This is a genomic window from Amycolatopsis sp. FDAARGOS 1241 (assembly GCF_016889705.1).
Classification (GTDB): Bacteria; Actinomycetota; Actinomycetes; order Mycobacteriales; family Pseudonocardiaceae; genus Amycolatopsis.
Genome location: NZ_CP069526.1, coordinates 3,557,912 through 3,615,582 on the forward strand (window position 1 = coordinate 3,557,912; position 57,671 = coordinate 3,615,582).

At 73.0% G+C, this 57,671-nt stretch carries 48 protein-coding genes, 1 tRNA gene and 3 pseudogenes (1 of these 52 cut by a window edge); 40 read left to right on the forward strand and 12 right to left on the reverse strand.

Annotation, left to right across the window (positions count from 1 at the left end):
- The 4 genes in view from I6J71_RS17480 to I6J71_RS17495 are tightly spaced (at most 32 nt apart) and all read left to right on the forward strand, a layout consistent with a single transcriptional unit that may run on beyond the window.
- Positions 1-729: the 3' portion of an ABC transporter permease gene (locus tag I6J71_RS17480; protein ID WP_204095669.1), read on the forward strand. The gene continues 354 nt to the left of window position 1, outside the view; the window shows 729 of its 1,083 coding nt (coding positions 355-1,083); its start codon lies beyond the left edge, outside the window; it ends in the stop codon at positions 727-729.
- Positions 730-741: 12 nt separating this feature from the next.
- Positions 742-1,848, forward strand: a complete 1,107-nt coding sequence (locus I6J71_RS17485; RefSeq protein WP_204095670.1) for a substrate-binding domain-containing protein — start codon at positions 742-744, stop codon at positions 1,846-1,848.
- A 10-nt stretch (positions 1,849-1,858) separates the two neighbouring features.
- Positions 1,859-4,369 carry an ATP-binding cassette domain-containing protein gene (locus tag I6J71_RS17490; protein WP_204095671.1) on the forward strand — a complete coding sequence of 837 codons (2,511 nt, stop codon included), beginning with the start codon at positions 1,859-1,861 and terminating at the stop codon, positions 4,367-4,369.
- A gap of 32 nt (positions 4,370-4,401) precedes the next feature.
- On the forward strand, positions 4,402-5,481 hold the full coding sequence (locus tag I6J71_RS17495) for an SDR family oxidoreductase (RefSeq protein WP_204095672.1): 1,080 nt from the start codon (positions 4,402-4,404) through the stop codon (positions 5,479-5,481).
- Positions 5,482-5,489: 8 nt separating this feature from the next.
- Here the strand turns inward: I6J71_RS17495 and I6J71_RS17500 are convergent, their stop codons facing one another.
- Positions 5,490-6,164: a cupin domain-containing protein gene (locus I6J71_RS17500; protein WP_204095673.1), complete on the reverse strand. Its 675-nt coding sequence runs from the start codon at positions 6,162-6,164 to the stop codon at positions 5,490-5,492.
- 190 nt (positions 6,165-6,354) lie between these two features.
- On the opposite strand from I6J71_RS17500, the gene I6J71_RS17505 reads away from it, so the two are divergent.
- The 12 genes and pseudogenes from I6J71_RS17505 to I6J71_RS48325 all read left to right on the forward strand — a co-directional run bounded on the left by I6J71_RS17505 (position 6,355) and on the right by I6J71_RS48325 (position 20,956).
- Positions 6,355-7,134 (forward strand): SDR family NAD(P)-dependent oxidoreductase, encoded by a 780-nt coding sequence (locus I6J71_RS17505; RefSeq protein ID WP_204095674.1) that lies wholly within the window; start codon positions 6,355-6,357, stop codon positions 7,132-7,134.
- Between the two features lie 58 nt (positions 7,135-7,192).
- Positions 7,193-8,578 carry a Xaa-Pro peptidase family protein gene (locus I6J71_RS17510; RefSeq protein WP_204095675.1) on the forward strand — a complete coding sequence of 462 codons (1,386 nt, stop codon included), beginning with the start codon at positions 7,193-7,195 and terminating at the stop codon, positions 8,576-8,578.
- 14 nt (positions 8,579-8,592) lie between these two features.
- On the forward strand, positions 8,593-9,573 hold the full coding sequence (locus I6J71_RS17515; protein WP_204095676.1) for a zinc-binding dehydrogenase: 981 nt from the start codon (positions 8,593-8,595) through the stop codon (positions 9,571-9,573).
- Entirely contained in the window at positions 9,570-10,634 is a 1,065-nt protein-coding gene (locus tag I6J71_RS17520) for a zinc-binding dehydrogenase (protein WP_239154955.1), read from the forward strand. The genes I6J71_RS17515 and I6J71_RS17520 overlap by 4 nt, the downstream gene beginning before the upstream one ends.
- On the forward strand, positions 10,631-11,503 hold the full coding sequence (locus tag I6J71_RS17525) for an NAD(P)-dependent oxidoreductase (RefSeq protein ID WP_204095677.1): 873 nt from the start codon (positions 10,631-10,633) through the stop codon (positions 11,501-11,503). Before I6J71_RS17520 ends, I6J71_RS17525 begins: the two co-directional genes overlap by 4 nt.
- Before the next feature lie 306 nt (positions 11,504-11,809).
- The gene (locus I6J71_RS17530) at positions 11,810-14,560 is read left to right on the forward strand and encodes a LuxR family transcriptional regulator (protein WP_204095678.1); all 2,751 of its coding nucleotides are present in this window, start codon (positions 11,810-11,812) and stop codon (positions 14,558-14,560) included.
- Positions 14,561-14,713: 153 nt separating this feature from the next.
- Positions 14,714-15,250: a (2Fe-2S)-binding protein gene (locus I6J71_RS17535; protein ID WP_370542159.1), complete on the forward strand. Its 537-nt coding sequence runs from the start codon at positions 14,714-14,716 to the stop codon at positions 15,248-15,250.
- A gap of 1 nt (position 15,251) precedes the next feature.
- Positions 15,252-16,244 (forward strand): xanthine dehydrogenase family protein subunit M, encoded by a 993-nt coding sequence (locus tag I6J71_RS17540; RefSeq protein ID WP_204095680.1) that lies wholly within the window; start codon positions 15,252-15,254, stop codon positions 16,242-16,244.
- On the forward strand, positions 16,241-18,487 hold the full coding sequence (locus tag I6J71_RS17545) for a xanthine dehydrogenase family protein molybdopterin-binding subunit (protein ID WP_204095681.1): 2,247 nt from the start codon (positions 16,241-16,243) through the stop codon (positions 18,485-18,487). Before I6J71_RS17540 ends, I6J71_RS17545 begins: the two co-directional genes overlap by 4 nt.
- Positions 18,484-19,620 carry a hypothetical protein gene (locus I6J71_RS17550; protein ID WP_204095682.1) on the forward strand — a complete coding sequence of 379 codons (1,137 nt, stop codon included), beginning with the start codon at positions 18,484-18,486 and terminating at the stop codon, positions 19,618-19,620. Before I6J71_RS17545 ends, I6J71_RS17550 begins: the two co-directional genes overlap by 4 nt.
- A 225-nt stretch (positions 19,621-19,845) precedes the next feature.
- Positions 19,846-20,646 (forward strand): annotated as a pseudogene (locus tag I6J71_RS50815) (aldehyde dehydrogenase family protein); the annotation flags it as partial.
- A gap of 76 nt (positions 20,647-20,722) precedes the next feature.
- Positions 20,723-20,956, forward strand: a complete 234-nt coding sequence (locus tag I6J71_RS48325; RefSeq protein WP_239154958.1) for an aldehyde dehydrogenase family protein — start codon at positions 20,723-20,725, stop codon at positions 20,954-20,956.
- Here I6J71_RS48325 and I6J71_RS17565 read toward each other — a convergent pair.
- A complete protein-coding gene (locus I6J71_RS17565) occupies positions 20,949-22,601 on the reverse strand; it encodes a CotH kinase family protein (protein WP_204095684.1) in 1,653 nt (550 codons plus the stop codon). The genes I6J71_RS48325 and I6J71_RS17565 overlap by 8 nt on opposite strands.
- A 620-nt stretch (positions 22,602-23,221) precedes the next feature.
- Between I6J71_RS17565 and I6J71_RS17570 the strand changes: the two genes are divergently transcribed.
- The 11 genes from I6J71_RS17570 (at position 23,222) to I6J71_RS17620 (ending at position 35,646) form a co-directional block, all read left to right on the forward strand.
- Positions 23,222-23,527 (forward strand): hypothetical protein, encoded by a 306-nt coding sequence (locus I6J71_RS17570; RefSeq protein ID WP_204095685.1) that lies wholly within the window; start codon positions 23,222-23,224, stop codon positions 23,525-23,527.
- Between the two features lie 179 nt (positions 23,528-23,706).
- Complete coding sequence (locus I6J71_RS17575) at positions 23,707-24,969, forward strand: hypothetical protein (RefSeq protein ID WP_204095686.1); 1,263 nt, start codon at positions 23,707-23,709, stop codon at positions 24,967-24,969.
- Positions 24,970-25,048: 79 nt separating this feature from the next.
- Entirely contained in the window at positions 25,049-25,573 is a 525-nt protein-coding gene (locus tag I6J71_RS17580) for a DUF1269 domain-containing protein (protein WP_204095687.1), read from the forward strand.
- 1,233 nt (positions 25,574-26,806) lie between these two features.
- Positions 26,807-28,342 carry a chloride channel protein gene (locus I6J71_RS17585; RefSeq protein ID WP_204095688.1) on the forward strand — a complete coding sequence of 512 codons (1,536 nt, stop codon included), beginning with the start codon at positions 26,807-26,809 and terminating at the stop codon, positions 28,340-28,342.
- Between the two features lie 102 nt (positions 28,343-28,444).
- Complete coding sequence (locus tag I6J71_RS17590) at positions 28,445-29,449, forward strand: nitroreductase (protein ID WP_204095689.1); 1,005 nt, start codon at positions 28,445-28,447, stop codon at positions 29,447-29,449.
- Positions 29,446-30,366 carry a universal stress protein gene (locus I6J71_RS17595; protein WP_204095690.1) on the forward strand — a complete coding sequence of 307 codons (921 nt, stop codon included), beginning with the start codon at positions 29,446-29,448 and terminating at the stop codon, positions 30,364-30,366. The genes I6J71_RS17590 and I6J71_RS17595 overlap by 4 nt, the downstream gene beginning before the upstream one ends.
- A gap of 69 nt (positions 30,367-30,435) precedes the next feature.
- Positions 30,436-31,275, forward strand: a complete 840-nt coding sequence (locus tag I6J71_RS17600) for a universal stress protein (RefSeq protein WP_239154960.1) — start codon at positions 30,436-30,438, stop codon at positions 31,273-31,275.
- Between the two features lie 19 nt (positions 31,276-31,294).
- Positions 31,295-32,230, forward strand: coding sequence for a CHAD domain-containing protein (locus tag I6J71_RS17605; protein ID WP_204095692.1), 936 nt, complete (start codon positions 31,295-31,297; stop codon positions 32,228-32,230).
- A gap of 127 nt (positions 32,231-32,357) precedes the next feature.
- The gene (locus I6J71_RS17610; RefSeq protein WP_204095693.1) at positions 32,358-32,972 is read left to right on the forward strand and encodes an HPP family protein; all 615 of its coding nucleotides are present in this window, start codon (positions 32,358-32,360) and stop codon (positions 32,970-32,972) included.
- 219 nt (positions 32,973-33,191) lie between these two features.
- Positions 33,192-34,892 carry a GAF domain-containing sensor histidine kinase gene (locus I6J71_RS17615; protein ID WP_204095694.1) on the forward strand — a complete coding sequence of 567 codons (1,701 nt, stop codon included), beginning with the start codon at positions 33,192-33,194 and terminating at the stop codon, positions 34,890-34,892.
- Positions 34,893-35,007: 115 nt separating this feature from the next.
- Positions 35,008-35,646, forward strand: a complete 639-nt coding sequence (locus tag I6J71_RS17620; protein ID WP_204095695.1) for a response regulator transcription factor — start codon at positions 35,008-35,010, stop codon at positions 35,644-35,646.
- 3 nt (positions 35,647-35,649) lie between these two features.
- Here I6J71_RS17620 and I6J71_RS17625 read toward each other — a convergent pair whose 3' ends face one another.
- Entirely contained in the window at positions 35,650-36,633 is a 984-nt protein-coding gene (locus tag I6J71_RS17625; RefSeq protein ID WP_204095696.1) for a nitroreductase family protein, read from the reverse strand.
- A 145-nt stretch (positions 36,634-36,778) separates the two neighbouring features.
- On the opposite strand from I6J71_RS17625, the gene I6J71_RS17630 reads away from it, so the two are divergent.
- The 3 genes from I6J71_RS17630 to I6J71_RS17640 all read left to right on the forward strand — a co-directional run bounded on the left by I6J71_RS17630 (position 36,779) and on the right by I6J71_RS17640 (position 40,663).
- The gene (locus I6J71_RS17630) at positions 36,779-38,506 is read left to right on the forward strand and encodes a GAF domain-containing sensor histidine kinase (protein WP_204095697.1); all 1,728 of its coding nucleotides are present in this window, start codon (positions 36,779-36,781) and stop codon (positions 38,504-38,506) included.
- Positions 38,507-38,646: 140 nt separating this feature from the next.
- Positions 38,647-39,654, forward strand: a complete 1,008-nt coding sequence (locus I6J71_RS17635) for a nitroreductase family protein (protein WP_204095698.1) — start codon at positions 38,647-38,649, stop codon at positions 39,652-39,654.
- 22 nt (positions 39,655-39,676) lie between these two features.
- Positions 39,677-40,663 (forward strand): hypothetical protein, encoded by a 987-nt coding sequence (locus I6J71_RS17640; RefSeq protein ID WP_204095699.1) that lies wholly within the window; start codon positions 39,677-39,679, stop codon positions 40,661-40,663.
- An 8-nt stretch (positions 40,664-40,671) separates the two neighbouring features.
- Here I6J71_RS17640 and I6J71_RS17645 read toward each other — a convergent pair whose 3' ends face one another.
- Positions 40,672-41,112 carry an HPP family protein gene (locus I6J71_RS17645; protein WP_204095700.1) on the reverse strand — a complete coding sequence of 147 codons (441 nt, stop codon included), beginning with the start codon at positions 41,110-41,112 and terminating at the stop codon, positions 40,672-40,674.
- Here I6J71_RS17645 and I6J71_RS17650 point away from each other — a divergent pair.
- The 3 genes from I6J71_RS17650 to I6J71_RS48335 all read left to right on the forward strand — a co-directional run bounded on the left by I6J71_RS17650 (position 41,111) and on the right by I6J71_RS48335 (position 43,838).
- Positions 41,111-41,887: an SRPBCC family protein gene (locus I6J71_RS17650; RefSeq protein ID WP_204097112.1), complete on the forward strand. Its 777-nt coding sequence runs from the start codon at positions 41,111-41,113 to the stop codon at positions 41,885-41,887. The genes I6J71_RS17645 and I6J71_RS17650 overlap by 2 nt on opposite strands.
- Positions 41,888-42,076: 189 nt before the next feature.
- A complete protein-coding gene (locus tag I6J71_RS48330; RefSeq protein WP_239154962.1) occupies positions 42,077-43,228 on the forward strand; it encodes a hypothetical protein in 1,152 nt (383 codons plus the stop codon).
- Between the two features lie 277 nt (positions 43,229-43,505).
- The gene (locus I6J71_RS48335) at positions 43,506-43,838 is read left to right on the forward strand and encodes a hypothetical protein (RefSeq protein WP_239154964.1); all 333 of its coding nucleotides are present in this window, start codon (positions 43,506-43,508) and stop codon (positions 43,836-43,838) included.
- A gap of 346 nt (positions 43,839-44,184) precedes the next feature.
- Here I6J71_RS48335 and I6J71_RS17660 read toward each other — a convergent pair.
- Together I6J71_RS17660 and I6J71_RS17665 are read right to left on the reverse strand one after the other, a co-directional pair.
- A tRNA-OTHER gene (locus I6J71_RS17660) sits at positions 44,185-44,256 on the reverse strand.
- Positions 44,247-44,654: a hypothetical protein gene (locus I6J71_RS17665; RefSeq protein ID WP_239154966.1), complete on the reverse strand. Its 408-nt coding sequence runs from the start codon at positions 44,652-44,654 to the stop codon at positions 44,247-44,249. The genes I6J71_RS17660 and I6J71_RS17665 overlap by 10 nt, the downstream gene beginning before the upstream one ends.
- Here I6J71_RS17665 and I6J71_RS17670 point away from each other — a divergent pair.
- The 5 genes and pseudogenes from I6J71_RS17670 to I6J71_RS17690 all read left to right on the forward strand — a co-directional run.
- Positions 44,628-45,543: pseudogene (locus I6J71_RS17670) on the forward strand (alpha-hydroxy-acid oxidizing protein); the annotation flags it as partial. The gene I6J71_RS17665 and the pseudogene I6J71_RS17670 sit on opposite strands and share 27 nt — an antisense overlap.
- A gap of 71 nt (positions 45,544-45,614) precedes the next feature.
- Positions 45,615-47,258, forward strand: a complete 1,644-nt coding sequence (locus I6J71_RS17675) for a sigma-54-dependent Fis family transcriptional regulator (RefSeq protein WP_239154968.1) — start codon at positions 45,615-45,617, stop codon at positions 47,256-47,258.
- Between the two features lie 175 nt (positions 47,259-47,433).
- Complete coding sequence (locus I6J71_RS17680) at positions 47,434-48,555, forward strand: NDMA-dependent alcohol dehydrogenase (protein ID WP_204095701.1); 1,122 nt, start codon at positions 47,434-47,436, stop codon at positions 48,553-48,555.
- Complete coding sequence (locus I6J71_RS17685; RefSeq protein ID WP_204095702.1) at positions 48,552-49,484, forward strand: MoxR family ATPase; 933 nt, start codon at positions 48,552-48,554, stop codon at positions 49,482-49,484. Before I6J71_RS17680 ends, I6J71_RS17685 begins: the two co-directional genes overlap by 4 nt.
- Positions 49,485-49,534: 50 nt before the next feature.
- Complete coding sequence (locus tag I6J71_RS17690) at positions 49,535-50,413, forward strand: vWA domain-containing protein (RefSeq protein WP_239154970.1); 879 nt, start codon at positions 49,535-49,537, stop codon at positions 50,411-50,413.
- 134 nt (positions 50,414-50,547) lie between these two features.
- On the opposite strand, the gene I6J71_RS17695 is transcribed toward I6J71_RS17690, so the two are convergent.
- The 5 genes from I6J71_RS17695 to I6J71_RS17715 are packed head-to-tail and all read right to left on the reverse strand — an operon-like array spanning position 50,548 to position 55,715.
- Positions 50,548-51,837 carry an APC family permease gene (locus I6J71_RS17695; protein WP_204095703.1) on the reverse strand — a complete coding sequence of 430 codons (1,290 nt, stop codon included), beginning with the start codon at positions 51,835-51,837 and terminating at the stop codon, positions 50,548-50,550.
- 28 nt (positions 51,838-51,865) lie between these two features.
- Positions 51,866-52,255, reverse strand: a complete 390-nt coding sequence (locus tag I6J71_RS17700) for a VOC family protein (protein WP_204095704.1) — start codon at positions 52,253-52,255, stop codon at positions 51,866-51,868.
- Positions 52,252-53,022, reverse strand: a complete 771-nt coding sequence (locus I6J71_RS17705; protein WP_204095705.1) for an ArsR family transcriptional regulator — start codon at positions 53,020-53,022, stop codon at positions 52,252-52,254. Before I6J71_RS17705 ends, I6J71_RS17700 begins: the two co-directional genes overlap by 4 nt.
- Before the next feature lie 51 nt (positions 53,023-53,073).
- Positions 53,074-54,345, reverse strand: a complete 1,272-nt coding sequence (locus I6J71_RS17710; RefSeq protein WP_204095706.1) for an MFS transporter — start codon at positions 54,343-54,345, stop codon at positions 53,074-53,076.
- Positions 54,342-55,715, reverse strand: coding sequence for a rhodanese-like domain-containing protein (locus I6J71_RS17715; protein ID WP_204095707.1), 1,374 nt, complete (start codon positions 55,713-55,715; stop codon positions 54,342-54,344). The genes I6J71_RS17710 and I6J71_RS17715 overlap by 4 nt, the downstream gene beginning before the upstream one ends.
- A gap of 78 nt (positions 55,716-55,793) precedes the next feature.
- Between I6J71_RS17715 and I6J71_RS17720 the strand changes: the two genes are divergently transcribed.
- Positions 55,794-56,510, forward strand: a complete 717-nt coding sequence (locus tag I6J71_RS17720) for a metalloregulator ArsR/SmtB family transcription factor (protein WP_204095708.1) — start codon at positions 55,794-55,796, stop codon at positions 56,508-56,510.
- 90 nt (positions 56,511-56,600) lie between these two features.
- On the opposite strand, the pseudogene I6J71_RS17725 reads toward I6J71_RS17720, so the two are convergent.
- Positions 56,601-56,933 (reverse strand): annotated as a pseudogene (locus tag I6J71_RS17725) (YnfA family protein).
- Positions 56,934-56,980: 47 nt separating this feature from the next.
- Here I6J71_RS17725 and I6J71_RS17730 point away from each other — a divergent pair.
- On the forward strand, positions 56,981-57,577 hold the full coding sequence (locus I6J71_RS17730; protein WP_204095709.1) for a hypothetical protein: 597 nt from the start codon (positions 56,981-56,983) through the stop codon (positions 57,575-57,577).
- The last annotated feature ends 94 nt before the right edge of the window (positions 57,578-57,671 follow it).

The following is a 57,671-nucleotide window of genomic DNA, read 5'->3' on the forward strand; positions in this document are numbered from 1 at the left end:
GGCGACAACGGAAAGCTCCTCCCCGCGGTGCTGCTGGCCTACGTCGCCGCACTGGCGGCGGGCCTGCTCAACGGCCTCGTGGTCAGCCGGCTGGGAATGTCGGCGATCGTCACGTCCCTCGGCACCAACGCGCTGCTCTACGCGGTGGTGCTCGGGGTTTCGGGTGGCTCGCCGGTGACGACCACGGCCGCGCTGCACTCGATCGCCACCGGCCGCTTCCTCGGCCTGCCCTACGCGGTTTTCATCGCCGTGGTCCTCGTCGCGGTGACAGGCTTCGCGATGAAGCGCACCGTGCCGGGCCGGCGGTTCGAGGCCGTGGGCGACAACCCGGAGGCGGCCGGGCTCGCGGGCCTGCGCGTGCGGCGCCACCAGCTGGCCGCGTACGTCTGGGCTTCACTGCTCTACGGCACCGCCGGCATCCTCCTGGCCGGCATCGTCACCACGCCGGGTGCGTTCCAGGGCGACACGCTGCTGCTGCCCTCGGTCGCGGCCGTCGTGCTGGGCGGCACGTCGCTGCTCGGCGGCAAGGGCAGCCCCGTCGCCAGTGCCATCGCCGCCCTGTTTCTGTCCCAGCTCGACCAGTTCGTGCTGACGCTCGGTGTCAGCGCGGCGACCGACAACATCGTCCAGGCCCTCGCGCTCGCCGCGGGTGTCGCCGTCTACACCGTGAACTGGGCCGCCGTGCGCGGCTGGTTCCGCCGTGTCCCCACTTCCCGGACCCAGCAGTAGGAAGGGTTTCCCATGTCTTCCCGTCACCTCCGCCGGTCGGCGCTCGCCGGCCTCGCTTCCCTCGCCCTGGTGACCACTGCGTGCACAGTGGACGACGGCGCTTCGACCAGCGCCCAGGGCAAGCCCGCCAACGCGAACGTGCCGGCCTGGTGCGGTTCGAAGCAGATCTCCCTCGGCCTGGCCGACGGCTTCGGCGACAACAACTGGCGCAAGGTCACCACGGCCGAAGCCAAGGCCGAGGTCGCGAAGTGCCCGAGCGTCACGTCGTTCACCTACACCGACGGGCAGGGCAACACGCAGAAGGCCATTTCGGACATCCAGGGTCTCGTCGCCAAGGGCACGCAGGCCATCGTGGTGTTCCCCGACGCCGGCCAAGCGGTGCTGCCCGCGCTTCGCAGCGCGTTCAAGGCGGGTGTGGTCACCGTGCCGTACCGCGTCAGCCCGGGCGGAACCCCCGGCCAGGACTACGACGCGTTCGTGAGCACCGACTTCGAGCAGGCCGGCGTGCTGTGGGGCCAGTGGCTCGTGAAGGCGCTGAACGGCAAGGGCAAGGTGCTCAACCTCGGCGGCCCGCCCGCGAACTCGCAGAGCCTCGACGAGTACAAGGGCATGCAGAGCGTGCTCAAGGACCACCCGGGGATCCAGTTCGTCGGCACCACGCCGTACGAGGTGACCAACTGGGACGCCGCGCAGACCCAGCGCGTGATCACCGCGGCGCTGGCGAAGAACCCGGAGATCGACGCGATCACCACCGATTTCGGGGCTGCGCTGGCCAGTTCGTTCTCCGCGTTCACCTCGGCGGGGCGCAAGATCCCGGCGATCGCGACCGAGGACGCCAACCAGCTCGCCTGCAACTGGCAGCAGCAGAAGGACGCCGGCAGCGCTTTCCCGCTGTTCACCGTCTCGTCGCAGAACGCGATGTCGCGCCTGGCGATCGACGTCGCGGTGGCGAAGGCGACCGGTGGCGTGGTGCCGAAGGACCAGGTGTACCCGCAGACCGCGTTCGAGGACTCGATCTCGGGCCGGCCGCACCCCGTCACGTGCGACAAGGAGCTGCCGAGCGATGCGTTCGTGTCCAGCTCGCTGTCCAAAGCGGACCAGATCGCGGCGCTGAAGTAGGAGGCGGACGATGACCGAAGTAGCGGCTCTGAGCCTCACCGGGGTTTCGAAGAGCTACGGGCCCGTGCGCGCACTGGCCGAGGTGTCGCTGGACGTCTTCGGCGGCCGGGTGCACGCGCTGCTCGGCGAGAACGGGGCTGGCAAGTCGACGCTGATGGGCATCGCGTCCGGCTCGACCCAGCCCGACGAGGGCACCATCACGGTGGCCGGTGAGCCGATCGGGGCGCTGACCACCGACCGCGCGAGCCGGCTCGGCATCGCGATCGTGCACCAGCACCCGGCCGTGGTGGCCGACATGACGGTCGCCGAGAACATCCGCCTCGCGGTACCCGCCGAGCGGATGCCGGCCGGCACGCCGCGGGTGTGGATGGCCGAACTGCTGCGGCGTGTCGGCGCGGACCTGCGGCTGCAGGACCGCGTGGCCGATCTCAGCGTCGCGCAGAAGCAGCTGCTCGAACTGGCGAAGGCCATCGCGCTGGAGCCCAAGGTGCTGATCCTCGACGAGCCGACCGCACCGCTGGGCGCGGAGCAAACCGAGATCCTCTTCGACCAGGTGCGCCAGGCCACCGCCCGCGGCACGGCGGTCGTCTACATCACCCATCGCCTGGCCGAGGTACGCGAGATCGCGGACGAGGTGACGGTGCTGCGCGACGGCCGGGCGCGCGGGCACGCGGCCGTCGCCGACCTCACCGACGACGAGATGCTGCGGATGATCGTCGGGCGCGAACTCGCCTCGACGTTCCCGGAGAAGGACCCCGATCCGGCCCTCGCCAAGGTGGCACTGGCAGTCGAAGGCCTGTCCGGCGAAGGGTTCCACGACGCACGCCTCGTGGCGCACCACGGGGAGATCGTCGGGCTCGCCGGGATCGTCGGGAACGGCCAGAGCGAGTTCCTGCGCGCACTGGCCGGACTGCGGCACTCGACGGGCCGGATCGTGCTCGACGGCGTGCGGCTACGGGGCCGCGCCCTCGTCCGCTCGACCGCGTACATGCCCGCCGACCGGCATCGGGAAAGCCTCTTGCCGGCGATGTCGGTGCGGGAGAACGCCGCGGTGAGCGCGCTGCCGTCGTTTGCCGGCGGGGGAGTGGTCTCGGGCGAGCGCGAGCGGGCAGGAGTGGACGCCGAACTGGCCAAGCTCTCGGTGAAGACCGCGTCGCGCGAGACGAACGTGATGGCGCTCTCGGGCGGGAACCAGCAGAAGGTCGTGATGGCGCGGGCATTGCTCGCCGCGCCGCGGCTGCTGCTCGCCGACGAGCCGACCCAGGGGGTCGACGTCGGCGCCCGGTCGGAGATCTACACGATCATGCGCGACGTCGCCGCTTCCGGCGTGCCGGTCGTCGTGGTGTCCTCGGACGCCAAGGAGCTGGAAGGCCTGTGCGACCGGGTCGTCGTGTTCTCCCGCGGGCACGTCGTCACCGAACTCACCGGCGACGAGGTGACCGAGGAGAAGATCACCGGCGCGGTCGTCAACGCCACCACCCACCGCGGCGAAACGCCGCCGGCGAAGAAGGCCGAGAAGGCTCCCGAAGCCCGGCCCGCGCGGACGCCGATGGCCGAACGCGTGCGGGACCTGGCCAAGGGAGACTACGCGCCGAGCCTCGTGCTCGCGCTGGTGATCCTCGCGCTCGGGGGCTACACCTTCGCCCACAACGTCCGGTTCCTGGCGCCGTTCAACGTCACCTCGCTGCTGACGCTGCTCACGGCGCTCGCGTTCATCAGTCTGGGCCAGACGATCGTGATCATGACCGGCGGGATCGACCTGTCCGTCGGCCCGCTCGCCGGGCTGCTCGTGGTGATCGCGTCGTTCTTCGTCACCGACGGCCATTCCCCGGTGCTCGTGGTGCTCGCGTTCGTGATCATGCTCGCGGTGGCCGTGCTGTCCGGAGTGCTGAACGGCTTGCTGATCCGCTTCGGCGGGTTCACGGCGGTCGCCGCGACACTGACCCTCTACATCGGACTGCAGGGCATCTCCTTGCTGCTGCGGCCGTTCCAGGGCGGGTTCATCAGCACGTCGGTCACGGACGCGATCACGGTGTCGGTCGGATTCGTGCCGGTCGCGTTCATCGTGGCGGTCGTCGTCGCGGTCGCGTTGGAGCTGGCGCTGCGGTTCACCGCTTGGGGCCGGGGCCTGCGCGCGGCCGGCTCGAACGAGGGCTCCGCGCTCCGCCTGGGCGTCAAGGTCAACCGGGTCCACGTGCTCGCCTACGTCGGGTGCGCGGTGCTGACGTTCTTCGGCGCGCTGCTGCTGATGGCCCAGATCGGTGTCGGCGACCCGACGCAGGGCGTGAGCTACACGCTCTCCAGCATCACCGCGGTCGTGCTGGGCGGGGCCAGCCTCGCCGGCGGGCGCGGGTCGTTCATCGGGACGTTGCTCGGCGCGACGCTGATCCAGGAAGTGCTCAACGCGACGACGTTCCTCAACCTGAGCCAGAGCTGGCAGTACTTCTTCCAGGGCATCCTCATCCTCATCGCCGCCGCGATCTACACGCGCGTGCGCCGCCGGACGCCGGCCCTGGTCTGACCGCACCGAAGTTCGAGCAGAAAGCAGAGACAGTGAGCGAAACAGCACTCGTCGTGGGCGTCACCGGCATCGCCGGGGCCGCGGTGGCCACGCGGCTGGTCGAGCGCGGCTGGGCGGTGACCGGGGTGTCGAGGCGCAGCGAGTCCGGCCTGCCCGGCGTCCGGCCGGTCCGCACCGACCTCGAGGACCCGGCCGGGCTGCGCGCCGCCCTCGCGGACACCGCGCCGACGCACGTCTTCCTCACCGCGTGGTCGCGCCGCCCGACCGAGGCGGAGAACATCGAGGTCAACGCCGGCATCGTACGGAACGTGCTGGCGGCGGCCACCGCCGGTGGCGCGGTGCGGCACGTGGCCCTGATGACCGGGCTCAAGCACTACCTCGGGCCGTTCGAGGCCTACGCCGCCGGCGTCACGCCGGACACGCCGTTCCACGAGGACGAGGCGCGCCTCGACGTGCCGAACTTCTACTACGCGCAGGAGGACGAGCTCTTCGCGGGCGCCGAGCGGCACGGCTTCACCTGGAGCGTGCACCGCGCGCACACGGTGATCGGGCACGCCGTCGGAAACGCGATGAACATGGGGATGACGCTGGCCGTCTACGCGGCCGTGTGCCGCGAAACCGGGCGGGACTTCCGCTTCCCCGGGTCGGAGGTTCAGTGGAACGGCGTCACCGACATGACCGACGCCGGACTGCTGGCCGACCAGATGGTCTGGGCGGCCACGGCCGAGAACGCGCGCAACGAGGCGTTCAACATCGCCAACGGCGACGTGTTCCGCTGGCGCTGGATGTGGCCGCGCATCGCGAAGCTGCTCGGCGTCACGGCGGCGGGGTTCGACGGCAAGCCCGCGCCGCTGGAGGAGCAGATGGCCGACGCCGCCCCGGTGTGGCGGCGGATCGCCGAGCGCCACGGGTTGCGGGAGCCGGACGTCGCGCGGGTCGCGTCGTGGTGGCACACCGACAGCGACCTCGGGCGGCCCATCGAGTGCCTGACCGACCTGAGCAAGAGCCGCAAGGCCGGGTTCACGGGCTACACCAGCACGCTCGACTCGTTCGCCCGGCTCTTCGAGACTCTGCGCGCGGAGCGGATCATCCCGCCCGCGGCGGACCGGTGACCGCCGGGTCAGCGCTCGTCGCTGGTGACCGGGCGCGCGCCGTCGAGCAGTCGCAGCAGTTCGGCCGGCGGGCCGGCGATCCGCTCGCGTGGCCGGCCCGAGCCGGTGCGGCCGACGACGAACCACACGCCCCGCGCGGGTGCGGACGTGTGGTTGACGTAGAGGTGCGGGCGGTCGGAGCGGAAGGAGACCGAGTCGCCGGCGCGCAGGACGTGGTCGGCCGACTCGAACCGCAGCGTGAGCTCACCGTCGAGGAGGTAAGCGTGTTCCCTGCCCGCGTGGCGCATGAGACCGCCGTCGGCGGAGCTGCTCGCGCCGGGCTGGTAGGTCACCAGCAGCGGTTCCACGGATCTCGGGTCGTCGACCGCGAGGCGTTCCCAGCGCACGCCGTTGTCCATGTCCAGCACCGGGTTGTCGGCCGCGCGCTGGATGGTGGTCTCGAGCACGTCCGGTTCGCTCGCTGCCGGGGCGCGGCCGCCGACGTCGAGGCCGAGCAGTTCGTCCAGCGACAGGCCGAGATGGCTGACGAGTGTGTAGAGCGTGCTCACGGACGGCTGCGATTTGCCGGTCTCGACCTGCGACAGCAGGCTCGCCGAGAGTCCCGTGGCCAGCGCGACGCCGCGCAGGGTGCGCTTCTGCCTGACCCGTGCTTCGCGCAGGGCAGGACCGATCCGGTCGTCCACGGTGCCGCTCCCGTTCCGTTCACGGCGCCATCGCCGACTGTTCACTCGATCATACGTTCGTGCGCTGGGGCTGTACACAAGCTCGGGTGCGACCTGCACTACACCCCGAGGGGCCGTCGGCTGTTCAGCGTGGGCAAACGCCAGAGATGCGCCAGAGATACGCCAGAGATACGACGAGAGGAGCGTGGTCATGGCTGATCGGCTGACCGGCAGGACCGTGGTGGTGACCGGAGCGGGCCGGGGGATCGGCGCCGCCCTCGCCCGCGGGATGGCGGCCGAGGGTGCGGCGCTGGTCGTCACCGACCGCGACGAACCCGAGGCCGCCGCGGTGGCGCAGGCCATCCGCGACAGCGGCGGGCGTGCCGTGCACCGGCGCGTCGACGTCGCCGAACGCGAAGACGTGCGTGCGGCGATCGAGCTGGCCGTGAGCGAGTTCGGACGGCTCGACGCGTACTTCAACAACGCCGGGTTCAACGAGCCCGAGAAGTTCCTCGACATCACCGAAGCCGTGTGGGAGCGGATCTTCCGCGTCAACGCGTTCGGCGTCGTGCTCGGCAGCCAGGAGGCCGCCCGGCAGTTCATCCGGCAGGGGACGAGCGGCAAGATCGTCAACACCTCCTCGATCGCCGGGCGGCAGGGCTTCCCGAGCTTCGCGCCCTACTGCGCGAGCAAGGCGGCGGTGATCTCGCTGACCCAGTCCGGCGCGCGGGCACTGGCCACCCACGGCGTCACCGTCAACGCCTTCGCCCCCGGCGTGGTGCGGACCCCGTTGTGGGACAAGCTCGACCGCGACCTCGAGCGCATCGGGGAGGGCGACGCCGGGTTCGCCGCGATGTCCGGCGACATCATCCTCGGCCGCCCGGCCGAACCCGATGACCTGATCCCCACGGCCGTGTTCCTCGCCGGCCCCGACTCCGACTACATCACCGGGCAGGTGATCCCGATCGAGGGCGGGATGGTCCTCGTCTGAGGACACCCCGCTCGTCCACGTTCCCGGCGGTCCGCCGCCGCGGGGGAAAGGAAAACTCATGCCGATCGCCACGTTCGGACCCAACGCCGTCGACTGGGAGACCCGGATCGACCACGACCGCCTGCGCACGCAGCGGCTGCAGCGCCTGCGCGAACAGCTGGACAAGTCGAGCCTCGGGGCCGTGCTCGCGTTCGACTTCTCGAACATCCGCTACATGTCCGCCACCCACATCGGCACGTGGGCCATGGACAAGCTCATCCGGTTCGCGCTGGTGACCCGCACCAGCGATCCCATCGTGTGGGACTTCGGGTCCGCGGCCAAGCACCACCAGCTCTACAACCCGTGGCTCGCCACCACGACGGCCGAAGCCGACGCCGACCCGCACGCGCCGCACCACGGTGCCGTGCGACCGCGCGCCGAATCCGGCGCCCGGGCGGGGATCTCGACGCTGCGCGGCGCGTTCCACCCCGACGCCGGCATCGCCGACGAGGTCGCCGCCAAGATCAAGCGCGAGCTGGAGAAGTTCGGCCTGCTCGGCGAACCGCTCGGCGTCGACGTGATCGAACTGCCGATCCTCGCGGCCCTGCAGCGCGCGGGCGTCACCGTCACCGACGGGCAGCAGGTCTTCATGGAGGCCCGGCGTGTGAAGACCGCCGACGAGATCTCGTTGCTGACCCAGGCGTGCTCCATGGTCGACGCGGCCTACGACGACCTCTACCGGTTCCTGCGCCCTGGGGTGCGGGAGAACGAATGCGTGGGCCTGGTCTCGAAGTCGTTGTACGACCTCGGTTCCGAGTACGTCGAGGGTGTCAACGCGATCTCCGGCGAGCGCTGCTCACCGCACCCGCACGTGTTCTCCGACCGGCTGATCCGGCCCGGTGACCCGGCGTTCTTCGACATCCTGCACAGCCACCAGGGCTACCGCACCTGCTACTACCGCACCTTCGCCGTCGGTTCGGCCAGCAGCGCGCAGCGCGACGCCTACGTGCGGGCCCGCGAGTACATGGACCGCGCCATCGCGCTGGTGCGTCCGGGCGCCACGACGGCGGACATCGTGTCGGTATGGCCCACCGCGCAGGAGTTCGGTTTTCCCGACGAGGAAGCCGCGTTCGGCCTGCAGTACGGGCACGGCGTCGGGCTGTCCATCTGGGAGAAGCCGATCTTCTCCCGCCTGGTCTCGCTGGACCACCCGGAGGTGCTGGAGGTCGGCAACGTCTTCGCACTCGAGACGTACTGGCCCTCGGCCGACGGCGTCGGCGCGGCGCGGATCGAGGAGGAGCTGGTGGTGACCCCCGAGGGCTGCGAGGTCATCACCAAGTTCCCGGCCGAGGAACTGCTCGTCGCCGGACCCCGCTACATCGGGGTGAACGGTGCGCTCGCCACCGCGCGCGAATCCCAGTCCCACCTGAACACGCCGGCCGGCCGCGGCGAAGCCACCGCGTGAAAGGAGCGCACCCGATGAAAGCCCTGAGGTTCACCGCCGCGGACGCGGTGTCCGTCGACGAGCTGGAGGTGCCGCGGATCGCCGCCGGCGAGGTGCTCGTCGCGGCCCGGTCGGTCGGCATCTGCCACTCGGACATCGAATTGCTCGAAGGCCGGTACATCATCCCGTTCTCCTACCCGGTCATCCCGGGGCACGAGTGGTCCGGGGAGATCGTCGAGACCGGTGCCGACGTCACGGACTTCGCGCCCGGTGACCGCGTCGTGGGCGAGTGCGTGATCGGTGCCGATCACTTCGGTTTCTCGATCAGCGGTGCGGCGGCGGAGTTCTTCGTCGCCAAACCAGCGTGGCTGCACCGGTTGCCGGATTCGCTGTCGTTCACCGACGGCGCGCTCGTGGAACCCTTCAGCTGCGGGTACCACGCGCTGTTGAAGGCGGGCAACGTCAACGCCAGCGACACGGTGGTGGTGTTCGGCGCCGGTCCCATCGGGCTCGGCGTCACCGCCGGCGCCGCGGCGCTCGGGGCCCGCACCATCACCGTGGAACCGGCGGCCGGCCGGGCCGAGGCCGCCCGGAAGCTCGGCGCCGAACTGGTGCTCGACCCGGCAGCGGCGCCGATCGCGGAGCAGGTCGCCGAGTCGACCGGCGGCGTCGGAGGCACGGTGGTGATCGAGGCGACCGGCCGGCCCGCCGTGATGGCCGATGTGCTCAAGGTCGCCGCGCACGGGGCCCGGATCGTCTACGTCGGCATCGACGTCGGCGGCAGCGCGCCCGCCGAGCTGGGCCTCATCCAGTCGAAGGAGCTCGCCATCCGCGGGATCATCGGGTCGCCGGGGGTGTGGCCGGACACGCTGCGGTTCCTCGACCGCGCCGGGCTCGACCTGTCGGAGCTGGTGACGAGCCGATTCCCGGTTTCGCGGGCGGCCGAAGCGATCGCCGCATCACGCGACACTGCGCGCAACATCAAGGTGCACCTCGAGTTCGGGGCCACGCGGTGACCGACACCATGCGCGCGGCCGTGTACCACGGCCGCCAGGATGTCCGGATCGAGGAGGTGCCCGTGCCCGAGCCGCGTGCGGGCGAGGTGCTGCTCGCCGTGCGGCGCAGCGGGATCTGCGGCTCGGACGCCACCGAGTGGGCGGCCGGCCCGAAGATGGTGCCGCTGACGCGGCGCCACCCGGGCAGCGGGCACTTCGGGCCGATGATCATCGGGCACGAGTTCGTCGGTGAGGTCGTGTCCGGTGGCTCCGGGCTCGCTGCCGGCGAGCTGGTGGCCGCCGGTGCCGGTGTCTCGTGTGGACAGTGCCACCGGTGCGGCCAGGGCCGCACCAACCTGTGCCGCCGCTACTACACGCTCGGGCTCAACGCGCCCGGCGGGCTCGCGGAGTACGTCGCCGCGCCCGCCGGCATGCTGCGGCGGATCCCGGACGGGATTTCCCTCGACCACGCCGGACTGGCACAGCCGCTGGCCGTCGGGCTGCACGCCGCGCGGCGGGCCGGAGTCCGGCCTGGCGACTCCGTCGTGGTCATCGGAGCCGGAGCGATCGGGTCGTTCGTGCTCGCGGGGCTGCGCCACCTCTACGAAGCCGAGGTGACGGTGCTCGACTTCCCCGGCGACAAGCTGGACCGCGCGGCCCGGCTCGGCGCCGCGCGGGTGGTCGACGCGACGGGCGACGTCGTCGAGGCCGTGCGCGAGCAGACGGGTGGCCGCGGCGCCGACGTGGTGATCGAGGCGAGCGGTGCGCCGGGGCAGTTCGAGAACGCGGTGCGGATGGTCACCGACGGCGGGCGGGTGCTCGCTGTCGGCCTGCCCAAGCAGGCACCCTCGGTCGACCTCTTTGGCCTGGTGCTGCGCGAGATCACCGTCGATTCGACCGTGGCGCACGTCTGTGGCGAGGACCTGGCTCCGGCGCTGGAGATCCTCGCCGGCGGCGTGCTCGGCGCGGAGCTGCTCGATTCCGTGATCGGGCTCGAGGACCTCACCGACCGCGGCCTCGCGAGGCTCGCGGCCGGCGGGGTGGACGGCAAGGTGCTCATCGACCCCGGGAGGCGCGCGTGAAGGTCGCGGTGCTGGGACTGGGCGCGATGGGGTCGCAGCTGGTGCTGCGGCTGCTCGACCAGGGCGTCGACGTCACGGGCTGGAACCGTGATCCGGCGCGGGGCCGGCGGGCGGGGATCCCGGCCGAGCGGCTCGCGCGCTCGGCTTCGGACGCGGCGCGCGGCGCTGACGTGGTAATCACCATGCTCGCGGACGGCCGGGCCGTGCGCTCCGTGGTCACCGGCGTGCTCGACGCGTTGCCGCGGAAGGCACTCGTGCTCGACCTGAGCACGTCGGGCCCCGAACTGTCGCGGGAAGTCGCGGGGTTGGTGACCGGCCGCGGGCTCCGCTTCGCCGAAGCTCCCGTCTCAGGCTCGGTCGGCGCCGCCCGCGGCGGCACGCTGACCATCATGTTCGGCGGCGGCGCGGACGAGCTGGCTGCCGCCGAACCGGTGCTGCGGCACCTGGGCCGCCAGACCATCCACATCGGACCGGTCGGCACCGCGGCCACGTTGAAGCTCTGCGTCAACGCTCTGCTGCACACCTTCAACGCCACCCTGGGCGAGGTGCTGGGCGCGGCGGTCGCCGCGGGCATCGACCTGCGTACGGCCTACGACACGATCGGCTCGTCCGCCGTCGCCGCGCCGTTCGTCGGCTACAAGCGCGACGCGTTCCTCGCCGCGGGCCGGCCCCCGGTGGCCTGCGCCGTCGACGTGGTCCGCAAGGACCTCGAACTCTTCCTCGACGCGGTCCCCGACCCGGGCCTCGACGCCCCTACGGTGCGCACTGCCGTCGGCGTCGTCCACCGTGCCCAGGCAGCCGGCCTGGGGCAACAGGACATGGCGACGCTCGCGCACCTCTACCGGCCGGGCGGCGCCGGCGAACCCTGAGCCTCGTGAGCGCCCGGATTCCGGCCCTCCACCGCCGCGGCGGCGGAGGGCCGGCTGGTCGTCGGTGGCGGGTGGTCGGCGAGCGCGTGGGTCCCGAGAGCCGAGTTGTGACGAATGAGTGCCCGAACGTCACCCCGGGCTCCGGGGTCCTTGAGCGGCCCTGGGCTGCTTGTTAGCGTCGGGGGACTGCCGCGTCGCGGGCAGGTCCGGGCGATGACCCGGCCGCCGCGTGGCGAGCGGATCCGGAGCGGGCTTCGAGTCGATGCGGCACACCACGCACGTCGTCGACGAGGAGCACCACGAACAGTGAGTGGCAGACTGGACCCGCCCGACCGGCACCCCGGCCCCACGCGAGGCCGGGAAGCCGAACTCGCCGCCGCCGACGAGGCAATTGCGGCGGTGCGGCGCGGAGTCGGCGGGGCCCTCGTGGTCGAGGGTCCGCCGGGGATCGGGAAGAGCCGCCTGCTGGCCGAGATCCGGGTGCGGGCGCGGCGCGCCGGCGTCCGGACGGCGGCCGGCGCGGCGCTCGAGGGCCAGCAGGGTTACCCCTTCGCCGCCTTGCTTTCCGCGTTGGCCGAGGGCGACGTGCTCACGGGGGCGCCTCTCGACTCGCCGGAGCAGGTCCTGCGGGAAGCAGCGCGGGCGCTTGAAGCGACGGGCGAGCCCCTGGCGATCCTCATCGACGACCTCCACCACGCCCACCGCGAAACGCTGGCCGGGCTCCGGCGGCTGGTCCCGGGCCCGGCCGTCCTCTGGGTCTTCGCCGTCACTCCGGGCGGTGCGGCGCCGCTCGTCGCGGAGACGGTGGCGTGGCTGGAGACGGCCGGCGCTCGTCGCCTGTGCCTCGAGGTGCTGGACGAACCGGCGGCGGCCGACGTGCTCGCCGACATCGCCGGCGTCCGGCCCGCGCCCGACCTGCTGGAGCTGGGGACCGAGGCCGGCGGCAACCCCGCGCTGCTGGCCGCGCTCGGCCTCGGTGTGCGGGAAGAAGGCCGGCCGGCGACAGCCGAAGGCGGCGTCACCCCGGCCGAGAACCGGCTGCCCGCACGGGTCACCCAGCTCGTCGAGCGGCGTGTGAAGCGGCTTTCGCCGGCCACCCAGCGCATGATCCGGGTCGCCGCGGTCCTGCCGCGGCACTTCACGGTCGCCCACTGGGCCGCGACGCTCGGGCAGCGTTCGTCGGAGCTCATCGAGGGCGTCGCCGAGGCCTTCGAGGCCGACCTGTTCGTCGAGCACGGAGACCACCTGCGGTTTCGCCACGCTCTCGTCCGCCGGGCGCTCGTGGACGCGACCCCGCGTTCGCTGCGCCGCGCGTTGCAGCGCGAGGTCACCGGGGTGCTGCTCGAAGCCGGCGCGGCGCCGACCGAGATCGCGCTGCAGCTGGCCGGCAGCGCCGAAGTGGGCGATCGCGAGGCCGTCGCGCTGGTCCGCCAGGCCGTCGAAGCCATCGCGGTGTCCGACACCCGGAGCGCGGCCGAGCTGAGCGTACGTGCCCTGCGCCTGCTGCCCGATCACGACCCGATGCGGTGGGCGCTCGTCACCGACGCCGTGCGCCTGTTGTACCGGGCGGGCCGCGAGGTGGAGGCCCGCAACGTCGGCCTCGACGCGCTCAAGGGAGCGCTGCCCCCGGCGCAGGAGGCGGAGGTGCGGCTGCGCGTCACGAGCATGCCCACCCGTCCGACCGGCGACCGGCTGCGCCAGAACCTCCTCGCGCTCGAATTGCCGAGTCTGCCGGCCGTACTGCGGGCGCGGCACCAGGCGTGGCTCGCTTACAACCTCGTGTCGAGCGGCCGGCCCGCCGAAGCGGAGAAGAGCGCCGCCGGCGTGGACCTGTGCGACGACCTGCAGGCCCGCGTCGTCACCGAACTCGCCCTCACCGCGGTCGACACGGCGCACGGCCGGATCACCGCCGCGCTCAAGCGGGTCGAGGCGGCGGCCGATCAGGTGCGGGGCGCGCCGTACGAGGACTGGCAGGAGATGGTCCCGTTCCACCACGCCGACGTGCTCGCCACGGCCGGCCGGGTCGCCGACGCGCGCGGCGTCCTCAGGACGGCGGTGAACCGCGGGCGGCAGGTGTCCGCCGACGTGTTCGTCGGCGCCTGGCAACAGTTCAGTGGACTGCTCTCGCTGACCGCCGGGCGGCTGTGCGAGGTCCGCGAGGAGTTCGCCGCCATCGCCGGCGAGCGCGAAGGCGAGGTCATCGGCGATTTCGACGACATCGTCCGGTTCTCGGTGTGGACCGCGCTCTACGCCCACCAAGGCGACACCGAGTTCGCGCGGCGCGTGGTCGGCGCGGCCCGGCGCCTGTCGGGCGGCGTGAGCCCGAACGTCCGGCGCCTCGCGCGGCGGGTGCTCGCCGAACGCGAACTGCGCCGCGGCGATCCCACGCGGGCGCTGCGGTTCTTCGGCGACGACCCGCTGCCGCCCACGCCTCCGTTGCTGCCCCACGAGTTCGGTTACCACGTCGCGGTCGTGCGCACGGCGCTCGCTGCGGGCGACCTCGCGGCGGCCGAACGCGCGGCGGAGGCGACGACCGTGCCGTACCGGGAGAATCCGGGCATCCGGGTGTACGAGGGGGTCGCGGCGCATGTGGCGGGGTTGCTCGCGGGCGACCCGCAGGTGCTGGCGGACGCCGCGCGGCTGCTGGGGGACACCGAGCGGCCGCTGCTGTTCGCCGCGGCGGCCGAGGACACGGGCCGCGTTCTCGGCGAACTGGACGAACGCGCCGCCATCGGTCACCTCAGCACCGCGTTCGACACCTATCTCGAACTCGACGCCGTCGCCGACGCGCGCCGCGTGGGCCGAGCCCTCGGCGAGAAGGGCGCGGCCCGGCGCGTGATCACCCGGGACCGGCCTGAGTCGGGGTGGGCGAGCCTGACGAGCTCGGAGCTCAAGGTCGTCCGACTGATCGCCGAGGGCGCGACCAACCGCGAAGCCGCGGCGAGCCTCGTCCTCTCCCCGCACACGGTGAATTCCCACCTGCGCAACGCGTTCGCGAAGCTGGGGATCAACTCCCGCCGCGACCTGGCGAAAATCGTCCACGAGGCCGATACCTGACGTGGTGCGCGAACGACGTCGTGCACACCGCACGAGGACGCTCGCGGATGGCACGTCCGTGCGATGGACCGCGGCCGCTCCCGCGATGACGATGACTGCGGCTCCGCCACCAGCGGAGCCGGTCTCCATCCGTCGTTTCAAGAGGAGTTTTCCGTGGACCTCGAGGTACCCGAGGCCGGCCCGGCCCAGGACACGCCCACGCGGCCTCGCGGCCCCGCCACCGAACCTGTCATCCTGACGGTCAACGGCCGCGACTACGCCCTCGAGCTCGAACCCCGCGTCAGCCTGCTCGACGCGCTGCGCGAACACCTGTGGCTCACGGGTTCCAAGAAGGGGTGCGACCAGGGCACCTGTGGTGCGTGCACCGTCTGGGTCGACGGTCGCCGCGTGCTGGGCTGCCTGACGCTGGCCGTCGCGTGCGAAGGCCGCGAGATCTCGACGATCGAGGGCATCGCGCGCGAGGGCGAGCTGCACCCGATGCAGCAGGCGTTCATCGACCGCGACGCGTTCCAGTGCGGCTATTGCACGGCCGGGCAGATCATGTCGGCGATCAAGCTCCTCGAAGAGGGCAACGCCGAGGACGACGAGTCCATCTCGGAGTACATGAGCGGCAACATCTGCCGCTGCGCCGCATACCCGAACATCCGCGCGGCCATCCGCGACGTTCGCGACCAGCAGCGGGAGGGCTGACGTGCGTCCCCTGTCCTACACTCGCGCCTTCGACGTGCGCAGCGCCGTGGAAATCGTCGCCGCCCACGAGAACAGCGCGTTCCTCGCCGGCGGCACCACGCAGGTCGACCTGGTCCGCCTCGGCGTGCACGGGCCGGATCTGCTCGTGGACATCAACGCGCTTCCGCTGGCGGACATCGAGGAGCAGCCCGGCGGTGGTCTGCGGCTCGGTGCGCTCGCGCGGATGACCGACGTCGCCCGGCATCCGCTGGTGGCGGAGCGCTACGTCGCGACGTCGCAGGCGCTGCTGCTCGGCGCGTCCGAACAGCTGCGCAACATGGCGTCGATGGGCGGGAACCTGTGCCAGCGCACGCGCTGCACGTACTTCCGCGACAACCTCTCGCCCTGCAACAAGCGCGAGCCGGGCTCCGGTTGTTCCGCCCTCGAAGGGCTGCACCGCGGCCACGCGATCCTCGGCACGAGTGAGCACTGCATCGCGACGCACCCGTCCGACGTGGCGGTGTCGCTGGTCGCGTTCGACGCCGTGGTCCACACCACCGGCCCGGACGGTTCCCGCGCGATCCCGATCGACGAGTTCTACCTCGAGCCCGGGGACCAGCCGCACGTCGAGCACCCGCTCGCGCACGGTGAACTGATCGAGGCGATCGACCTGCCGGCCCTGCCGATCGCGCGCAACTCGGTGTACCTCAAGTTCCGTGACCGCGAGTCGTATGAGTTCGCGCTCGTGTCGGTCGCCGCCGCGATCGAGGTCGACGGTGGGCTCGTGCGCGACGTGCGCCTCGCCCTGGGCGGCGTGGCCACCCGGCCGTGGCGCGCCCGCCGGGCCGAGCAGCTGCTGATCGGTGGCCCCGCGACACGCGAGAAGTTCGTCGAAGCCGCCACCGCGGAGCTCGCCGGCGCCGACGTCCGCCGCGACAACGCGTTCAAGGCCGAGCTCGCCAAGCGGGCCATCGTCCGCGGTCTCACCACCCTGATCCCGGGAGAAGCACGATGACCTCAGCGATCGGCAAGCCGGTGTCCCGGGTGGACGGACCGGCGAAGGTGACGGGCGCGGCGCGCTACACCGCGGAGATCGTGGTGCCAGACCTGGCGTACGCGGTGCTCGTCGGCGCGACGGTGCCGAGCGGCCGCGTCGTGGGCTTCGAACCACTCGGCCCCACCGACGGGCTGCTGGCCGTGCTGACCCACGAGAACCTGGGCAAGATCGTCGGCCGGCCGCAGCTGCTGCCGTCGCTCGTCGGCGGCCCCGCGCCGGGCGCGAGCTTCTTCCCGATGCAGGACGACCAGGTGCACTACTTCGGGCAGCCGGTGGCCCTCGTCGTCGCTGACAGCCACGAACGCGCCCAGCACGCCGCCGCGAGCCTGCGGGTCCGCTACGAGCGCACGGCCTCGACGACGACGATCGACGAAGGCCGCGACCAGGCGTTCGAGGCCGAGCGGCTCTTCGGCGGCCTGATGCCGGGCCGCACCGAGCGCGGTGACGTCGACGCGGCGCTGGCCGACGCCGAGGTCCGGCTCGACCTGCAGTTCCGGTTCGCGGCCAATCACCACAACGCCCTCGAGCCCACGGCGGCGACCGCCGTGTGGGACGGCGACCAGGTGACCATCTACGACTCCACGCAAGGGATCCGGGCGAGCCAGCTCACCGTCTCGCACCTGCTGGGCCTGCCGCTGGCGAACGTCCGGGTGATCGCGAACTTCGTGGGCGGCGGCTTCGGGGCGAAGGCCATGATCTGGCCGCACGTCACGCTGTCTGCCATGGCCGCGCGCCACGTCGGCCGCCCGGTGAAGCTCGTGCTCACCCGGCCGCAGACCTACACGTCCAACGGCCACCGCGAAGAACAGGAGCAGACGGTGTCGCTCGGCGCGACCCGCGACGGCCGGCTCACCGCGCTCGACCACCGCAAGCTCTCGATCACCTCGCCGTTCGACGAGTGGGCCGAGCCGGCGACGGGCGTGTCGTCCCAGCTGTACAAGTGTCCCAACTTCCGCGGCGTGCACCGGATGATCCGCGGCAACACGCTCACGCCCACCTTCATGCGCGGGCCGGGGGAGTCCACGGCCTCGTTCGCGCTGGAGACAGCGATGGACGAGCTGGCCGTGGAGCTCGGCGTCGACCCCGTGGAACTGCGGCTGCGCAACCACACCGACGTCGACGACCGCGGCAACCCCTGGTCGAGCGACGGGCTGCCCGAATGCTTGCGGCTCGGCGCGGAGAAGTTCGGCTGGGACGCGACGTCGCGGGTGCCGCGCAGCCGTCGTGACGGCAACTGGCTGATCGGCACCGGCATGGCGTCGGCCGCCTACCCCGTGCCGCTGTTCATGCCGACGCAGCGCGCCCGCGCCCGGCTCTATGCCGACGGCAGCGCCGTGGTCGAGGCCGGGACGCAGGAGTTCGGCACCGGCGTGCTCACGGCGATGACCCAGGTCGGTGCCGACGCGCTCGGGGTGCCACTCGCGGACACCCGGTTCCACGGCGGCTCGACGGATCTGCCCAACGTCAGCTCCGCGGTTGGGTCCGCAGGGGCCGGCATGATCAGCGCCGCGGTGCACGACGCGGCGACGAACCTGCGCCGCCAGCTCATCGAACTCGCCGTGGCCGACGAGGCATCGCCGCTGCATGGGGCGGACCCGGCGGACGTCGAGGCGGTTGCCGGGCGCATGCAGCTGCGCGGCGACACCGCGAAGGGCGAGCACTACGGCGACCTGATGCAGCGGCACCGGCTGTCCGAAGTGGAGGCTCTGGGCAGCTGGACCCCGCCGCCGCTGGACACGCCGCACGGCCTGCTCACGTTCGGCGCCCAGTTCGCCGAGGTGGCTGTGGATCCCGACCTCGGGCTCGTGCGCGTGCGGCGGCTGCTCGGCGCGTTTGCCCCCGGCCGGGTGCTCAACCCGAAGCTGGCCCGCAGCCAGCTCATGGGCGGCATCCTGTGGGGCTTGGGCCAGGCCCTGCTGGAGGGCAACCGCATGGACCCGCGCTACGGCCGCTGGGGTGCTGGGAACCTGGGCGAGTACCTCGTGCCGGTCAACGCCGATGCGCCCGACGTGCAGGTCGAGTTCGTGTCCGTCGCCGACGACGTGGCCAACACCCTCGGCGTGAAGGGCGTCGGCGAGGTCGGCCAGGTCGGTGTCGCCGCGGCGATCGGCAACGCCGTGTTCAACGCGACCGGGCGCCGCGTCCGCGAGCTCCCGATTTCGGCCGAGCTGGTGATGGACCCGGTGGACAGCTGGGCGTGACGACGAACACGAACGCCCGAAGACCGGCGATCAGCCGGCGGGACCGGCACCGCCGGGCCGAGCCGGCGGGATCGGAGGTTTCGCGCTGGGCGCGGCAACCGTGGCTCGGAGTGGCGGGGCTGTCGCTGGTGATCCCGGTGGCGGTCCTGCTCGCCGTCGCGGCCGGTGGCGCGGAGGGGTCGCTGCTGGTGTTCGCGCCGCTGGTCACGTTCTCCCTGCCGGTGGTCGCGATGATCGCGTTCTGGTGGGAGGACTGGCCCGGCACCAGGCTCGGTCCGGACTGGGCCGGGTGGGCGGACACCGTGCTGATCGCGGTCGGGGCGGTGGTGTTCACGGCGCTGGGTTCGGCCCTGGTGGGGCACTTCTCGCTCGCCGCGGTGTTCGACCCCTTCCCACGCGACGCGGAGCTCGGCACGTTCCCGGCGACGATGCCGCTGGCCGGTGCCGCGTTCGTGGCGATGCTGCAGCTGACGCTGGTGAGTGAGCACTGGCCGGTGCGCCGGTTCCTCGGACCCATCGCCGGCGGCGTGGCTTCCGTGGTGCTGGCGTGGGTGGTCGCGCTCGTGCTGTGGATGGCGCTGCTGGGTGGGAAACCGTTCCACGGCGAGGGACACGGTGTGCTCACCGGCGGCCAGTTCGGCGCGGTGCTCACGTGCGTCGGGGCCTGGCAGGTGTGGTTGTTCGTGCTGTGGCGCGGGTGGCCGTTCCGGCTGGTGCCGCGCCAGGGGGTGCGGTTCGCGTGCGCCAACGTCGTCAGCCTCGGTGGCGGGATCCTGACCTACATCGTGCTTGCGGTCGTGCTCGGCGTCGCCCCGGCCGGCGTGACCACGATGGCCGGGGACTTCGTGGCCGGGGGTCTGCTCGTCGGCATGCTCTTCGAGGACGCGTTCCCGGCGCGGTGGCCGGCGGGACTCGAACGCGCGGTATCCCTGGCGCTCACGCTGGTGGTCGCCGCCGGGCTGCACTTCGCCCTGCTGACCGTGGCGAACTCGCTGGCGTGGAGCCGAAGTTCGGCGATCGACTGGGTCGGCCACGTCACGCTCAACGCCGTCGGTACTTCGGTGATCCTGCACGTCGCGATCGGCCGGCGGTGGCCGTTCGGCCGGAGATCCGTAGGTGGTCAAGAAACATGACTATCGTGATTGATGATCACCTCTTCCCTTGGTGCTGAAGGAATGTGAGCGGAGCGAGCTGTGCCCACGGACGTGCGGCTGTTCGTCGACGGCTACCACCGCTGCGGTGGGCCGGGCAGCTGGGGGTCACCAACCCGGGCACGGGCCCGCGGCTCGGGGTCGTCGAGCTGGCGAGCGAGGCGGACGTGCGGTACGTGCTGAGCGTCGCGTACCGCGCGTTTCCCGATTGGAGCGCCCCCCGCCCGTCGAACGCGGCGCCGTGCTCAAGCAGGCGGTGGACGCCCTGCTCGCCCTCGCCGGGCGCGCCGACCCGGCGCTGGTGGCCGAACCGGGCCGGACCCGGGCCGAGGCCCGGCGCGAGCTCACCCGGGCGATCGACGTGCTCCGGCACACGAGGGAACAGGCGATGCAGCTGCCCGCCGGACGACGCGGTTCTCCGCTCCGCTCGGGGTCGTCGCGGCGTTCGCCCCGTGGCACTCCCCGATGGTGCCGGCTGCGCGACACCTCGAGGCGGCCGTGGCGGCCGGCTGCCCGGTGGTGCTGAAAGCCGCGGTGAACGCGTCGAGTGCCGCGGCCTTCCTCGTGCGGTTGCTGGCCGAAGCGGGTGCCCTACGGTGTGGTGAACCTCGTGTTCGGCGACGCTCCGGCGTGGCCGGATAGCTGCTGCGGTCGCCGGCCGTGCGCGCCGTCGCGTTCAGCGGTCCGGCATCGGCGGCCCGCTCCCTCGCGGAACTGGCCGCACCCGGGCCGATCCGCTGCGTGTTCGACCTCGACGGCCACACGCCGGTGCTCGTCGGCGAGGACGCCGATCCAGCCGCCATCGTGGCGATCACCGGCGTGGCCGCGTTCGCCTGCGCCGGGCAGTCGGGCGCGGCGCCGTCCCGCTACCTGGTGCCCCGCGACCTCCACGACGACTTCGCGGACACGGTGAGCACCTACGCGCGTTCGCTCGTCCTCGGCTCAGCTCGCCATCCGGCGACGACACACGGCCCGGTGGCCGGCCCTGCGCGCCTCGATGCCCTGGTGCGGTCGATCGGCGCTCTCGTGGCCCGCTGCGCCCGCCTCGTCACCGGCGGCGCGCGCAGACCGCAAGGGTCTCTTCTTGCAGCCGACCGTCCTCGCCGGCGTCGACCCGGCGGCGGAGGTGCCCCTCGGTCCGCTCGTCACCGTCACCCCCTACGACGACTTCGGCGACGCACTTTCACTCGTCGAGCGGGCTGTGGCGCGGCTGCCGGCCGGCGGCATCGGGATCAACCGGCTGCCCGCCGAGCCGCCGGACACTCCACCGGAGCGGATCGTGGAGTTCACGCGGCCACGCCGGGTCGTGATCAGGTGAAGTACAGCTTCGACGGTGCCGCACCCTGGTACACCCGTGGACTCCCGTCCTGCGTCGGGTCGGTGCCGAAGACCGCGCCCTGACCGGTGCGGATGCTGGAGAGGGTGAAGTAACCGCTGAAGCTGGAGTCGTCACCGACCGGGTCGATGTTGGTGACGCTGAATTCGTCGGCGTGGTCGGAGTTGCTGGCGGCGCACGTGTAGAGCAGCTGGTGGCCTTGCGGTGACGTCATGGCACTCGCGTGGAGGAAGCGGCCGGTCGCCTTGCTGGTGACCGACGTGCCGGCGCCGAGCGCACCGAAGGACCACAGGTCCGAGTCCTCGACGGCTCCCGGGCGGGGGCGGTGGACGACCTCGAAGTTCGGCGGGGTGCCGGGGACGGCGGGGATCGGTTCGGTGCTCGCGTGGAGACACTCGTTGGTCGCGTCCTCACGGACGTAGGCGCCGTCGGGACCCGGCAGGCCCGCGCAGAGGTAGCCGGCGGAGGTGGCCAGCCGCAGCTGCTTGCGGACGGTGATGAGCTGCGCCGGCACGTCGGGCACCCCGAGGCCGGTCAGCACGGCGCCCATCCGTTCGAACAGCGGCGTCAGCACCTCCTGCTGCGTCTTGCGGCCGAAGACGGTGTCGCGGTAGGTGCGGATCTGGTCCGACAGCTGCACGCCGCGGCTGCCGTCGTTGCGGACCAGCTTCGCCAGCAGGCCGCTGGTCCGGACCGCGAAGTGGCGCGCGGGCTGCAGGGTCTGGTCGACGCCCCACGGGATGAGCTTGAACTTGACGTCGCCCGCGCCGGGGGACGTGACGGCGTCGACGTCGTTGTAGGCGTAGGTGTTGTTCGTGTTGCCGGAGTAGCCGTCCCAGTGCTTGAGGAAGAACTCCATCGCGTAGAGCTTGATGAACTGGTCGAGGTCGAACACCTCGGCTGCCCCGGCCAGCCCGTAGGCGGCGATGTGGTCGATGGCGAACCGCAGGTCGGCTTTGTCGTCGAACTTCGACAGGTCTTCCACGCCGATGAAGTCGAACCGGCCGTCGACGAAGTCGTCATTGTGCTCCAGTTCGTACAGATTCCCCTTCACATTACCGAAATTGCGCTCGAGGTAACGCGGCATGACGGGTTCGGCGTTCACGAAGACGCCGGGGGCCGGCGCGGCGGTGCCCTGGCCGATCAGGATGCCGTTCACGCGGACACGGGCGAAATTGCACCGGGAATGCGGTAACCCGGCGAGTTCGAGTAACTTGTAGCCGAGCGGCTGCCGCACGAACGTGGAATCCTGCACGGAGTTGTCGAGCGTGAGGTACCGCGACCCGATGAGGTTCGCGATCAGCGGTTTGTTGGCGTCGCGGAACTTTCCGAAGTCGAGGTGCAGGCACGGTTTGTCGTTGCTGAAGGAACCGCAGAACGACTTCTTCTTGATCCCGACTTCGGCGAACGAAGTCCGCGCGGGAAACTTCGTGCCGGAGATCTCGACCGACGTCGCCTTCCGCCAGGTGAAGCGGCTGCGGCCGGTCCAGTCGAAGTTGCACCGCCCGCCGGCCGGCTCCTCGGTCCGCACCGCGTCCCAGTCGGCCCGTGGCATCACGATGTCGACAGTGAGCACATTGTCGATCTCGTACAGGGAATCGAGTGCGTGCTGCTCCTGAGCGCTCATGGCCCCACCTCCGCAACCGCTCCAGTGTACGGCCGCAACGGCGCGTCACGGCGCCGGAAAGTCCAACAGCACCAACGATCTTCGTGGCCGTGTTACAGGTTTTCGAGGCGAACCGCGAGGCGGTGCCGTCAGGCTGGGCGGGTCGCGTCCAGGCCCGCGAGCACGATGCCGAGCGCGCAGCGGAAGTCGTCGGTCACCGTGGCGCCCGCGGCCTGGCGTTCTTCGAGACCGCGAGCCGGCAACGGAAACGGGAGCGCCGAGTCCGCTGCCGGGGACCCGGACCAGCCGGCCACACCTGGTCTTCGACCGCCGGCCGAGGACGAAGTGGACGAAGACCCCGGCCGCCCTGCTGGCATCGGCGAGCGAGGACCCGCCGTGGTGCAGAACACCGGCGGTTCGCTTGGCGAACTCGCCGAGTGCGCGCCACCCGCAGGTCCGCACCAAGGGCGACCCGCGGCCCGTCGCGGTGGCCGAGCAGTGCCGCGCGCAAGGCGAAACCAGCGGTCTCGAGCCACTTCAGCCACGGGGTGTCCCCGCGCGGGAGGGCGGTGAGGACGGGCACGACCACGGCGTCGGCCAGGTAGAAACTCGCCGCCGTCGCTCGGGGTGACGCGGCCGAGGTGCTGCTCGACACGTTCACCCGCGAACGCCACCCAGCCGGCGAAGCGGTGCTGCGCAACACCCGTGCCCAGGCCGCGCTGCCGGCGCCGGGGCCACACGTCGAGGCGTCGCGCGAGATCGTCGGTGAGCTGATAGTTCTGCCGGAGGTGAACGACTACGTCACGACCTTGCTGTCCGGTGTGGACCTGCGGTACGAGTTTCCTTACCCCGCAGTGGGGCCGGTGGGGGCACTGCCCCGACCTGGAACTCGCCGGCGACGACGGCACGCGGTCGCGGCTGCACGGACACCTCCGTTCGGAGCGTGAGTCCCTCGAGATCGCGTGGCGACGCGGTTCTTCGAGCCCAGCCGGGTGCGTGAGCCGGTGCCGGTAGCCGGCTCCCTGGTGGTGATTCACGGTATTCCCGTTGCAGGGAAACAACTCTGTACCACCGGGGTCGCCGCTCCTAGGATGGATGCCGGGTCCTGGTAGTCGAGGAGGAGCCCATGGCAGCGGTCGACGATCTCGTGGAGCTGGTCCAGCGCGCGGCGGCGGCCGAGAAGAACGCGATGGCGGCGAAGTGGAAGGACGAGGACGACGTGCGGCGCCTGATCGGCAAGGCGCACGCGGCCGCCGAGGAGCAGCGGCGGGAGCTGAGCCGGCACCTCGATCCGGCGCGGTTATCGCCGGAATGGGCGCGGTTGCGGCAGAACCACCTCGCCGCCGAATCCGGCGACGCCGGCGCCGAGACCGTGACGCACCAGGACGCGGCGCAGGCGGAGCGCGACGCGGTGGCGGCCGTCGCGATCGCGAGGCTGGCGCTGACCGACGCGGCGCAGGCCGTGCTGCAGGGGCGGCTGGCCCGCATCCGGGCGGGGGAGGACGAGCCGGGCGCGGCGGCCGCCGACGGGCACGTGCCGCTGCACGGCAGCAACGCCGTCAGCCGGCACGGGCCGGCGCTGGCGCACGGGCTGGCCGGTGAGATCCGGTACGTGCTGACCCGCAAGCCGCGCAAATCGGTCAAGGCGCTGGGGATCGCGTTCGGCCTGGGCCTGCTGTACCTCGGGTACCTGCGGCTGTTCCGGTGGGACCAGGACCAGAAGTGGCTGCCGTACCTGGGGTTGTGGACGATCTCGTACGTGATGGGCGGCGCGGTCTGCGTCAACGCGATGAGTTTCGACGCCATGCGGGTGCGGGCAGCGTTGGACACCGGGTCGCGCTTGTGGCACGTGCTGGTGATCAAGAATCTCGCGCTGGTGTGCATCGTCGCGCCGATCGGGTTCGCGCTTTCCGCCCTGCTGGCCTGGCGCGCCGGGGAGTTCGGCGCGTTCGTACGGGCGTGCGCGCTGGTGGTGTGCTTCATCCTGTTGTGGCTCGGCGTCGGCAACGTCCTGTCGATCGCGCTGCCGAACCGCGACGAACCCTTGTTGAAACGGCGGAAGTCGGGCACGCTCAAGCAGTTCCTGATCGCGTTGGCCGTGGCGACGGTGGTCGGGTACCTCGTCAACTTCATGCTGGTCTGGCGGGCGCTCGCCGCGCGCACGCTGACGGAGCGCCTGGGCGAAGTCTGGTTGCCGGGGATCGCGATCGTGCTGAGCTGCGTGGCGATGTGGGTGCTGCTGACGGTGTTCGCGATCGCGCTCGCGCAGCAGCCGGCGGTGCGGCGGCGGTTGCAGCGGGAGACCGCCGACTACACCGCGAACGCGGAAGCTCAGGCGTACGCCGCCGAAGGCCGCCCGGCGAAACCGGTTGCGCCGTCTCCTTCGTGACTCCACCCGACGCGGGTGAGGCGCCGGGCCACCGGGCCACCGCATGCTCGCGGCCGAGACCCGCGGGAGGAGAACGGCCATGGCATCGCACAAGGACGCACCCGTCGACCTGTACATCGCCGCCTACTCGGACCCCGATGCGGCCCGTGGCGACTGGGCCGCCCTGAAACAGCTCGCCCACGAAGACGTGATCAAGGTCGACGGCCTGATCCTCGTCAGCCGCCGCACCGACGGCAAGATCCACGTCGACGACGACTTCCACACCGCGCGCAAGGGCGCCACGTGGGGCGCTGTCGGCGGGGCGGTCGTCGGCCTGATCTTCCCGCCTTCGCTGCTGGCCGGCGCGCTGGTCGGGGCCGGCGTCGGCGGCGGGGTCGGCGGGCTCAAGTCGCACTCGGAGAAGAAGGCGATCAAGGCCGAGGTCGAGGACACGCTGCCGCCGGACAGCTCGGGCATCGTCGCGATGTTCGAGGAGCGCTGGGCTACCGAGGTCGACAACGCTCTGCCCCGCGCCGAGAACGTCACCAAGGAGAAAGTCGACAGCGACAGCGCCGAGCAGGTCAAATCCGCGGCCACCCCACCCGCGCCGACGGACAAAGCGTAACGACCGTCCACAGGGGAGCCGCCCCTCCCGCGTCACCCCGGATGGGCGGTCCCCGCCGCCGCGGCGGCGCGCACCGTGGCGACACGCCCGCACGGCGCTGACCCGGCGAGGAGGCCCGACCCGATGACGGACCCCACGACGCCCGCGCCCGACGGCCCGACGCCCACCTTCCGCGACCCCGCCGAGCCCCCGCCGCCCGGCGACGCCACGGAGCGACGCGGCGCTTCGGCCGAGCCGGGTGCGGCCGCGCCGGCCCAGTCCGTTCCGAATTCGGAACGGACTGGGCCGGATTCTCCGGCGCCCCCGCCCACCGGCGGCGCTCCGGGCCACGGCGGCGAGCCGACGGGCTCGGAGTTCGCTGCCCCCACCGCCGGCGGCGCGGCCCCCGACCGCCCGCCGGACCCGCCTGCTCCGGTCGGCGGCAGGGCAGGCCGGGCCGACCTTGCCGGGCCGGCTGCCGGTGCGACCGCGAGCGCGAGCGGCACCCGGAACCGCCCGCACGGGCCGGCGGGCCAGGAGCCGGCGGCGTCCACCTCGGTTGGTGGCGCCGAACAGGGCTCGCTCGGTACGGAGCCCGCGGTTTCAGCATCGGCGGGTGGTGTCGCGCGTGGTTCGGCCGGGGCCGATCCCACGGCGCCCGCGTCGGCTGGTGGTGGCGCACGGGGGTCGGCTGGCACTGATCCTGTCGCACCGGCCTCGGCTGGTGGTGCCGCTAAGGCCCCGGCTGGCACTGATTCTGCGGCACCGGCCTCGGCTGGTGGTGCAGCGAAGGCCCCGGCGGGCGCGGAGTCCGCGGATTCGGCATGGGCCGTTGGCGCTGCAGGGCGGTCAGCCGGTGCTGGTCCTGTGCCATCCGCGTTGGCTGGTGGTGCTGCGCGGACTTCGGCCGGCGCCGATTCCACGGCACCGGCGTCGGCCGGTGGTGGGGTGCAGGGCTCGCCCGGCACGGAGCCCGCGGTTTCAGCCTCGGCCGGTGGTGCTGCGCAGGCGTCGGCCGGGGCCGATCCTGCGGCCCCGGCGTCGGCTGGTGGTGCTGCGCAGGGGCCCGCCGGCGCCGATTCCACGGCGCCCGCGTCGGCTGGTGGTGGGGTGCAGGGCTCGCCCGGCACGGAGCCCGCGGTTTCAGCCTCGGCCGGTGGTGCTGCGCAGGCGTCGGCCGGGGCCGATCCTGCGGCCGCGGCGTCGGCTGGTGGTGCTGCGCAGGGGCCCGCCGGCGCCGATTCCACGGCGCCGATGTCGGCCGCCGGCACCGCAGGGGGGCCGACCGGCACTGGTCCTGCGGCACCGGCGTCGGCCGGCGCCAAGGAGGCTTCGGCCGACGCCGATTCCACGGCACCCGCGTCCGCTGGTGGTGCCGCGCGGGAATCGCCCGGCGCCGATTCCACGGCACGGGCGTCCGCTGGTGGTGCCGCGCAGGCCACGGCGGGCACGGAGCCCGCGCCACCGGCATCGGCCGGCGGTGCCGCGCAGGGGCCGGCCGGCGCCGATGCCACGGCGCGGCTGCGCTCGCCGGCCTACCTGCGGCTGCTGGTGCTCGCCGCGGTCATCGGGGTGCCGATTTCGGCGGCGGCGTACTTCTTCCTGCAACTGGTGGGCGAGGTGCAGCGGTGGCTGTACACCGATTTGCCGCACGCGCTGGGGTTCGCCGGGCCGCCGCTGTGGTGGCCGGTGCCGTTGCTGGTGATCTGCGGGGTGCTCGTCGGGGCGGCGGTGCGGTACCTGCCGGGCGGGGGCGGGCATTCGCCGACCCAGGGGTTCGCGGCGGCGCACCAGCCGACGCCCGCGGAGCTGCCCGGGGTGCTCTTGGCCGCGCTGGCGACGCTGGGCCTGGGCGCCGTCCTCGGGCCGGAGGCGCCGCTGATCGCGCTGGGGGCCGGGCTGGGGGTGTGCGCGGTTCGGCTCGCGCGGCCGCACGCGCCGCAGCAGGCGGCGGCCGTGGTGGCGGCGACGGGGAGTTTCGCGGCGATCAGCACGTTGCTCGGGTCGCCGATCCTCGGGGCGTTCCTGCTGATGGAGGCGTCCGGGCTGGCCGGCGCGGCGATGGGCCTGGTGCTGCTGCCGGGACTGCTGGCCGCGGGCATCGGGACGTTGCTGTTCATCGGCCTGGACTCGCTGACCGGGCTGGGGCCGGCGTCGCTCGCGTTGCCGGAGCTGCCGCCGTTCGCACACCCCGATGTGGCGCAGTTCGGGTGGGCGCTCGCCATCGGCGCGGGCGCGGCGCTGCTGGGCACGGGCGTGCGCCGGCTCGCGCTGCTGTTGAAGCCGCACGTCGACGGTCGCATCATGCTGCTGACGCCGGTGGCGGGCCTCGTCGTCGCCGGGCTCGCGATGGCGTACACGGCCACCGGCGGGAAGCTGTCGGACGTGCTGTTCTCCGGGGAGACCTCGCTGCCCACGCTCCTGGAGCACAGCGCGGAGTACACGGTGCCCGGGTTGCTGCTGCTGCTGGCGTGCAAGTCACTCGCGTACGGAGTGTCGCTGTCGGCGTTCCGCGGTGGCCCGGTCTTCCCGTCGATGTTCCTCGGCGCGGCCGGCGGCATCGCGCTGTCGCACCTGCCCGGCCTGCCGCTCGTCGCCGGAGTGGCGATGGGGATCGGCGCGATGTGCGTGGTGCTGCTGCGGCTGCCGCTGACGTCGGTCCTGCTCGCCACGCTCCTGCTCTCGTCCGACGGCCTCGCCGTGATGCCGCTGGTGATCGTCGCGGTCGTCGTGGCGCACGTGCTCGCGGCGGCCCTCGCCCCGCGTGAACCCGCGAAGCAGGCGGGGTGAGGACGTAGGTCCCTCCGCGCGGTGCCTTGTGACCGGCGCGCCCCCACCGCGGCTGACGGTTCCCTGAACGGGTTCGGTCCGAGCAGGCGGAGGGGAGAAACAGTGACGAGCGAGGCGGAAATCGGGCCCGGGGGCTGGACCGGCGCCGAAGCCGAGGTGCTGGGTCGCGCGGTACAGCGGGCGCCGTCGGTGCACAACACCCAGCCCTGGGTGGTGGAGCCGGTCGACGGCGCCGTGGTGCTCCGGGAGCGCCTGGACGTCGCGTTGCCGCACCACGATCCCCTCCGCCGTGATCTCGCGATGTCGTGCGGTGCGGCCCTGGCGAACCTCGAGCTGGCCGTGCGGATCCTCGGGCGCCGCGCGGACGTGACGATCCTGCCCGACGCCGACCGTCCCGACGTCGTCGCACGCATCGACGCGACAGTCCCAGCTTCCCCGTCGGAACAAGACCTCCGGCGGTTCGCCGCGATCACGGCCCGGCGCAGCGACCGGACGCGGTTCACCGGCCTCCCGGCGGGGCGGCAGCACGTCGCGCGGGTGGCGCGGGCCGCGGTGGCGACGGGCGCTGCGACTGTGCTGCTGCCCGACGCCGGCGAGCTCGCCCGGCTGTTCGACCACGCGGCGCGCGCGATCCGCGACGACGGCGCGTACCAGCGTGAGCTCGCCCTGTGGACGATTCGCGACGAAACGAGCCACCGGCACGGCGCCGGGCTCGGGCGCACCGTGGTGCCCGACGGCGAACTGCCGTGGGCCGGCCTGGTCCGGCGCGGCACGGCGGTGCCCGAGCCGCGGGTGCTGCGGTCCCGGCTCAAGCACGAGACATTCCTGCTGTTCCTCACCCCCGACGACGCCCGCGGTGACCACGTCCACGCGGGCCACGCACTGGAGCGGTGCTGGCTCGAAGCGGTTTCCCTGAAGCTGTCCGCCGCCGTGCTGACGCAGCCGCTGCACGTGCCGGAGGTGCGCTCGGCGCTGGTCGAGGATCGCGGCCTCGCCGGCTTCCCGCAGGCGCTGATGCGGCTGGGCCGCAGCTTGCGGATCGCACCGCCGAGCGTGCGCCGCGGGCTCGGCGAGGTGCTGGTCGGGCGGCGGGGGAGCCATACGTGAGCACCGCGCTCGATCCCGTTGTCGTCGGGGTCGACGGCAGCGAGCCGGCGGCGGTGGCCGCGCGCTGGGCCGCCCGCGAGGCGGCCCTGTGGGGCACTTCACTGACTGTCCTCACCGTGAGCGCGGTCGACGAGGGGCCGTCCGCCGGCGGCGGGACGGAGTGGCAGGCCGCCAAGGAAGCCCTCGCGCAGGACGTGGCGCGGACGACGCGCGACGAACTGACGGCGCTCGAACCCGGCGTGCCGATCACCACCGAGACGAGCCCGGCCGGCGTCGAAACCGCTCTGCGCCAGGCGTCGCGCCACGCGCTGCTGCTGGTGGTCGGGCCGCCGACCGGAACCCTGTCCGGGCTGCTGGCGGGCTCGCCCGACGCCGACCTCATCGCGCGCGCCGACTGCCCGGTCGTGATCGTGCGCGGCACTGGCGCGACGCGGACGGACGGCGCGGTGGTGGTCGGCGTGGACGGCAGCCCGATGAGCGACGCCGCGATCGCGTGGGCGTTCGAAGAGGCCTCCCGGCGGGAAGCGCGGCTGGTCGCGCTGCACGCGTGGCACGACAGCTACAGCGGCCGGCCGTTCGGGGAGAACCCCGCCACACCGCTGATCGACGTCGGTGAAGCGGAACAGCGCGTGCTGGCGCAGCGGCTGGCCGCGTGGCACGACCGTTTCCCGCACGTGGAAGCCGGCGTCGTCGTCGAGCGCGACCAGCCGCGCGACCGCCTGATCGACCGCAGTGCGGAAGCGGCCGTGGTCGTCCTGGGCAGCCGGGGACGCGGCGGGTTCACCGGCATGGTCCTCGGTTCGACGACGCACGCGCTGCTGCACCACGCCGACTGCCCCGTGCTGGTCGTCGGCAGCGCGCGGAGTCCACGGGGGATCCGCGCTTTCGTCCCACCGGGAAGGGACTTCGGCCCCTGACCGGACATGCGGACGATGGGTGACCGTGGGGTGTGCCGCCGGGGCCCGGCGGCGGGAAGGAGGCGGCTCGTGACGGGGACCGCAGCCCGGGCCGGGGTGGTGGCGGGCGTCGACGAATCGGAAGCCGCGCTGGTCGCCGTCCGGTGGGCGGCGGAAGAGGCCACGCGCCGCGGCTGCGTGCTGCAGCTGTTCCACGCGGGGCTGTCTGACACCGCCGGCCTCACCGGACCGGAACGGTCGCGGGAAGCGCCTCGGCTGCTGGAACGCGCGCACCGCTGGATCCGCAGGGCCGCGCAGGTCGCGGAGGAGGCGGCACCGGGCGTGCGGACCGAGTACCTGGTGCGCCTCGGACTCGCCGCGGACCTGCTGGTGGAGCTCTCGGCGGACGCCGACCTGATCGTGCTGGGCTCGCACGGGCTCGGCGGCCTGCACGGCGCCGCGATCGGTTCGGTCGCGCTCCGCGTCGCCGCGGGCGCGCACTGCCCGGTGGTGGTCGTGCGGGGCCGCGCGAAACCGGGCGGCCCGGTGCTCACCGGCGTCGACCGGGACGACGGCGCGCTGGAGTTCGCCTTCGAGGCGGCTCTCGACCGGGGCGTGCCGGTGGTCGCCGTCCACGCGTGGCACGAGGGCCTGCTGGACGCACCGGAAATCGTCGAAGCCGAAGCGCAGTGTGAAGAGGAAGAGCTGCACCGGCGCGTCGAAGCGCTGTCCGGGAAGTACCCCGAAGTCAGGGCGCGCAGCTGCGCCGTTCGCGACCGTTCGCCCGCGCGGGCGTTGCTGCGGTTCGACGGCGCGCAGCTGGTCGTCATCGGCAGCCGGGGGCGCGGACCGATCACGGGTGCGCTGTTCGGCTCGACCGGGAACCGGTTGCTCGCGGAGTCGGCGTGCCCGGTCGCGGTCGTGCACTGAGCGAGCGGGGAAAATGACCATGACTGCCTTGAGTCCCGTGTCGCAGCTGCGGCCGCTCGTGCACTACGACATCACGTACTACGACACCGCGGGCCTGCGGCTGCGGCGCCACGGCCTGGCGCTGAGCCGGACCGGCGCCGACTGGCGGCTCGACCGCGGCGACGGCCACGGCTGCGGGGTCGCCGCGTCGGCGACGGACCACGTGCCGGTCGAACTGCGCCGGCTCGTGCGCGCCTACAGCCGGGACCTGGAGCTCGCCGTGGTGCCCGGACCCGGCACCCGGCGCCCGGACGCGGAGGTCCGCGCCCACGACACGGCTCGCGAGGTGGTGCTCGGCTACCTCGATGCGCAGGCCGAGGCCCTCGCCCGCGCCGACCTCGCCACGCGCCTCGATGAGCCCCAGGGCGTGCCTGGCCTGCGCGGCGCGGCCCGGCGGGTCCGGGCGACGTTGCGGACGTTCGCGCCCGTGCTCGGCGGGCGCCGGCTCGTGCGCGGGCTGAGCGGATCGGTGCGCTGGTTCGAGGAGGGGATCGCGTCGGGAGGCACCCCCGAAATCCTCGACACCCACCGCTACCTCCAGCTGCTCAACGCGCTGGAACTGCTCGACGTCGTGCTGCGCGAGCAACCGCGCCCCGAACTGCCGAAGGCCGCGCGCAGACCGGCCGGCGCGGTGCTGCCGGGTCTCGTGTGGACAGTCGCAGCCGAAACCGGTGCGCGGTGGGACGCCGCGACGGGCGAATCCGGTTCAGCGGCCGCCGTCCGCAAGAGCGTCCGGCGCCTCCGCTACGCGCTCGAAGCGGCAGAAGCCGTATTGCCCTTCGCTCCGGACCACCTGCTGGCGCAGTGCCGGGACTTGCAGGAGCTACTGGGAGCCGGCGGGGATCCGGCAGCCGGGGAGCAGTGCGCGGCGACGTGGGACGCGGTGCGCAGCGGTGTCGAAGCGCTGTGCCGCTGAAGGACGTCGGCTGCTGAAAGCCGTCTGGGCCGGTGACGTTGGTCCTTCGCGGCGGTGACCCCGGACCGGGGTGCCGGGCCCCTCGTGTTGCCTATTTTCGAGCCAGCACGAAGAAAGGGAGACTCCGATGCGCGCACGCGACCTGATGTCGGCGCCGGTGGTGACGGTCCACCCGTGGGCACCGGTGAAAGAGGTGGCCGAAGTGCTGGCCGAACACGGCTTCACCGCTGTGCCGGTGGTCGACGAAGACGAACGTCTCGTCGGCATCGTCACCGAGGCCGACCTGATCCGCGGGCGGATCCCGGCCGACGCGCGCACGGCGCACCGTCGCCCCGAACCGCGGCCGCCGGTGGAGACGTCGGTCGAGCAGGTGATGACGACGCCGGTCAGCGCGATGTCGCCGGGCACGGACGTCGCGGATCTGTGCCAGGCGCTGGTCGACGCGAAGATCCGGGCGATGCCGATCGTCGACGGCAGCCGCGTGGTCGGGATCGTCACCCGCGGCGACGTCGTGCGCGTGCTGGCCCGCTCCGACGCCGCGATCGCCGCGGATGTGCGGCACCGCCTCGAGATCTACGGTGGCACGGGCCGCTGGAAGGTCGAGGTCCACGACGGGCTCGTGCGGATCGTCGACCGCTACGACGACGAGGCCGACCGCCACGTCGCCAGGTTGCTCGCGCTCGCCGTGCCCGGTGTGGTCGGCGCGGACACGGTTCCGGTGGGCGCGTGGCCCGACTCCTGACGTCGCCCCGCACGGGAAGCGGTTTCACGCCGCGGATTTCCGGTGGGAGATAAACGATCTCGCGCGTTCACGGTGTACCGAAGCGCAGATTTCCCAGGGCTGAGGCGAATTCCCCTGTGGACCGTCGATTACCGGGGTTGACGGGTTTCGCCGGACGTGGCCAAACTGGGTCGCTGCGCGGTTTCGTCCGACGCGGGCTGCCGACCACCGGGAGCCGGGGTGAGCGAGCACGACGAATCCGAGCCGGGCCGGTTGACCTTTCCCGACCAGCCTCGGCTGGAGCTGGACCAGTTGCTGGCCCAGCTGGTCGAACGTGCCCAGGAAGTGATCGGCACGGAGGGCCGGTTGCGCGGCCTGCTGCGCGCCACGCAGGTCATCACCAGCGACCTCGCGCTCCCGGCTCTGCTGCGCCGCATCGTCGATGCCGGCCGCCAGCTGATCGGCGCGCGGTACGCGGCACTCGGCGTGATCGGTTCCGATGGGCGGCTCATGGAGTTCGTGCACGACGGCATGCCGCCGGACGTCGTGGCGCGCGTCGGGCACCTGCCCGAGGGCAAGGGGCTGCTCGGCGCCCTGATCGAGGACCCGCGGCCGATCCGGCTGACGCGGCTCCAGGACGACCCCCGCTCGATCGGGTTCCCGGCCGGGCACCCGCAGATGGAGAGCTTCCTCGGCGTGCCGATCCGGGTGCGCGGTGCCGTGTTCGGAAACCTCTACCTCGCCGACCGCGAACGCGGCCGGTTCACCGCCGAAGACGAGCAGCTCGCGCTGGCACTCGCGGCCGCCGCCGGCAGCGCGATCGACAACGCCCGGCTGTACGAGACGGCGCGCAGCCAGCAGGCGTGGCTGCGCGCGTCGGCCGCTGTCGCCCGCGAGCTCCTCGCGCCCGACTCGGGCAGCCCGCTGGACCTCGTCGCGAACCACACCCGGGAGCTCGCCGCGGCGGATCTCGTCACGATCATCCGGCCGATCGGCGAGGATGGCACCCTGCAGGTCGACCGGGCGGTCGGCCTCGAAGCGGAGACGCTGGTCGGTGCCGTGGTCCCCGCCGACACCACGATCGCCGGGGCGGTGTTCGCCAGCGGAAAACCGATGGCGGGTTCGTGGCCGGAGGAACGGCGGCGGCTGGCCACCGACCCCGTCGTCGAGCTGGACCTCGGCGCCGTGCTCGCGGTGCCGCTCACGGGCGCGGGCCGCGTGTCGGGGGTACTGGCGGCGGCGCGGCGGAGCGGCCGCCCGGCGTTCACCGAGGACGACCTCGAGATGGCCGCGGCGTTCGCGGACCAGGCGGCCGTGGCGATCGAGCTGGCGCAGGCCCGCGCCGAGCAGCAGCGCAACGCCCTGCACGACGAGCGCGACCGGATCGCTGCCGAGCTGCACGGCGAGATCGTGCAACGCCTCTACGCCGCGGCACTGTCCCTGCAGACCACCGCCGGACTGGCGCGCACGCCCACGGTCGCGACCCGGCTGCGCCGCTCGATCGCCGACCTCGACGACATCATCCACCACGTGCAGGACACTGTCTTCCGGCTCGACGAGCCCGCCTCGACCGGGCAGACGCCCCTGCGCGACGAGGTGCTGCGGATCCTGGCGGACGCGACGCCGCTGCTCGGCTTCGCCGTGGCCACCCGGTTCACCGGGAAGCTCGACGCGTACCCTGCCGACGCCGTGGTCCCGTTCCTCGACGAAGCGCTGCGGGTGATCGCCCGCCACGCGTCGGCCACCGCGGTGGTGGTGGAGATCCGCGCCGATCCGGCCCGGCTCGTGGCGGTCGTGCGGTGCGACGGACCGGCCGAGCTGGCGCGGGAATCCGCGCGGGAGCTGGCCGCCATGGCCGAGCGGGCTCACGGCCGCGGCGGCACACTGGCCGTGGAGCGGGTGGCGGACCAGACCCGCCTGAGCTGGTCGGTGCCCGGCTGAACCGGGACCGGCCGCGGGGTTCGCGGGACTTCGGTCGTCGCTGCCGGCCCGTTGCGAGTCGTAGGCTCGGGGTGGCGCACGGCGCACCGCTGTGCGGGAGGTGCGAGGAGGACCGATGCTGCGGGTTTTCCTGGTGGACGACCACGAAGTGGTGCGGCGTGGCGTCGCCGAGCTGCTGGAGGACGAAGACCTGACCGTCGTCGGGCAGGCCGGCAGCGTTTCCCAGGCGCTGGCCCGGATCCCCGCGCTGCGCCCGGACGTCGCGGTCCTCGACGTCCGCCTGCCGGACGGCAACGGCGTCGAGCTCGCCCGCGAGCTGCTGTCGAAGCTACCGGAGCTCAAGTGCCTGATGCTCACGTCCTACACCGACGAGCAGGCGATGCTCGACGCCGTGCTCGCCGGCGCCAGCGGCTACGTCATCAAGGACATCAAGGGCGTCGACCTCGTGTCGGCCGTGCGCGACGTCGGGGCCGGCAAGTCGCTGCTGGACGCGCACGCCGCCGCGGCCCTCATGGCGAAACTGCGCGCCGGCGCCCAGAAGAAGGGCCCGCTGTCACAGCTGTCCGAGCAGGAGCGCACTTTGCTGGAGCTGATCGGTGAGGGGCTGACCAACCGCCAGATCTCCGAGCGCATGTTCCTCGCGGAGAAGACGGTGAAGAACTACGTTTCGCGGCTGCTGGCGAAGCTGGGCCTGGAGCGGCGCACGCAGGCCGCCGTGCTCGCGACGGAACTGCGTGAGCGGAAAGAGGAGTAGCGTTCAGGCGGTGAGCGACGGCGGCTCCAGGAGCACGTCCGCCAGCGCCCGGCGCGGGGTCCTCGCCACCGGCGAGCCGTGGCCGATGCGCAGGACGATCTGCGGCCACAGCCCGTCGCCGAGCAGATGGCGCAGTCGGACCCGGGTGGCGCGGACCTCGACCGGCTGGGAGATGAACGACGCGTCGAGCCCGTTGGCCGTGGCGGTCAGCAGCACCCGCTGCATCGCCTGGCCGGCCCGCAGCCGGTCGGCGGGCGTGTCGCCGAACGACCCGACGACCACCACGAGCGGCGGGGCCGCGAGAGCCCGCGCGGCCGGGTCGCCGAAGTCGCGCAGGACCCAGGTGTCGTCGGCGACCGTGGAGCCGCCGGCGGCGAACGGCACCCCGTCCCGGCTGGTGGGGGCGCGGCCGGTCCACCGGCGCCACTCCGCGCCGAAGGCCGGATCGCGCTCCTGGAGGAGGTGACTTTCGTGGACGAGCTCGCGCAGGCCGGTGAGCTGGTTCTCGTCGAGCTGCGGAAGCCAGGCCTGCTCGGCTTCGGCGGCGTGGCGCAGCAGGCCGACGGTCGACGGGGGAACCGGTTCGCCGCCGAACGGTGTGCGGTTGGTGTGCCGCCGCGGGATGGCCTGTGCCAGCTCCGCGAGCCGCCGGTCGACCGGGGTCGCCGTCCGAGGCCGGACCACGGCGAGCAGATCGGGTTCGTCACGGCGCGGGAAGACCGTGGTGTCCGGGTGCACGCCCAGCGCGTGGATCGCCGTGCGCAGGTTGAACAACGCCGCGCCGCACGAGATGAGCAGCTCGCGCCGGTCGGCGTCGGCGATGGGCAGCACGCGGTCGGCGTCCGCGTACAGCTCGATGCCCTCTGCGCCGGTGGTGAACAGCCAGGGCTGGGTGTTGTGCGTGGACGGTGCCAGCGTCGCCGCACGCAGCACCGAGATCACCTGATCGGCGCTGAGCCGTCCGGCCGGAGTCACTCGGAGCGTCATGGGTCTCCCCGCGCCGCGCAAAGCGGCGGAGTGTCGTTGGTGAACAGTCGTCATCGCCAGCTTGGGTGGTTCCTGCCCGGATGCACAGGGCAGAAAGTCATCTCTCGACCGGGGGCCAGCTGGCAACGCAAGGGAGGGTGAGGGGATGCCCGCGACGGAACCGGGTATGGGCGGCCGCGGGCTGTCCGGCACGCTGTCGCAGCTGCGGCTGCGGGAAACCCTGCGCGACCTGCAGGAACGCATCGAAGTCCTGATCGGCACGCGCGATAAGATGGACGGCTTGCTCGACGCCGTGCTCGCCGTCGCGTCCGGGCTCGAGCTGGACACCACGCTGCGGCGGATCGTGCAGGCGGCGGTCGACCTGGGCGAGGCGCGTTACGGCGCGCTGGGCGTGCTCGGGGACGACGGCCCGCTGGCCGAGTTCGTCTACCAGGGCATTGACTCGCAGACGCGCGAGCGGATCGGGCACCTGCCCGAAGGCCACGGCCTGCTGGGCGTGGTCATCGACGACGTGAAACCGCTACGGCTGCGGGAGATCTCGGCCCACCCCGCGTCGGTGGGCTTTCCGGCCAACCACCCGCCGATGCACTCGTTCCTCGGCGTGCCCGTGCGGGTGCGCGACGAGGTGTTCGGCAACCTCTACCTCGCCGAGAAGCGGGGCGCGGACGAGTTCACCGACGACGACGAGGTCATCGTGCAGGCGCTCGCCGCCGCGGCCGGGATCGCGATCGAGAACGCCCACCTCTACGAGCAGACGCGGATGCGACAGCGGTGGCTGGGCGCGACCGGCGAGGTCACCACGGAGCTGCTCGCCGGCGCGGACCCCGTCGACGCGCTCGACCTGATCGCCAGCCGGGCGCTCGAGCTGACCGGCTCGGACGTGACGGTGCTGGCCCTGCCCGGGACGGGCCGGCTCGACTCCGACGACGACTGGGACACCGAGACGGACGAGCTCACGGTGTCGGTGTGCGCGGGCGGGCCGGAGGAGCTGCTCACCGGGCTGCGCATCGGCGTCACGGGCACTGTGCCCGGCTCGGTCTACCGCGACCGCACCCCGCGCCGGGTGCCCGAGCTGGTCCTGGCCCCGGGCCACCACTACGGACCGGCGCTGGTGGTACCGCTGCGGGCCGGGGACCGCACGTCCGGGGTACTGATCGTCACCCGCGAACCGGGCGCGCCGGTGTTCGAGACGGCGCAGCTGCCGGTCGTCGCTTCGTTCGCGGACCAGGCGGCGCTCGCGTTGCAACTGGCCGCGCAGCAGCGCGCGGCCCGGGAGCTCGACGTGCTGTCCGACCGCGACCGCATCGCGCGCGACCTGCACGACCACGTCATCCAGCGGCTGTTCGCGGTCGGGCTCGCGATGAAGGGCACCCAGCGCCGCGCGCAGGACCCCGACTTGCGGCGGCGCCTGCAGGAGAGCATCGACCAGATGCACGAGATCGTGCACGAGATCCGCACGGCGATCTTCGACCTGCACGGCGGCGTCGCGGGGGAGACCCGCCTGCGGCACCGGTTGCACGACGCGATCGCCGAACTGACCGACGACGCGCCGCTGCACCCGACGGTGAGCATGGCCGGCACGCTGGACACAGTTCCGCCCCAGCTGGCCGACCACGTCGAGGCGGTGGTGCGTGAGGCGGTCAGCAATGCCGTGCGCCACTCGGGCGCGGCGACGCTCACCGTATCGGTCTCCGTGCGCGAGGGCGAAATCCGCGTCGCGGTGGCCGACGACGGCGCGGGATTGCCCGCGGACGTGGCCACCAGCGGCCTCGGCAACCTGCGCGACCGCGCCGAATCCCTGGGCGGCACGTTCACCGTCGACTCGCGCGCGGGCCGGGGTGTGCGGCTGGAGTGGACCGCGCCGTTGTCCTGACCGCCGCTTTTGCCGAGCTCTCGCGGGGTGCCGGGACGTCTGCCGCCCGGGTGGGGACTTTGGGCCCCATCGGCGGGCGGGACGCGGCGGCGAGCATGGGTTTCGCCGGAGCGACCGTCTCCGGCTCAGGAGTGGTGGATATGACCTCGGCCCCGGCGACGGACCTCGCGCCTTCCGAGATCGCGGTGCTGGCGCGTGCGGTGAGCCGCGCCCCGTCCGTGCACAACACACAGCCGTGGAGCATGCGGGTCCGGCACACCGACGTCGATCTTCTCGAACGCACGTCCGTGACGCTGCCCAGCCACGACCCGGAGGGCCGTGACCGCACCCTGTCCTGCGGCGCGGCACTGGCGCACCTGCAGCTGGCCGCGCGCGTGCTGTGCCGGGCGGCCACCACGTGGTGCCCCGCCGAGGGTGAGGTCGTGGCCACGGTCCACGCCGTCCCGGGCGTCAGTCCCGATCACGATGCGCTCGCGCGGTTCCACGCCATCGGGCGCCGCCGCACCCACCGGCGGTGGTTCGCCACCGAGCCGGTGTCCGAAGTGGACCAGGCGGCCGTGGCGGCGGCGGGCGACGAGCCGCGCGTGCGCGTGGTGGCCCCACAGCACCGCGACGCGCTGGCGGTGATGCTGGGGTTCGCCACGCGGGTCTTCCGCGCCGACGCGGCCTACCAGCGCGAGCTCGGGGCGTGGACCGCGCACACCTTCGGGCCCCGGGCGGCCGGTGCCGACGAAGGCGTGCCCGAAGACGCGCTTTGCGACGACTCGCTGCCCGCCGCCGGGCTGGTCCGGCGGGACACGCCGGTACCCGACGACGACCATCTCACCGCGCGGCTGCAGATGGAGCACCTGCTCGTGTTCTGCACCGCCGGGGACAGCCGTCGCGAGCACCTCGCGGCCGGCGCCGCGTGCGCGCGCGCGTGGCTGGAAGCGACCGCGCGCGGCCTCGCCGGCTCGGTCCTGACCCAGCCGCTGCACCTGCTCGGCTTCCGCGAACTGCTCGCCGAACGGCTGGAGCTGCCGGGGCTGCCGCAGGTGATCTTCCGCTACGGCCACCCGGTGGTGCCCGTGCCCCCTTCACCACGCCGGCCCCTCGGTGACCTGCTGCCGGGCGAGTTCCCCGGCACCCTGCCGTGGCAGACGGACTGACGAAGCCGACCCGGAGGCCCCGATGACCACCGCACTCGCTGCCGCCGTCGAGCAAGCCCTCTCGGCCGCGGTCCGCGCGCCGTCGCCGCACAACACCCAGCCGTGGCGGTTCGTGGTCGACGGGCCGCGGATCGAGGTGTGGCTGGACCGCGACCGGGTGCTCACCGTCGCGGACCCCACCGCGTGCGAGGCCCGCCTCGCGTGCGGGGCCGCGGTGTACAACCTGCTGCTCGCCCTGCGGGTCGGCGGGTTCAGCGCCGTGCTCCGGATCGTGCCCGACGCCTCCGACCGGGACCTGCTGGCCGTGGTGCGGGTCGACGGGACCTTGCGCGCCACCCCACCGGACCGCCGGCTGGCCGAGGCGGTGTGGCGCCGGCACTCCAACCGCCGTCCGCTGTCCGCGAAGCCGGTCGGCGCCACTGCCCGCGCCCGGCTGAAGGCGGCCGCACTGGGCGAGGGCGGGCTGCTGGAGTTCCTCGACTCTTCGGGGCGCTACTCGACGGTGACGTCGCTCGTCCGGCGCGCCGACGCCGAGCAGGTCGCCGACGCGGCTTTCGTGACCGAGACCGCGCGCTGGACCCGCCGCACGCCCGACGGCCCGGACGGGGTGCCGACGGGCGCGTTCGGGCCGCGGGCCGAAACCCCCGGGGCGCTGACGCTGCGCTCGTCGCACGAGAATCCGGACCTCGCGCCGCACCCCTTCGAACAGGATCCGGCGCTGGCGGTCGTGCTGACCCGCGACGACGGCACCCCCGCCGACGTGCGCGCGGGGCTGGCCCTGCAGCGGGTGCTGCTCACCGCGACCATCGAAGGCCTGGCCACGACGTTCGTGTCGCAGCCGTTCGAAACGCCCGGCACGCGGGCATCGCTGCTGGAGCTCTTCCGCGGGATCGGCCGGCCGCACACACTGCTGCGGCTCGGTTACGGTCTGCCCGTCCGGACCACGGCCCGCCGGCCGGCCGGCGAGGTGACCACGGTCCGCACCACGCCGGACGTGCCCGCGCGCTGACCGTCCACTCAGGACCTGATCGAATTCCGGTGCAGGCGGTCGTGCTGCGGGCAGAGCGCCCGCAGCACGTCCTGGAACGTCACCATGCCGACGAGCGCGCCCCGGTCCATGACCGGCAGCGCGCGCACCCCGGCTTCGGCCATGCAGTTGCCGAGTTCCGCCGTGCCGAGATCCGTCGCCGCCACGACCCCAGGGGTGCGCATAACGGCTCCGACGGTGCGGTGGCTGCCAAGCATCGCGCCGGTGTCCGGGTCGCCGGCGACCGGCTCGCCGGGGAACCCGGCGCGCACGAGGTCCGTCTCGCTCACCAGGCCGAGGAGCTTGCCCGAGCGGTCCACGACGGGCAGCGTCGTGAACCCGTGGCGGGTCATCAGCTCGGCCGCCTCGGCGAGAGAGGCGGAAGGAGCCACCGTGACCACGGGGGTGGTCATGATGTCGCGCGTCTGCATGACGGGTTCTCCGTTCGGTCGTCGCCTGGTCCGACCCTCGCCTGCTCGCGGTCGCGCCGAAAAGGGTCTTTGGTCCTCGAAGCGCCGAAGGCCGCGGAGGCGGACCACCCGGTCGCCCACTGTGCGGCGTCCGCGTGGTGACGATCCGCGGGGCGGCGACACGGGGCTGCGGACGTTCGCCGCGCCGGCTGTGGTGCCTGCGCTCGTGCCGGGCGACCGCGCCCCGGCCGGGGCGCTCGCGGTGGTGCTGACGGTGCTGCCGCCACTGTGCGCACCGCACGGCTGGGTGAGGTCGATCCGCGGTGGTTCAATCGGTGGCGTGACCGACTCCGTGCTCCCGACCGTCGTGACCGCAGACCGCGTCATCGCCGCCGCCGCGCCCCGGATCTTCGAGCTCATCGCGGATCCCGCGCACCAGCCCCGCTGGGACGGCAACGACAACCTCGCCGAAGCCCAGGACCCGCGCCGCGTCCGCGGCACCGGCGAGGTGTTCACCATGCTCCTCACCTCCGGTGGGGTGCGCGCGAACCACATCGTCGAGTTCGAAGAGGCGCGGCGCATCGCGTGGCTGCCGTCCGAACCGGACAACGAACCGCCGGGGCACCTCTGGCGGTGGGACCTGGTTCCCCTCGACGACGGCCGCACCCGCGTGACCCACGCCTACGACTGGACGAACCTCACCGACGAGAAGCGCCTCGTGCGCGCCCGCGCGACCACACCGGACAAGCTGCGTGCCTCTCTCGACCGGCTGGCGGAACTCGCCGAAGCGGACTGAACCGTCAGCGGCGCCGCCGGTCGGCCAGGTACCAGTGGGTGCCGGTGGCCCAGCCGAGGAACCGGCGGCCAGGACCGCCGGCGACGGTGCCGGACTCGGTGAAGCGGCCACCGTCGAGCACGTGGGCGAGGCCGTCGATCGCGGGGGCGAGCCGGGCGCTACGCCGGTCCGGACGGCCTGCTCGCGCAGGTGCTCCAATGCGCTCCGCCGGCTCTCCTCGGGGCAGAAGCTGAGGAAGAACAGGGCCTGGCGCCAGGCGTAGGCCGCGTTCTTCACGGTCTGGTGGGCCGCGTGCCAGTCGTCGACGCGGGGGGACAGGTGGTGCACCAGCCAGTCGAGCGCGGCGGTGGCCAGGCCGGGCGCCGGGTCCTGGAGGTGGGGCAGCAAGCCGAGGCCGTCGACGAGCGCGGCGAGGTTGTGCGTGGTGACGATCTGGGCCTGTTCGAGAATCGTGGCGTTGGCGGGGGTGTGGCTGCCGGAATCGCCGGCACGGGCTTCGGCAGCGCGGGATTCGCAGACTGCTGCGAAGTCTTCGGCCGTGCGCGTGCCGAAGCGGCGGAACCGGCTTTCCGCCCGCGTGGCCCAGGCCGCGGCGTCGGGCAGGGAGTAGTACCGCGCGTAGCGGGTGCCGGCCAGGGTACGGCTGGTGATCTCCGCAGCGGTGCGCCACTTCGCGGTGAACGTGCCGGCGAAGATGTCCGCCGCGACTTCCTCCACCAGTGGCAGGGACAGGCCGGCCTGCTCCGCGAGTGCGCCCAGTTCACGCACGAGGGTGTTGGGCAGGATCGCCTGCGGGAACGCGGTGAGGGCGACGAGCACCGTCTGGGTGAGGGTGTGCCGAGCGGCCACGACGGCGCCGGGCCGGTGCGCGCGAAGCGGCTCGAGCGCGCGCAGCCACGGCAGTTCTCCGAGCCGGACCTGGTGCTCGAGATCGAGCAGCAGGAGGCTCCGGCGCCGCCGGAAAGCCGCGTACGTCTGCGCGTACAGCGCGGCCAGTTCACCGTCCTCGAGGTTCGCGGCCATCGCCTGCGCGGTGAGTTGCGGCAGCACGGTCGCGAGGACGTCGCCGGAGGTGATCACGTCGCGGGCGACCAGCTCGTCGATCGGGGCCTCCAGCGCGCGCCGCACCTTCGCGACGAGGTGGTCCGGCACCAGCCGCCCGTCGGGGCCCGGCTCGTCGGTGACGGAGAGTTCGGGCAGGCCACCGTCGGTCGGGTAGCGGTCCAGCCGGGCCGCGAGCACCGCCGCGAGCTCCGCGTACGTCGGCCTCGCCGCCACGGCCACCTGCGTCGCGCGGAGACCGGCGCGGGGTTCCGAGCCCGGGCGCGCCGTGCTTGGTGATGGTGTTCGCCAGCGCGCGGCGGACCCGGCCGACGTCCCGGCCGGTGAGCGCGTGACTGTCGTGTTCGCAGGCGAGCAGGGCGCGATGCAAGCGGGCGAAGTTGCTCTTCGGGTGCGTCCGGGACGTGAGCGCGGTGCTGCGCATCACCGCTTCGTGGTAGTCGGCCAGCCACCGCGCCCGGCGTTCGGCCCACCCGGCCGGCCACTCGCGGCACGGCCACCCGCCCTCGCCGTCGACAGTTTCGCACCAGAGGGCGGCCAGCCGGTCGTACAGCGGGTGCCACAGGCGCAGCACTTCCAGCATCGCCACCAGCGCGGGCTTGGTGACGACCCGATGCAGGGCTGTCCGGACCTCACCGACGGTGCTCACCCGCGCCAGCGCGCCCGCCGGCCGCGGCGCCGCACCGGGCGCTGGTGCGAGGCGCAGCCGGTGCAGCAACGGGCGCAGCTCGGCCACCAGGTCGAGCGCGGCCTCCGCGTGCGCGTGGTCCAGCAGGCACGCCACCACCGGCAGCGCGGCGTTTTCGGGCACGTCGACGCGATACGTGCCGGTGGCCAGCATGCCGCGCAGCGCGTCGAGGCCGGCGTCGGTGAGGTACCCAGAGGTTGAGCCGCTCGCGCTCCGTCGTCCCCGGCCCGCCGGGCGGCGCGAGCGCGGTTTCGCTTTCAGTCAAGGGGGTTTCGGGCAGGTAGCGGCCCGTGGCGAACCCGCCGTGGGCCATCTCGAGCGTCACCCACGCCGGTGTGTCCGCGACCGGCGTCCGCGACCCGATCCGCAGCGTCCCGTCCGCCATACCCGCCAGGACACCCTGCCTCTGCGCGATCTTGGCCCGCGCGCGCCGCCGCGCCGCACTGTCCTTTGCGGACGCCGCGCTGCGGACCGCGCGCTCCAGCCGGCCGTACGCGTACCGGGCCGACGCTTCGTGCGCCACGTGCCACTCCGTGCTGAAGACGAGACTTGGAGGCAGAACTCGAACCGGCGCCCTCCCGGAGACAGCCGGGTGTTCTGCCTGCTGAACTACTCCAAGCTGAGGCCGACGTGGAGGCAGGGATCGAACCTGCGCCCTGCCGAGTCAGCGCCGGACGATTTACTCCAGGTCGTCGCCGCTCGGCCATGGTAGTGCGCGGGTTCGCGCCGAGTCAGCGAATTTCGCCGGGGCGTGCAGCCGGTCCACTCGGCCGCGGGAGACGGCGCGGCCGTGAGCGACGGGTCTGCGCAGCCCGACGCGACGGCCCGCAGCGACGCGTCCCAGTACACGGCGAGGTCGGCGTCCGCGCGAGCGGACCAGTGTTCGTAGGCCGCGCGGCACGCCGCGAACACCACCCGGCCGACCGCCAAGGGGTAGAGCGAATCGCGGGCTGGCCGATCCGCCTGCCGACGTAGGTCCTCACGGCGCGCTCCCCGACGGGCGTGCCGGCGGCGCACCCGGAAGGCGAGGTCGCCGTCGCCCGTGCGGCGGCTGCGCGCGGGAGGGCGATGGGCCTGTCGTCCTTCGGCAGCAAGCCGATCGAGGCGGTGATCGCCGCCAACCCGGACACCCACTTCCAGGTGTACTGGACCGGCACCCGCGACGACCTCGTGCGCCGCCTGAAGCGTGCCCGGGCTGCCGGCGCCGTCGGGATCATCCTGACGCTGGACTGGTCGTTCTGCCACAGCCGTGACTGGGGCAGCCCGCACATCCCGGAACGGCTCACCACGCGCGAACTGGGGCGCTTCGCCCCCGAAGGTCTGCTGCGGCCGCGCTGGCTCTACGGCCACGCCGGAACCCGCCGCCTGCCCGACCTGTCGGTGCCGAACACGGCCGCACCCGGCGAAGAAGCGCCGACGTTCTTCGGCGCCTACGGGCAGTGGATGCAGACCCCGCGCCCGTCGTGGGACGGGCGTGATCCGCGTCGATGAGGCTCGTCGCGCCGTCGATGCCGGGGTCAGTGCGATCTCGGTGTCCAACCACGGCGGCAACAACCTCGCCGGCACGCCCGCCACCATCCGCGCCCTGCCCGCGATCGCCGACGCCGTCGGTGACCAGGTGGAAGTGCTGCTCGACGGCGGCATCCGCCGCGGCAGCGACGTCGCGAAAGCGCTCGCTCTGGGCGCCCGTGCCGTGCTCATCGGCCGCGCCTACCTCTGGGGCCTGGCCGCCAACGGGCAGGCCGGTGTGGAGAACGTCCTCGACGTGCTCCGGGTGGGCATCGACTCCACCCTGCCGGCCCTCGGCAAGCGCGGCGTCCGGGACCAGACCGCGGCGGATCTCGTTGTCCCGCAAGGGTTCCGGGCCGAGCTCGGCTCGGCGGCGACGACGCCTGTCGGGTTCTGACCTGGCCGAATCCGCACACGACCGGTAACGTCGACGGAACGAACGAAGGTGTTCGCAAGTCGGGAGGAGTCTTGCCACTCGCGCAGCTGCCGGACCACGACGCGAAACTCCGACCGCAGATCGCGGACTCCTGGCGTCGTTCGCAGCTGTTCGGGGTCGCACCCGATCTGGATCCCGGCGTCGTCTCCCTCGCGGACGTCGACGCGCACAGCCGGCTGATGGTCGCCGCCGGTCCGGTCCTGGACCGGCTCACGCGGCAGCTCGAAGGCACGCGCTTCTGCGTCCTGCTCGCCGATCGCGACTGCCGGCTCGTGTTCCGCTGGTTCGGGCACCGGCCGCTGCAGCTCGAACTGGAGAACATCGGCGTGCTGCTCGGTTCCCACTTCGCGGAGGGCCGCGTCGGCACCAATGCGCTGGGCACGCCCTGCGAATCCCGCCAGGCGGTGGTGATCCACGGCGCCGAGCACTACGCACACGCGCTCAAGCGGTTCAGCTGCTACGGCCACCCGATCCACCACCCGCTCACCGGCCGGCTCGACGGCGTCCTCGACATCACCGGCATGAGCGACGACGAGAACCCGTTGTTCAGACCGCTCGTCAGCCGCGCCGTCGCCGACATCCGCGACGTGATCGTCGAGGGTGCCCGCGCCGGCGAACGCCGGCTGTTCCTGGCTTTCCAGCACGCCACGCAACGCCGGTCGGCGCCGGTCGCGGTGCTCGGCGGCGACGTCGTGTTCGCCACCGATGCGTGCATCGAACAGCTGCGCCCGGGCGATCCGGCCCTGCTGCGGACGCTGCTGCCCGACGTGCCCCGGCGCGGTGCCCTCACCGCGACGCTCGCGGTTGCCGACGGGATCGACGTCGCGGTCACCGCCGAACGCGTCGACGGCACGCCCGACGGCGCCGTGTTCCGGGTGTGCCGCACGACCGGGCGCTCCTTCGTTCCGCGCGCGGAAGCGCCGCGCACCGGCCGCGCCACACTGATCACCGGCGACCCGGGCACCGGCCGCTCGACCGTGGCGGGCGGCGCGGGCGGGGCGAGCGGCGTCGAGGTCCTCGGTGCGGCGACCGCGCTGCGGCTCGAGCCGCGCGCGTGGGCCGCCCGGTTCACCGACCTCACGGCGCGGCCGGGCACGACGGTCGTCGTCGATGACGTGCACCTGCTGCCCGAGACCTTCCTCGTCCCGCTCGCCGCCGCTCTGGACGACGGGTGCCCGGCGAAGCTGGTACTGACCACCTGCCCCGCCGACGAGCTGCCCGCGGCCGCCGCGGCCGTCGTCGCCCGCTGCGACGAAGCGCAGGTGTTGGCCCCGCTGCGCGAGCGCCCAGGCGAACTCCCGGCGCTGCTGTCGGCCATGATCCGCGCCGACCGGCCCGAGTGGCGGCCGCGGTTCACCGGCGGCGCCCTCGCCGCGCTGCGCGGGCACCCGTGGCCGGGGAACCTGCACGAGCTGCGCTCCGTCGCACGGCACGTCAGCAGACTCCCGTGCACTGGGATCGTCGACCTCGCCCAGCTGCCGAAGCAGTACCGGTCGACCGCGAAAGCGCGCCGGCTGGGCGGAAGGGAGGCCGCTGAGCGCAACGCGATCGTCACCGCGCTGCGCTCGAATGCCGGGAACAAACTGCGGGCCGCGCGGGAGCTCGGGGTCAGCCGTACCACGCTGTACCGGCGCATGCAGGCGCTCGAGATCGCCGAGGACTGTCCAGTTCTGTAACAGTCCGACCCTTCGCCGCGGGGTGACCATGGCCTCGGCCCCGACCCGAGGAGGCGTCAGGTGACGGCAACGGTGCCCTCCGCCCTGCCGGCCGCGGTTGCCCACCTCCACCCGGCGACGAAAGCCGTCACCATCGCGTCGTGACGCGATCCGTCCGAACAAAGGAGTTCAGGAGATGAAGACGAAGGCAGCAGTCGTCTACGAGGTGGGCAAGCCCATCGAGATCGTCGAGCTCGACCTCGACGGACCGCAGCAGGGCGAGGTCCTCATCCGCTACACGCACGCCGGGCTGTGCCACTCCGACGTGCACATCGCGCACGGCGACCTCGAGGCGCGCCTGCCGATGGTGCTCGGGCACGAGGGCGCGGGCATCGTCGAGGACGTCGGCCCCGGCGTGACCCGGGTGAAGCCGGGGGACCACGTGGTCTGCTCGTTCATCCCGAACTGCGGCACGTGCCGGTGGTGCGCGACCGGCCAGCAGGCGATCTGCGACATGGGCGCCACGATCCTCGAGGGCTACCTGCCGGGGGAGCGGTTCCCCTTCAGCGGGCCGGGAGCGGTGCGCGAGTACGGCGCCATGTGCATGCTCGGCACGTTCAGCCAGTACTCGGTGATCCACCAGAACTCGGCGGTCAAGGTCGACGACGACCTCCCGCTCGACAAAGCCGTGCTGGTCGGGTGCGGCGTGCCGACGGGATGGGGCTCGGCCGTCAACGCCGCGGACGTGAAGCCGGGCGAGACGGTGATCGTGTCCGGCGTCGGCGGGATCGGGATCAACGCGGTGCAGGGCGCGCGATACGCCGGTGCGAAGAACGTCATCGCGCTGGACCCGTTGGAGAACAAGCGCGAGAAGGCGATGGAACTCGGCGCGACGCACGCCGTGGCCACGCCGGAGGAAGCGGCGGAGCTGGCGCAGTCGTTCACCAACGGCAACGGCGCGGACAAGACGATCGTCACCGCCGGGGTCGTCACCGAGGACATCGTCACCGGCGCGTTCAACGCGACGGGCAAGGGTGGCACGGTCGTGCTGACGGGGCTGAACAAGCTGTCGGTCACCAACGTAACGCTGCCGGGCTCGATACTGACGCTGTTCAAGAAAACGGTGAAGGGCTCGCTGTTCGGTGACTGCAACCCGACGACCGACATCCCCAAGATCCTCGGCCTGTACCAGAGCGGGGACCTCAAGCTCGACGAGATCATCACGCGCACGTACACGCTCGACGAGGTGAACCAGGGCTACGACGACCTGCTCGAAGGTCGCAACGTCCGCGGCGTGCTGGTCCACGACGCGCCGTGAGCGGTCTGCGTGCGGTGCGGGGGCCGGGTGAGCAGCCCGGCCCCCGGGCCTTCGGCCACGCGGTCGTCGGCCGGGAGCGGGAGATCGAGCTGCTGCTCGCCGGGCTCGACGCCGGGGCCCATGTCGTGCTGGAAGGGCCACCCGGCACCGGGAAGACCACGCTGCTGCGCGCGATCGCGGACCGGGACGGCACCGAGTTCGTGTTCGTGGAGGGCAACGCGGAGCTCACCCCCGCGCGGCTGATCGGGCACTTCGACCCGTCGCAGGTGCTCGCCAAGGGCTACACCGCCGAGACCTTTGTGGACGGTCCGCTCGTCGAAGCCCTGCGGTCCGGCGGGCTGCTCTACGTCGAGGAGGTCAACCGGGTCCCGGAGGAGACGCTCAACGTCCTCATCACCGTGATGTCCGAAGGCGAGCTGCACGTGCCACGGCTCGGCGTGCTCGTCGCGGCGGCGGGATTCCGGCTGGTGGCGGCGATGAACCCGTTCGACGCGATCGGCACGGCCCGCATCTCGGCGGCGGTGTACGACCGGGTCTGCCGCATCGTCATGGGGTACCAGACCCACGGCGAAGAGAGCGAGATCGTGGCGCGGCGCTCGCCCGAGGTGCCCGGGGCCTGGCGCGACCGGGTCGTGGACCTCGTGCGGCGCACGCGCGAGCACGACGACCTGCGCGTCGGTTCGTCGGTGCGCGGCGCGATCGACGTCGTGCGGGTGGCGGTGTCGCTCGCCCGGATCCGCGACTCCGAACTGCTCGACTGGCAGGTCGGGTTCGACGCCGCGATGGTCGGGCTGTCCGGCCGGGTCGCCGTGCGCGAGGGGTGCGGCCGGACTGCCGAAGCGGTGATCGAGGAGCTCTACACGGCCGTGTTCGGGGCGAAACCCGCCGAGGGCGACCGCCGGGGAGGTGACTCGCCGGGGGAAGCGTGAGCCCGCCACCGGCGGGCCCCTCCAAACCCCGGCCACGGCCCGGTTCCGGGGTGCGCAGCACCCCGCGCGCCGACCTGGCGAAGCAAGCGCGCTTCGGCGAGATCTCGCCCGAGGTGGGTGTGCTCGACGAGACCGCGTTCGACACGGTCTTCCGGGACGACCCCGACCAGGCGGTGTCGCTGCTGGTCGAAATGGCATCGGCCACGGACGAGGAGCTGCGCGCCGCCGCCCGGCGGCTGGCGACCGGCCTCGTGCTCGACCTCGCCCGGCAGGCAGTGGCGAGGAGCCGCGGGGTCGGCCGCCTGTGCCACGTCCGAGCCGACCGCGGGGGTGAGCTGGACCTCGACGCGTCGATGCCGGAACTGCTCGACGCGGCGGCCGGGGCCCGCGCGCCCCGCCCGGACGAGCTCGTCGCCCGGCAGTGGGCCCGGCCGGAACTCGCGCTGTGCCTGCTGATCGACACGAGCGGTTCGATGACCGGCCGCCGCCTGGCCGCCGCCGCCGTGACCGCGGCTGCCTGCGCCTGGCGGGCACCCCGTGACCACGCCGTGGTCTCGTTCGCCCGGAAGACGGACGTCATCCGTCCACTGTGGTCGGTCCGTACGCGTGCCGCTGTCGTCGACTCGGTGCTGTCGCTGCGCGGCCACGGCGTCACCGCCTTGGCCACCGCGCTGCGCGAAGCGTCCCACCAGCTCACGGCTTCCCGTGCGGCCCGCAAGGTCGTGCTCCTGCTGTCCGACTGCCGCGCGACTGACGACGAGGATCCCGTCCCCGCGGCGCGGTCCTGCGAGGAGCTGCTCATCCTGGCGCCCGCGCAGGACTGCGAAGAGGCGGCGCACTTCGCCGCCCGGGCCGGGGCCCCGTGGCGACCCCTCAGCGGTCCTGCCGCCGCGCCCGCGGCGTTGGTGGAGCTGCTGGACCACCGCTGATCCTCGTGCCGCGCGCGAGCGGAACGGGCCTCGGCCGATTCCCGCGGCATCGCCGACGTGCCGGCCGTCACCACCTGGGGCCGTGGCCATGGCAGTCCGCTGGTGTGGGCCGGCTGCGGATCGCCGCCCGACAGCTACTCGGGATCCGTGCCGCCGGAGGTGCGCCGGCGGCGGATGAGCAGGCGGCCGATGAGGCCGATGGCGAAGACGGCCAGCCCGGCGATGATCGAGGGCCACGGGAGGGTCGCGACGAGCACGACGCAGCCGAGCAGGCCGAGCACGTGTAGCCAGCGGGGCCAGCGGCGGTGCGGCGCCTGCTGGGTGAAGGCCGAGGCGTTGGCGATGGCGTAGTAGACGAGCACGCCGAAGGAGGAGAACCCGATCACACCGCGCAGGTCGACGGTCAGCACGAGCACCGACACGACGACGGCCAGCGCGAGTTCGGCGCGGTGGGGCACTCGGTAGCGGGGGTGCACGGCGGCCAGCGGGCCGGGCAGGTCGCGGTTGCGGGCCATCGCGAGGCTGGTGCGTCCGATCCCGGCGATCAGCGCGAGCAGAGCGCCGAGGCTGGCGACGGCGCCGCCGATGCGGACCACGGGGGCCAGCCCACCGGCGCCCGCGTCGGTGACGGCCGTGGTGAGCGGGGCGGCGGATTCGGCGAGGCGCGCCGGTCCGGACGCCAGTAGCGCGGCGACCCCGACGACCAGGTACACCAGCACGGCGATCCCCAGAGCGAGCGGGATCGCGCGGGGAATGGTGCGGGCGGGGTCTCGGACTTCCTCGCCCATCGTGGCGATGCGCGCGTAGCCGGCGAAAGCGAAGAACAGCAACCCGGCGGCCTGCAGAATGCCGTACGCCCCACCGGAGGTCCACGTCCCGACGCCGCCGAGGTGCGCCGGGGAAGCCGAGCCGCCGAAGGCGATGCCGAGCACCACGGCCGCGAGCGCGACGAGGGTGATCGTGACCAGGATCCGCGTCAGTTGCGCGGTCCGGGTCACGCCGCGGGTGTTGAGCACGGCGAGGCCGAGCACTCCGGCGACGGCGACGAGGCGTTGCAGCCACCACGGCCCGGGCACGGCATAGGTGGCGAAGGTCAGCGCCATCGCCGCGCACGAGGCGGTCTTGCCGATGACGAAGCCCCACCCGGCGGTGAACCCCCACCACGGCCCGAGGCGTTCCCGTCCGTAGGCGTAGGTGCCGCCGGACGTCGGGTACTGCGCGGCGAGCTGGGCCGAAGAGACCGCGTTGCAGTACGCGACGACTGCGGCCAGCACCAGCCCGATCAGCAGGCCGCTGCCGGCTGCTTTCGCGGCGGGTCCGAACGCGGCGTACACGCCGGCACCGATCATGGAGCCGAGGCCGATGACGACGGCGTCGCCGGTGCCCAGCCGCCGCGCGAGCGCGGGCGGGTTGCCGGTGGTCATGATGTGGGGTTCTCCTCGGGAACTCGGGTCAGGTCCTGGGCTGGAACAGCTCGACGGGGTTCCCCGCGGGGTCGTCCAGCACGATCTGGCGGCCGCCGGGGCCGGTGACGACGTCGCTGCGGAACTCGACACCCGCTGTGCGCAGCCGGGCGACCTCGGCGTCGATGTCTTCGACGATCAGGTGGATGCGGTTCCAGCCACCCGGGCCGGGTTTCGTGCCGTCCGGCATCGCGCGGCCGGCCGAGCTCGCAGGGCCGCTGAGCAGCAGCCGCAGGTTGCCGCGGGTCACGTCGGCGAACGCGGGGGCGAAGTGCGTCCGCACGGTGAACCCGAGGTGCCGGGTGTAGAAGGCGATCGCGGCGTCGACGTCGTCGACGAGGTAGCGCACGCTCACCAGGGTTTCCAGGTCGGTCGTCATGGTCGGCTCTCCTCAGCGTCGGTGGTGAGGGACAGCGGCAGGAACCGGATCCGGGTGTCCAGCTCGGCGGCGGTGCGCTGGAACGCGGGCAGGGTGTCCCCGCCGGGATCGGGTTCCCGGGCCGGATCGGGCAGGCTCCAGTGGATCGTCACAGGCCGGCCGGGGAACCGCGGGCGGACCTCGCGGACCCGGTCGCACAGGCTGACCACCCAGTCGAACCGCTTGTCCCGCACCGCATCCAAATGGGTCGGCTCGTGTTCGAGCGTGATGCCGTACTCAGCGGCCACGCGCACGGCGTCCGGGTGCAGCGGTTTCGGGTGGCTGCCGGCACTGGCCACCTCGACCGCGCCCCGGGACCGGTGCCGCAGCAGTGCTTCCGCCAGGGGGGAGCGCCCGCTGTTGCCGGTGCACAAGAACAACACCCGTGCGCGCGCGGAACGCCGCCGGCCGGTCGCAGGCGAGCCGATCGCCGGGTGCAGCGCTGCCCCGGCCTCGGCCCACGCGTCGGCGCATCGGGCGAGGTCGAGGTGGTAGTAGCTGTCGCGCCCGTCGTAGTTGCTGCGCCGCGCGGTCACCACTCCCGCCGCTCGCAGTTGCCGCAGGTGGTAGGACACGAGGTTCTGCGGCTGCCCGAGCGCCGCGACCAATTCCCGCACTCGCCGGTCGCTGCCGGCCAGCTCACGCGCCAGCCGCCAGCGCACCGGATCGGCGAGCAGCCGCACGAACGGCGGCGGCCCATCGGACGACAACACCGCTTGAAAATACATCAACCTCGTTTGATGAATCTACCCCTGAGGGCCGCGATTGCGTTCGGCGGTTCAGTCGTTGCCGGGGCTGTCCTCGTGGGGGCCGGAGAGCCAGCGGGCGGCGAGCAGCCCTGAGGCGGCGGTGAGGACCGCGGCCGCGATGATCGTCGCGTTGAGCCCGAGGGCGTCGGCGAGGAGGCCGGCGAGGAGGGCGCCGGCCGCGTAGCCGGTGTCGCGCCAGAAGCGGTAGGTGCCGAGGGCAATGGCGCGCCAGGAGGGGTGTGCGTGGTCCGAGATGGCGGCGATGAGTGTCGGGTAAACCATGGCGGTGCCGAGCCCCAGGGCGGTTGCGGAGAGGACCCCGGCGAGCAGCGGCCAGTGCAGCAGGGCCAAGGCGAGGACGAAGCCGGCGGCTTGGACGAGCATGCCGGACACGATGAGGGGTTTGCGGCCGATGCGGTCGGACAGCTGGCCGATGGGGATCTGGCCGAGGCCCCACAGCAGGGGGTAGAGCCCTTTGATCAGGCCGACGGCGGCGAACCCGAGGCCGTGGTCGGTGAACAGCAGGGGGAACACGCCCCAGGTGAGGCCGTCGTTGAGGTTGTTGACGAAGCCGGCTTGGCTGGCGCCGCGTAGGGGGCGGAGACGCCAGGTGGTGCGGGCGAAGGTGGCGGCGAGGCCGGTGTGCGTGCGGGCGCCGGGGCTGGGGTGCTGCGCGAGTTCGAGTGCGACGTGGGCGGCGGTGTCGCGGACGACGAGGGACAGCCCGAGGCCCGCGGCGACGAAGACGACACCGATGAGTTCGGGGATCGGGCGCAGGCCGTGGGTGGTGGCGAGGTAGCCGGTGAGCAGCGCGACCCCGCCGACGGCGACGTAGCCGGCGGCTTCGTTGAGCCCGGTGGCGAGGCCGCGGCGGGCGGGGCCGACGAGGTCGATCTTCATGTTGACGGTCATGGACCACGTCAGGCCCTGGTTGAGGCCGAGGAGCACGTTGGCGGCGACGAGCCAGCCCCAGGCGGGTGCCCAGGCGAGGGCGAACGGGACGGGGATGCCCAGAAGCCAGCCGGTGATCAGCAGCCGGCGGCGGGTGTAGCGGGCCGTGAGGGCGCCGGCGGCGAGGTTTGTGGCCGCTTTGGTCAGGCCGAAGGCGATGATGAACGAGAAGACGGCGAGATCGCTGGTCAAGCCGAAGGTCTCGGTGCCGATGAGGGGCATCGTGGTGCGTTCGAGCCCGACGAGGGCACCGACGCAGACGTTGACGACGACGAGCAGGCTGAACTGCAGCCAGTTCTCCCGGAGGCCGAGCCGGACGGGCGCGGCGGCGTGGGTGGCGGCGTTGTTCACCGTGGCCCGTCGCCGGCCGCGAGACGCAGGTCGTGGGCGCGTGCGTAGTCGGCCGGACCTCCATTGAGGACGGTCACGTCGGTGCGTCCGGCGCGTTCGAGGACGCTGGCGGCGGTCATGGCCCGCTCGCCGTGGCCACACGCGATCATCGCGTCCGGCGGGACGTCGGCCGCGTGTGCGGCGAGAGACCCGAGTTCCAGGTGCATGGCGGTGGGCACGTGGCCGGCACGGTATTCAGTGGCTTGCCGCACGTCGAGATACGTCTGCCCGCCGGTGTGGGCGGGGTCGGCGAAGACGGTGGTTTGGCGCGGGCCGTCCTCGGCACTCCACGCGGCCATGCCGCCGGCCAGGTGGCCCACGAGGCGTTCGTAGCCGATTTTGTAGGCCGGCCACACGAGGTCGCTCACCTGCTGGTCCGGGTTGCGCACGAACACGAGCGGCGCGGTGTCCGGCAGTAGCCAGCCAAGCCAGGTGGCGAACTGGTCCCGGAGCGGGATGGAGAGGGCGCCGCGGATGTGGCCGGCGGCGAAGTCGGCCGCCGGGCGCACGTCGACGACGTGGCCACCGGCGGCGAGGTGGGCGCGGACGTCGGCGGCCGTGAGCGCGGGCAGCGCGGGGGTGCCGGCCACGACGGCGGGCCCGCGGCGGTTGACCTCGGCCAGGCGCTCGAAGTAGCGCGGGTAGGTGCCGAAGCCGGCGACGAGCGCCCGGACGAACGTGTCTTCGTCGGGTGCGGCCAGCAGCGGGTTGGCGTGCTTCTGCGCTCCGATGGTGGTGGTGCGGTCGGTGCCCGGTGGGGCCGAGCAGAACGAGCCGGCGCCGTGGGTGGGCCAGACGTCGACGTCGTCGGGCAGAGTGATCAGCCGGTGCAGTGAGCGGTACTGGGCGCGGGCGAGCTCCTCGGTGCGGTCGGCGCCGAGCAGATCGGTGCGGGCGGCGGAGTTCACGATCAGGGACCCGCCGGTGAACACGCCGAGTTCGCGGGCGCCGTCGAGCAGCAGGAACGCCAGGTGCTCGTCGGTGTGTCCCGGAGTGGCCAGGGCGCGCAGGGTGAGCCCGCCGAGGTCGACCTCGTTGCCGTCCGTGAGCCCGGTGTGCGGGAACTCCCGCTTCCCCGCGGCCGAAGCCAGCACCGTCGCGCCGTGGTCGTGGCCCAGTTGCACGGCGCCGGAGAGGAAGTCCGCGTGCAGGTGGGTGTCGGCGGCGAATGCGATCCGCAGGCCGTGCCCGGCCGCGGCGGCGCGCAGGTCGCGCAGGTCGCGGCCGGCGTCCACGGCCAGCGCCCGGCCGTCGCCGAGGTCCACGAGGTAGGAGCTGTTGCCGAGGCCCTCGTCGATCAACGGGATCAGGTGCTCGGTGGAGAAGCTCACGACATGCCTCCTCGTGGTCGCGTCGGTCCGTCCCCCGCGTTGAGCTACGATATTCCATGGATTAATGGAGGATAGTGCATGAGCAGGCGTGACGGAGTCGATTCAGCCGCGAAGTCCCGGGCGAAGGCCGAGCTGTACGAGGCGTTCGCGGCCAGCGGCAAGGCGCTGGCCAACGGCACCCGGCTGGAGCTGCTGGACCTGCTCGCGCAGGGTGAGCGGTCAGTGGACGCGCTCGCGGCGGCGGCCGGGCTCAACCTCACCACCGCGTCGGCGCATCTGCAGACGCTCAAACAGGCGGGGTTCGTGGCGACCCGCCGCGACGGCGTGCGCGTGCACTACCGGCTCGCCGGCGACGACGTCGCCCGGCTGTTCGCACTGCTGCGCACGGTCGCTTTCACGCACCAGGCCGCGGTTCCTCCCGCCCGCGCCGCCTACCTCGGAGTCGACGGCGCCGGGACCGATCCGGCGCGCGCCACCGAGATCACCCGCGAACAGCTGCGGGTCCGCGCCGCGGCGGGTGAGGTGGTGGTGCTGGACGTGCGCCCGGTCCACGAGTACGCCGCCGGCCACATCCCCGGCGCGGTCAGCATCCCGGTCGAGGAGCTGGCCGAGCGGATCACCGAATTGCCCGAGGGCACGGAGGTGGTGGTGTACTGCCGCGGCGAGTTCTGCGTGCTGGCCTACGACGCGGTGCGGCTGCTGACCGACCGCGGCCGCCGCGCCATCCGCCTCGACGACGGCATGCTGGAGTGGCGGCTGGCCGACCTGCCGGTCGACACCGGCGACGTGGCGTGAGCACAAGGATCGGCCACTGGCCGGCGGCGATTTCGGTCGCGTCACTCGAAATCCGGACGTCGAAGGCCGCCCGGTGAGGTGCTGCGTCCGTCAGCCGCGCGGCGCAGACATGATCACGCCGACTCCGGCGAGGCAGCTGAGCGCGCAGATGACGTCGAAGTGGTCGGGCCGGTAGCCGTCGGCGAGCACGCCCCGCACAAGGGATCCCGCGACGAACAAGCCACCGTAGGCGGCGAGGATGCGGCCGTACTGGTCGTCGGGTTGCCGGTCGCGACGAACCCCGTAGCGGCCCGGCGCGAGGGGCCCGCCGGCGAGCCAGGGTCAGCCGCGGTGTCCGCGATCTCCGCGCCACACCAGCCGAGTGCCGCCGATTTCGAAGGTCACGGCCACCACGAACAGCCCGATCGAACGCAGAACGAGCACGGACAACCCTTTCGGGAAGCCAGGGATACCGCCACGTCAGTGGAGCGGTGCCGAACACGTCGGCCGGCAGGCCGGCTGCTTCGGCCGGCGCGCGGACCTCGAACTCCAGCCCGCCGCCGGCCACCCGCAGCGTGAAGGTGAAGAACGCGCAGCACTCCTGCTCGGCGGCGGCCAGGTCGGCCACGCGGCCCGCCGATACGGCCGGGGAGCCGGAGCTTCAGCCCGCCGTCGACGGACCGGCGCTCGGGGCCCGCGAGCAGTGCCCGCCACTGCGTGCTGCGCCCGGCCTGGTCGTTGCCGGTCAGTGCGCACGCGATCGGGACAGGCTTGGCCGGCGCACGCTGACGTCGGTCGCCGGTTGTTCCCGGTGCAGGAAGCCGCACCCGGGTTCGCAGCGCCCCGGGCGGGGGGCCCGCGATCTCGGTCAGCGCTTCGCACAGGCGCTCGCTGAACGCCGCGTGCCCGGCGGCGCGCTGTTCGGCCTCCTCGATGCGGGCGAGCGGCATCGGACGCAGCCGGGCGCGCACGTCGGTGCACAGCGCGTGTTCCCAGACCGGGGGGAGTTCCAGGATCTCGTCCAGGAGCAGGCCGAGGTGTTGCCCGAGGCGATGAACTCCAGCCGGTGCACCGACTCGTCGTCGTAGAGCCGGTAGCCCGACCCCGACCGCCGCGCCGGAGCAGCCCGGCTGGCTCGAAAACCGGTTCCGACCCGCAATGGTCAACTGTTCAGCCCTTGCT

Coding starts and splice junctions, on each gene's coding strand:
- I6J71_RS17565 (WP_204095684.1), bottom strand. CDS start 22,601: ATGAGCGCTCAGGAGCAGCACGCACTCGATTCCCTGTACGAGATCGAC.
- I6J71_RS17490 (WP_204095671.1), top strand. CDS start 1,859: ATGACCGAAGTAGCGGCTCTGAGCCTCACCGGGGTTTCGAAGAGCTAC.
- I6J71_RS17635 (WP_204095698.1), top strand. CDS start 38,647: ATGACCTCGGCCCCGGCGACGGACCTCGCGCCTTCCGAGATCGCGGTG.
- I6J71_RS17680 (WP_204095701.1), top strand. CDS start 47,434: ATGAAGACGAAGGCAGCAGTCGTCTACGAGGTGGGCAAGCCCATCGAG.
- I6J71_RS17645 (WP_204095700.1), bottom strand. CDS start 41,112: ATGCAGACGCGCGACATCATGACCACCCCCGTGGTCACGGTGGCTCCT.
- I6J71_RS17700 (WP_204095704.1), bottom strand. CDS start 52,255: ATGACGACCGACCTGGAAACCCTGGTGAGCGTGCGCTACCTCGTCGAC.
- I6J71_RS17585 (WP_204095688.1), top strand. CDS start 26,807: ATGTCGGCCGCCGGCACCGCAGGGGGGCCGACCGGCACTGGTCCTGCG.
- I6J71_RS17720 (WP_204095708.1), top strand. CDS start 55,794: ATGAGCAGGCGTGACGGAGTCGATTCAGCCGCGAAGTCCCGGGCGAAG.
- I6J71_RS17620 (WP_204095695.1), top strand. CDS start 35,008: ATGCTGCGGGTTTTCCTGGTGGACGACCACGAAGTGGTGCGGCGTGGC.
- I6J71_RS17580 (WP_204095687.1), top strand. CDS start 25,049: ATGGCATCGCACAAGGACGCACCCGTCGACCTGTACATCGCCGCCTAC.
- I6J71_RS17610 (WP_204095693.1), top strand. CDS start 32,358: ATGCGCGCACGCGACCTGATGTCGGCGCCGGTGGTGACGGTCCACCCG.
- I6J71_RS17630 (WP_204095697.1), top strand. CDS start 36,779: ATGCCCGCGACGGAACCGGGTATGGGCGGCCGCGGGCTGTCCGGCACG.
- I6J71_RS17575 (WP_204095686.1), top strand. CDS start 23,707: ATGGCAGCGGTCGACGATCTCGTGGAGCTGGTCCAGCGCGCGGCGGCG.
- I6J71_RS17545 (WP_204095681.1), top strand. CDS start 16,241: ATGACCTCAGCGATCGGCAAGCCGGTGTCCCGGGTGGACGGACCGGCG.
- I6J71_RS17485 (WP_204095670.1), top strand. CDS start 742: ATGTCTTCCCGTCACCTCCGCCGGTCGGCGCTCGCCGGCCTCGCTTCC.
- I6J71_RS17695 (WP_204095703.1), bottom strand. CDS start 51,837: ATGACCACCGGCAACCCGCCCGCGCTCGCGCGGCGGCTGGGCACCGGC.
- I6J71_RS17640 (WP_204095699.1), top strand. CDS start 39,677: ATGACCACCGCACTCGCTGCCGCCGTCGAGCAAGCCCTCTCGGCCGCG.
- I6J71_RS17605 (WP_204095692.1), top strand. CDS start 31,295: ATGACTGCCTTGAGTCCCGTGTCGCAGCTGCGGCCGCTCGTGCACTAC.
- I6J71_RS17515 (WP_204095676.1), top strand. CDS start 8,593: ATGAAAGCCCTGAGGTTCACCGCCGCGGACGCGGTGTCCGTCGACGAG.
- I6J71_RS17705 (WP_204095705.1), bottom strand. CDS start 53,022: ATGTATTTTCAAGCGGTGTTGTCGTCCGATGGGCCGCCGCCGTTCGTG.
- I6J71_RS17505 (WP_204095674.1), top strand. CDS start 6,355: ATGGCTGATCGGCTGACCGGCAGGACCGTGGTGGTGACCGGAGCGGGC.
- I6J71_RS17650 (WP_204097112.1), top strand. CDS start 41,111: ATGACGGGTTCTCCGTTCGGTCGTCGCCTGGTCCGACCCTCGCCTGCT.
- I6J71_RS17625 (WP_204095696.1), bottom strand. CDS start 36,633: ATGACGCTCCGAGTGACTCCGGCCGGACGGCTCAGCGCCGATCAGGTG.
- I6J71_RS17510 (WP_204095675.1), top strand. CDS start 7,193: ATGCCGATCGCCACGTTCGGACCCAACGCCGTCGACTGGGAGACCCGG.